This is a genomic window from Streptomyces sp. CG4 (genome assembly GCF_041080655.1).
Lineage (GTDB): Bacteria > Actinomycetota > Actinomycetes > Streptomycetales > Streptomycetaceae > Streptomyces.
This window is the reverse complement of sequence record NZ_CP163525.1, coordinates 9784378-9842048: the sequence shown is the minus strand read 5'-3', so window position 1 is coordinate 9842048 and position 57671 is coordinate 9784378. Positions and strand designations below refer to the sequence as shown.

Below are 57671 nucleotides of genomic sequence, written 5' to 3'. Positions count from 1 at the left end.
CTCCCACCGTGGTTGACGACGCTGCTCCGCCGCCCGTGGGTCTCTCGGGCCCGGCCCATCTGCTGCGGGTGACCCTGCTGGTGACTCCTCCCCCGGCTGAAGCCGGGGGCTTCTCGCTAACCCTGGCGGGCGTCGCGACGGACCAGCCCGGCCCGTAGAACGTTGAGAGCGCCCACCGTGTCCGCGTGCGCGCTGTGGCCGCACGAGACGCAGTGGAACTTCTCCTGGGTGGGCCGGTTCTCCGCTGAGACGTGCCCGCATTCGGGGCAGGTCCGGGAGGTGTTGCGGGGGTCCACGGCGATCACTTCCCGTCCGGCGCTTTCAGCCTTGGCGTGCAGGATCGTCAGGAACACCCCCCATCCGGCATCCGAGATCGAGTGGTTGAGTCCGGCCTTCGCTGCCGCGCCGTTGGGCAGGAAGGTGCTCGGCTGGTCAGGGTCGGGCTTCGGTGCGGGGGCCTTGACCATGGTGCGGATCTTGAGGTCTTCGTGCGCGATGAAGTCGTGTTCGCGGACGAGGTCAAGGGCGGTCTTGTGGGCGTGGTCGAGGCGCTGACGCCTCACCTTGCGGTGGAGGTCGCCAACGCGCTGGACGGCCCGCTGGTGGTTGTTGGTGCGCTTGTCGCGCCGGACGCGGGGGAAGCGGGCGAGATCCTGCTGTGCGGCTTCGAGCTTGGCGGCGGCCTTGCGGCCGTGGCGGGGGTTGGGTACGAACTCGCCGCCTGAGTCGGCGAGGAAGTTGGCTATGCCCATGTCGATGCCGACCACAGAGCCGGTGGCGGGCAGGGGTTCGGGATCGGCCTGGTCGGCGGTCAGGATGACGTACCAGCGTTTGCCTTCACGCTTGACGCTGACGGTCTTGGCCTTTCCGACCACCGGCCCGTGCTCGTTGACCTTGACGTGCCCCACGCCTTGCAGGCGGACGCGGGTGACGGGGCCGTGCGGGGTGGAGTCCCAACGGCAGCCGTCGCCGTCCTTGGGGAATTCCACGGTGTCGAACCACATCGCACCCCGGAAACGGGGATAGCCCGGCTTGTTGCCGGCCTTCACGCGCCGGAAGAAGGCTTGGAACGCCTTGTCCAGGCGGCGCAAGGTGGCCTGCTGTGACGAGAACGACCAGCGGCCTTGCCGCTCAGGGTCGAAGGCGCGGATCTCCTTGAGCTGGGCGGACTACTGCCCGTACTTGATCGAGGTCTTGGAGGCGTGCCGGTAGGCGTCACGACGCTCCTGCAATGCCCCGTTGTAGAGGGAGCAGTGATCACGCAGCATCTCGCCGAGCGCTGCCGTCTGGCCCACGGTGGGCCGCATGAGGAACTTGTACGCACGGATCATCCGGCCCCACCCCCCTTCCTGGTCAGCTTGCAAGATCATACTAGCCTTGGCGTATGTCACCCCGCTGGGAACCAAACCCGGATATTCGCACCGGCCGTCACGTCGCCTACAACCTCCACGCTCACTTGGTGTTCGTCACGAAGGACCGCAAGGGCGTCTTCGATGACGCGATGCTGAAGCGATGCGAGGAGATCATGCGGGAAGTGTGCGGCAGCTTCGAGACGGAGCTGAAGGAGTTCAACGGCGAACGCGATCACGTACACCTGCTCGTGCACTACCCGCCCAAGGTGGCCTTGTCGAAGCTGATCAACAGCTTGAAGGGCGTCAGCTCCCGGTACCTACGCGCCGAGTACACCGGCCGCATCAACCGCATCGGGATCGGCTCCGTCCTCTGGTCCCGCTCCTACTTCGCCGGGTCGTGCGGCGGTGCACCGCTCAGCATCGTCCGTCAGTACATCGAGAGCCAGAAACGGCCTATCTGACCGTCACCCCACAGACGGAGCGAACTCCGGCACTGCGCGCCTCCGGTCCGAGGATGCGTTTCCCTCCCCGGCTGAAGCCGGGGATACCCACGCAAGATCTGGGACGGTCTGCGTTTTCTGGGGACATGGCGCAAGGACTGGACCGTTCCCACAACGGGTGCGATTTCCCAGGCGCGCCAGCGTCTTGGACCGGAGCCGTTGCGGGTGCTGTTCGAGCGGGTGGCACTACCCTGCGCCCGGCCGCGCAGCGTCTCCGGCTCGCTGATGTCCAGGCAGTGCGCGGCGAGGGCGGCGTCCGCGATCGCGTTGTCCAGGCCCGGGTCGCGGCGGCGGCCGCGCAGGGCGAGAGCGAGGTGGCGGCGGGCTTCAGCGAGCAGGTGCCAGCGCTGGAACCGGCCGCCGCCGTTCATCACGAACACCGTCGCGGTGACGTCGACGGCCGCCAGGGCGACGGGGCACCGCGCTGAGCGCCGCCCCGGTCACCATGACCGCGCCCCCGGCGCCCGCGACGTTCGCCTGGCAGCGCGACCGGCACCTGCGCAGGCCACGCCGGAAGTGCCCCGACGAGGTCGCCAACAACCTCATGCACTCCAGGCAGACCTGACCCACCCCACTTCACGAGGGCAGGGTCCAGCGCTGGCCGGTGCTGCCCGCGCAGGTGGCGAGGGTCAACTGGGTCTTGTTCGTCGCGCCGTTGCTGGAATCGGTGAGGCACAGGCCCGAGACCGGGTTGAGGAGTTCCCCCTTGCTGTCGGACTGCCATTGCTGGGCCTGGGTGCCGTTGCAGGTGTGGAGTTGGATCTTCGTGCCGGAGGTGGTCGCGCCCCCGGTGACGTCCATGCAGTCGTTGACCACCTGCAGGGTGCCGTCGGGGACGGCCTTCCAGGTCTGCGCGTCGGTGCCGTTGCAGGTGTAGATCTGGACGGCCGTGCCGTTCGAGCTGCCGGAGCCGGCATCGTCGACGCACTTGCCGGTGGCGGTCTCGGTGAGCGGCCCGCTCGGCTGGGCCGCTCCCGTGCCCGGGGTGCCGTCGTAGGACGGCGGTGCGGCCGAGGCGTCCGACGCCCACTGTGTGTCGGCTGTCGAGGAGAGCGTGAAGTCCAGTTCGGTGGAGGCGCTCACATACGAAGCCGGTACGTAGGCCTTGTTCCAGGCCGTGCCGTTCAGAGTCAGGGCCTGGACATACGGTGAACCGTCCGCCGCAGCGGGGGCGTTGACGGTCAGCGTGTGCCCGCCCGCAGTGATGACGGCCGAGGTGAACAGCGGGCTGCCGATGGCGAGGTCGGCGGTTCCCGGTGTCTCCGGGTAGAGGCCGAGCGCGGACCAGACGTACCAGGCGCTCATCTCGCCGAGATCGTCGTTGCCGGGCTCGCCACCGGCGGTGTTGCTCCACAGCTGGTCCTGGACGGCACGCACCGTGGACTGCGTCTTGTACGGCTCTCCGACCCAGTCGTACTCCCACGGCAGCCCGATGCTGGGCTCGTTGCCCATGTTGGACTGGGTGCCGATGACGCTTCCCAGCCCCTGATAGCCGCTGAGTACGCTGTCCAGGTACGACGCCAACGACGAGGTGCCGCCCTCCAGGGACGCCAGTTTGGCCAGGTTGAAGGGGATCATCGGGGTGTAGGTGAAGGCGTCGCCCTCGGCGAAGTCGTTGTTCGAGGTGCCGGTGATCAGCTTGGCGTTGAAGCCATCCATCCAACGGCCGTTGGAGTGCCGTGGCTGGATGTAACCGGAGGACGTGTTGAAGATGTTCTCCCAGTCCTGCGCCCGGTTCAGGAACTTCTTCTGGTTCGCGCTGTCGCCGAGTGTGCCCGCGAACTGCGACAGGGCGAAGTCGTCGGTGTCGTACTCGAGTTGGGTGGAGGTGGTGGCGTACTCGTGGCAGCAGCCGTACGGCGAGTTGGTGGGCAGGTAACCGAAGGAGTCCAGGTACGTCACACCGGGCGTGACATCGGTATCGGTGGTCTGTTCCTTGATCATGGCGGACAGGGCCGTGGCGGTGTCGAAGTGCCGTGCACCGAAGGCGTAGTAGTCGGCCAGCACGGGGACGGCCGGGTCGCCGACCATGATGTGCGTCTCTCCGGTGGCCATGCCCCACTTGGTGAGGGTGCCGCCCTGCGCGTAGTCGTTGACGATGGACTGCGCCATGTCGGAGGCGGCCGACGGGTCGAGCAGCGCCGTGAGCTGTGCCTGGGAGCGGTAGGTGTCCCAGTTGGAGAAGTCCGTGTACTGGGCGCTGTGGCCGCCGGTCACGGTGTGCACGGCGTTGTCGTAGCCGCGGTAGGAGCCGTCGGCGTCGCTGACCACGCTGGGGAAGAGCGAGGCGTGGTAGAGGGCGGTGTAGAAGACGCTCTGCTGGTCGCTGGTGCCGCCGCTGACCGTGATCTTCGACAGCTCGTTCCGCCAGGCCGTCGTCGCGGCGGACTTCACGTCGGCGAAGCTCCTGCCGGTGGCCTCCGCGTCCCTGTTGGCGGCTGCCTCGGCCGTCGACGTGTAGGAGATGCCGACCCGAGCCTGGACCGTACGGCTGCTCGTGGTGTCGAAGGTGAGGTACTCACCGCCGCTGTAGCCGCCGCTGGCGGTGAAGGGGTGGTCGAAGGTGAGGGCGAAGTAGACGGTGAAGGGGTTGGTTGCCTCACAGAAGCCTGTGCTGGTCACGGAACCGGTCACCGTGTCACCGCCCGTCACGTTCAGCGTCGAGGAGGTGTACGGGGTCTGCGTGCCGTTCAGTTTCAGCAGCAGGTCAGCCTGGGTGGAGGCAGGGAAGGTGAACTGGCCGATGCCCGCGTGCGTGGTCGTGGTGAGCGCCACGCTGGTGCCGTTGCCGAGGGCGACCGCGTACGAGCCGGGTGCCGCCGTCTCGTTCGCGTGGGAGAACGACTCGGTCGTGGAGCCGGGGTCGGAGCCGATCGAACCGACGACAGGCAGGATGGGCAGGTCTCCGGCCGCGTCGCAGCCGACGCCGGAGACGTGGGTGAGGCTGAAGCCGGAGACGGCCGAGTCGGCGTAGTTGTATCCGCCGCCCTTGGGCCGGGAGGTGGTGTCCGGGGACCACTGGAGCATGCCGTGCGGGACGTCGGCGCCGGGGAAGGTGTTCCCGGCGCTGAAGTCGTTGTTGCCGCCGGTGCCGATGTAGGGGTTGACCAGCGGCACGGGGTCGGAGGCGGTCGCGGCCCGTGCCGTCGGAGCGAGTTGGCCGGGCAGGGCGAAGGCGAGTGCCATCGCGCCGGCCGCCAGCACCCGGAGCAGGGTGCGAGAGCGCAGGACGTCAGCCACGGCTCAGCACCTCGCCGAGCACGCCGTTCGCCGGGGCGGTGATCCAGTCGGTGGAGATGTACGAGGCGCCGTCGGCGGCGAGTTCGGCGACGCGCGCCCGGGCGTCCGCCAGGGAAGGGTCGGAGGAGCTGAGGGCGGGCGACACGTCGTAGGCGTCGGTGACGATTGTCAGGTAGTGATGGGTGTCATACCACTGGGTGTCCCCGTCGCCGACCCAGGCGGCCGCGTCCGCGTCGAACACCACGAACCAGGGGCGCAGGGTCGTGTCGCTGTACCGGGTGCGCGGGTCGACGGCCTGCGCGCCGAGGACGCCGGGGAAGACGGCGGCCTGGTCGATGCTCCCGGCGGCGTTCAGGTCCTTGAGGCGCTGCGCATAGACGACGTCCACCCAGCTGGAGGCGGGGTCGACGGCCTGCTCGAAGGCGCCCGGGATGATCTCCACGATCGCCTTGCCGCTCAACACGGAGTTTCCGGCCCAGTTGTTCGCACGGGCGGCGGTGTCGAGATCCGGGTAGCGGGTGCCGCCGCTCTTGGTGAGCAGGTCGGCGGGGGTGTAGAGGACGCTGCCGAGGTGGGCCTCGACGTACGCGTCGAACGAAGTCGGGTTCATTCCGAGGGTGTTGTCGAACCCGTTCTTCATCTCGATCTTGACCATGATCGGGTGGCTGGAAGGGTGGGCCTGCAGCCAGATCCGGATGTCGTCGAGGCAGCTGTCCAGGTTCTGGTTGCGGTTGCCGGTGTAGAGGTCGGCGACCGTGTCCGCCTGGACGCAGTTGTTGTCGCTGCCCAGCGGGTTGCTGTGGCTCACGTCCCACTTGCCATTGAACACGTTGACCCAGGTGTCCAGTTCCACCAGGGAGGTACCGGTGTCCAGGGCGTTGGCCAGGTAGGTGTACGTCGACTTGTCGTCATACGTGTTGTGGATGCCGGTGCCGGAGACCTCGGCCAGCGTCGCCCCGGCGAGGTCGTCGGCATGGGCGGACGGCATCGTTGTCAGGGCGAGCAGCAGGGCCAAGACGGCCGGCAACACGGCCCCCACTCTTCGGTAGATCATGCGCATGCCAATCCTCTCTCACACTGCAGTGCCCGTGGCCGCGCAGAGCCTAGAGGGGACGGGCGTCCATTCGCTACGCCCCGGTAACCGCTTTCCCAACATCCGGCCCGCACCGGCCCGGTGTGCGCCGGGGAGTCGCCGCCCACGCGATGGACCTTCACAACGCGGCCCGCCTGTGGCAGGTCTCCCTCGACATGCTCACGACCGTCTCCACGGCCGCCTGACGGCACCGTCCAGCACCAGCAGCCGCGGGCCCGCAACGGGCACCGGGCGGCCACCACCGCATCGCCGCCTTCACGCATTCCTTCCCACCCCCCGGTTTCGATCTCGATCCAGATCAAGGAGACAGTCATGTCCGCACGTCTGCAGAACACCGTTGCCCTGGTGACCGGCGCCAGCAGCGGCATCGGCGAGGCAACCGCCCTGAGCCTCGCCGCGGAGGGCGCCGCCGTCGCCCTGGTCGCCCGGCGCCGTGACCGGCTCGAGGAAATCGGCAGCCACAGGGCGGCGGCCGCCGCGCCCACGGCCTGCTGCACGATGTCCGGGGTGCCCGCCGTGGCCAAGCCACCGGACACCGCCACGTCAAGGCCTGAGTACTGGGCCCGCAGTTCGCCGTAGCCGCCCGAGCCCGGCACGAACTGGAACTGCTGGTTACTCTGCCCGTTGCAGGTCCACTGCTCGGATCGTGGCGCCCGCGCTGCCGGAATTCCCGTACACGTCCAGGCACAAGCTGTTGTGCGCGGCAACGAGTTGGTGGTAGCCGCTCGGGAAGGCGTCGCCCGACGAGGCCGGTGTCAGATAGACGGCGAACGCGTCATGCGAGGCCTGGAACGTGAACGGCACGGTGATCGAACCGCCCGAGGTGCTCACGTTCTGGTCGTACACGGTCTGTGGGGCGGCGCCTGGTCCGGGCTGCAGTGCACGGTGACGTGCACGCGGCCGGTGTTCGCCAGCCAGGGCACGGACGCCAGCCCGTTGAAGGCCACGGACGCGGCGCCGGTGTACCCGTTCGAGTCACCGATGATAGCCACCGCGCGCTTGTTGGCGGAGTCCTCGGAAGCCGAGATCGCCGTCGAGCCGACCTGCCCCGAGGTGTCCACGAGGGTGCCGGTCAGGTCCGCGTAGTCCCGCAGCGCCCACCAGTCGCCGGTCGGCTGCCAGCTGCCCCCGCTCTGGGTCAGGACTCCGGTCAGGTTCGGGGTCATGCAGCACACCCAGTTGCCGCGCATCGCGTTGGTGTATCCGGACTGCGCGAACCGTGCCAGATACCAGGCGGTCACTCCGGCCGTCTGCCGGTCGGAGGGCTGGTACTCGTTCGCGGACAGCGGGCTTCGGCTGATGCCCGCCGCGTCCAGGCTGCTGTTGAGGGCCTGCGAGACGGTGACCGGGTCATCGACATCGCCCTCGTCGTGGTTGGTGATCATGTCCGGTACCGTTCCGGCCGCCTTCACGTGCGCGAGCCAGGTCTTCCATTGATCCGCTCTGCCCTGCGGGGTGAAGGCAAAGGACGGCCCCACGATCTGCGCCGAGGGGGCGATGCGCCGGATCTCCCGGTAGGCGGTGTCCCACATCTGGAAGTACTGGGCGCTGTTGACACCCCGGGTCCAGAAGTAGGAGATGTCGGGCTCGTTCCAGATGTCGTAGGAGAACGTCAGTCCCGACGCCTGGAGCGCTCCCACGGTGGAGTCGATGAAGCTGATCCAGTTGGTGCAGTTGCCGTTGTCGCACGGGTACGTCGTGTTGGACGGCTGGCCGCCGTTCGCGCCGTAGATGTCGCTGACCAGCACCTGGTACTGGGTGTGGTACGGCGGCCGGGTCAGCCGTTTCGCCTGCGCGATGATCGAGTCGACGTCGGCCCGACTGGCCGCACCGTACTGGTAGTTGTCCTTGATCCAGCCGCCGGAGAACCAGCCCCCGCCGCGGAACGCGTTGATCCCCAGCGGCTGGATGAACTGGTCCGCTGGTTGGCTGCCGTCCTGGGTGAAGCCGTAGAGAATCCCCTCACCCACACCGGTCGACGGGCCTCGCGTCGACGCCAGGTTCACGCTCAGCGCCTCGCCCGCGGCGGCACGGCTCCCGGCCGCCGACAGCAGCTGCAGCACGAACGCCAACACGACGCCGACGGAGAGCAGCACACGGCGGTCCCTCGCTCGCGTCCTCATACGGACCTCCTATGGGCCGGCGGTTCAGCGATACGGCGATTCAGCGATAGAGCGATTCATCGGGTCAGCTCAGCGACCACTTCTGGTTGGATCCGCCGTTGCAGGTCCGCAGCTGTACGAGGCTGCCGTTGGCGGTGGCGGCGCTGGTCACGTCCAGACACAGGCCGGACTGGGCACTGGTGACGGTGCCGTTGGCATTGAGGTTCACTACTGGTTGGTCTGGCCGTTGCAGGGCCAGGTGATGACCTTCATGCCCGGGCTGGTGCCCTTGTCGTAGGCGTCCAGGCACAGTTGGCTACTGCCGGAGTACACGGCGAGCTGGTGGGACGCGGTCGCGGTCCACGTCTGGTTCACCGCGCCGTTGCAGTCCCAGATCTGCGGCTGCGTACCCGCCGTCGTGGATGCGCCCGGCACGTCGAGACACTTGGCCGCACCCACCGCGTGCACGGCACCGGTCGTGCCGCTACCGCTTCCCGTTCCGTAGTTGGCGGCGGTGATGGCGGCCTGGACCGCGTTCTCGGTGGCGTCGGACGGATAGCCGGCCGTGATCGCGCCTTCGAAGAACTCGCCCACGCGATTGGGACTGTTGTCGCCCCCGGTGCCGAGCAGGACCGAACTGTCGACCTTCATCGGCGAGTAGCCGTTCGGCAGGGGACCGGAGAAGGTGGTGGTCAGGCCGCCGCTCGTGCCGTTGCCGTATTTGAGGGTGAAGTTGCTGGTGCCGTTGTTCTTCAGCCACGCGCTGACGAACGGATAGTGCACACCGGGGTTGTTCGGGTCCTTGTTGGAGCCGGTGTTGGTGTGGAACATGCCGTTCTCCAGGTCGGCCTCGACCCAGGGGCCGCTGCCCGTGCAGCCGCCGAACCAGCAGGCGGTGCCCCAGTAGATGGCGTTCATGGTGGCGTTGCCGGTGTCCGTGTGGGAGTTCTCGCCGCTGCCGTAGTCGAAGCAGCACCACTGGCTCGTGTAGTTCGACGAGGTCACCATGTAGATGCCCTCGGGCTGGGCGCCGGTGGGCACGCCGCTCGCGTGGTCGAGCCGGTAACCGACGCCCGGGGTGACCTTGACGCCGAACACCTGGTGACCGGCCGCGGTCACCGGCAGGGCCATGGCGTCGGCCCCGACGTCGGATCCGTTCGGACCCGGGCCCTTCCAGTAGCCGCCCCAGGAGATCGGCATGTCGTTGTGCTTGGCGGTCTGGTCGTAGATCTTCGTGATCGTGCAGGACGTGCCCGCGCAGAACGACACCTGGGAGGCGCCGTCGGCGTATCCGCCCGCGGTGAGCACTCCGATGTCGCGGTAGGTGTGGTCGGAGGCCCGCTGGATCTGGTAGAGCGGTCCGTTGTACGCCGCGAAGAGTGCCCTGGTGGTGGCGTGCGCCGTGACGCACGGCGTGCCGCCCGCCGCGTAGAGGTCGCACGGAAGCGACGCGTCCGCCGCGGGCACGGGCGCGTGGACGGCGGCAGGTGTGCCGGTCCGCGCGGAGGTGGCGAACGAGGGTGTTCCGAGCGCTGCCAGGGCCATCGCCAGGGCGATCAGGAGCACGGCCGGGAGACGCCTTCGTCGGCGATCGGTTGCTGATCCGGGCAAGGATCCGGGCAAGGAGACCTCCTGGGTGGCGGTGCCGCCGTACGACGGCACCGAAGCTGCCGGTGGCCGTGGGGAGGACGGGGTCAGCCCAGCGTCCACCGCTGGCCGCTGCCGCCGTTGCAGGTCCACAGCTGGGCGAGGGTTCCGTCAGCCGTGGCCCCGCCGGTGACGTCCAGGCACAGGCCGGACTGGACGCCGGTGATCGTGCCGTCGGAGTTCAGCGACCACTGCTGGTTGCTCTGGCCGTTGCACTGCCAGATCTCCACCTTCGTCCCCGGTGTGGTCTGGTTGTTGTAGGCGTCCAGGCACATCTGACCGCTGCCGGAGTAGACGGTGAGCTGGTTGGAGGCGGTGTGCGTCCAGGTCTGGTTGGCGCCGCCGTTGCAGCTCCAGATCTCCACCTGGGTGCCCGCGGTCGTGGTGGAGTTCGGCACGTCCAGGCACTTGCCCGCGCCGACCGCGTGCAGCGGGCCGGTCACGCTGGTGCCGCCGCCACCGCTGGTGCCGCCCGCGACCCGGTACATGACCGTGCCGTGCGCCGGTACCGAGGCGCTGATGGTGCCGGAGGTGGTCGAGGACGCGCCCGACCACAGGTCGGTGAGGGTGTAGGCGGACGCCCCGGTCTTCCCGATCGCCGAAGCGGTGGTGGTGATGGTCGCCGTGGATCCCGTCTCGTTGAACAGCGCCACCGACACGTCTCCGTTGGCGAGCGGCTTGGCCAGCACGTCCAGGCCGCCCGAGGAGGACACCATGGTCCCCTGCTTGCCGAGGGAGTCCTGGTCGACCGCGATCACTCGGGAGTTGGTCAGGAGGGACAAAGTGTCGGCGCTGGCCGACGGAATGTTGGTGCCCGCGATCAGCGGCGCGGCCATCTCTGCCCACAGACTGAACTCAGTGCGGCTCTCGGTGGCTGTCATCGAGCCGTTGCCCACCTCCAGCATGTCCGGGTCGTTCCAGTGGCCGGGGCCCGCGTAGGAGGCCAGTCCCACGTTGCTGTGGAAGATCGACAGCATGCTGGAGAAGGTCGGGCTGATGTCGCCGGTGGTGCGCCAGCTGTTGCCGACGTCCGCGCCCCAGGTCCACACGTTCTCCTGGCCCCAGTTGCACAGGCTGTACAGGATCGGCCGTCCGGTGGCCGCCAGGGCGTCCCGCATCGCGGTGTACCGGGTGCGCGCCGGCACGCCGGTGTTGTTGCAGTTGTCGTATTTGAGGTAGTCGACGCCCCACGACGCGAACGACTGCGCGTCCGTGGTCTCGTGGCCCAGGCTGCCCGGGTATCCCGCACAGGTCGCGGTGCCCGCGGACTCGTAGATCCCCAGCTTCAGCCCGAGCGAGTGCACGTAGTCCGCGGTGCCCTTGATGCCATCGGGGAACTTCGCCGGGTCCGGCACCAGGTGGCCGCCGGAGTCCCGGCTGTTGGTCATCCAGCAGTCGTCGATGTTGACGTACGAATACCCGGCCGCCTGCATGCCGTTGGTGTGCATCGCCTGGGCGGTGGACTTGATCAGCGACTCGGTGACGTCGCAGCCGTACGCGTTCCAGTCGTTGAAGCCCATCTGTGGGGTCGGCGCGAGCCCGTTGCCGAGTGCGGCGGCGGGCCCTGCCGTGCCGAGGGAGAGGAGGGGTGCGGTCGCGGTGAGCAGCACGGCCGAGAAGGCGAGCGCGAGGGTTCTGCGCAGGGAACGCAGTGGGGACAGCGACCGAGGACGCTTTACTCTGGTAGTGGTCGTGGGCATAAGTCATCGACTCCTGGGGCGGGTTGGGGAGCTGGGTGCGGGTCAGCGGTAGCCGGCGGCGGTGATGTTGGCCTGCACCGCGTTGTCGGTTGCGTCGGAGGGGTAGCCGGCGACCACGGCTCCCTCGTAGAAGGTGCCGGCGCTCAGGTTGGCGCCGCCGCCGGGCTTGCAGCAGTCGCCGCCGCTGCCCAGGACGATGGCTCCTTGTTTCTTCATGGGGCTGTATCCGCCGGGCAGCCCGCCGTCCCACAGGGTGGTCAGGCTGCCGGACTGGGCGTTGCCGCCCTTGAGGGCGAACCTCGTCGTGCCGTTGTTCTTCAGCATCGCGGTGACGAACTTGCTCGGAAACGCCCGCTGGTTGGGGTTCCAGGACTGGCTGCCGCCGGGGTACAGGCCCCATTCGAGATCGGCCTGCACCCAGGGGCCGCTGCCCGAGCAGCCGCCGAACCAGCACTGGGTGCCGAAGTTGATCGCGTCCATCGCCCCGGCGGCATCGGCCTTCCTGGTCGTCTCACTGTTGCCGTAGTCGAAGCAGCAGCCGCTGTTGACGTGGGTGCCGCTGGTCACCATGTACGCGCCCTCGGGTACTGCACCGGTCGGCACGCCCGTCAGATGGCCGTCCCGCCAGTAGCTGTTGCCGGGGTTGATGTACAGCGAGTACGCCTTGCTGCCGCCGGCCGTCAGCGACTCGGACGTCGCCTTGGCCGGGCTGCTCTGACTCGACCCCGGGACCTGGGCCGATCCCTGGTACCACAGGTCGTTGCCGTGTCCGGACTGGTCGCGGACGACCGTGATCACGCACGAGGTGCCCGCGGAGAACGCGTCCTGCGCCGCCGCGTCGGCGAAGCCGCCCGACGCCAGGACGCCGATGTCCCTGGTGGCGTTGTCCGAGGCGCGCCTGACCTGGTAGAGGGAGCCGTTGTACGAACCGTAGAGCGCCCGCACGGTGCTGTGCGCGGCCGCGCACGGCGTACCGCCCGCTGCGTAGATGTCGCACGGGCCCGACCCGCCCGCCGGGGGTGGAGGCGGAGGTGCCGACGTGGTCCACTTCTGGTTGCTCTGGCCGTTGCAGGTCCACAGGATGACCGCGGTGCCGTCGGCCGTTGCCGCCCCGCTCACATCCAGGCAGAATCCGGAGGCGACGCCGGTGACGGACCCGTCGGAGTTCTGCCGCCAGACCTGGGTCGCCCGCCCGTCGCACCCCCGGACGACCACCGGGGCTCCGGGAGCCGTCCGGGTGTCGTAGGCGTCCACGCACCGGGTGCCGTTCATCGTCCTCAGCTCACTCGCCGACGTGAACTCGAACGCCTGGTTGGCCTGGCCGTTGCAGTCCCAGATCTCCAGCCCCGTGCGCGGCGTGTCGACGTTGCCCTTGACATCCAGGCACCGCCCCGACGGCGAGCTCACCAGGGCTGCCGCGGACATTGGCACCGACCAGGTCGGCGCGGTCGCCAGCAACATGGCCAGCAACGCCATCACGGATACTGCGGCCGCAGCCGGTAAGCGCGATGCACGAGCCGCGGGGCTGCGGTGCGGAGCGGATGGAGGCTGCATTCTGTGTCCTCGGATATGCGGGGGAGGGAGGGGATGGAGAGTGCCACTGCACGCACAGGGAACACTCAGACATCCCATGTCACATAGTGATCCCACAGGGTCATGGGCCTGTCAATAGAAGTTTCCGAGTCGTCCAGAGCGTGATCCATCCCATGTTTTCCCTGGTCAGACCGCTCTGAGGGCAGCCGAAACCCGCGTCCGGCGACGACCGGAGTGCCGGACGCAGGCGTTCCTCGGGGATCAGGTGCGAGCGCTGGGTGCCGAGCGCCTCACCTGAAATTCCAGTGCTGGTTGGCACCGCCGTTGGAGTCCCAGATCTGGACGGCGCTCCCGTTGGCGCTCTGGCCCGCGGGGACCTCCAGCTCCCGGCCGGACGCGGCATTGGTCAAGGTGTAGGAACCGTCGCCGTTCCGGCTCGCCCGCCAGTGCTGGTTCGCGCCGCCGTTGGCGTCCCAGATCTCCATCCGCGTGCCGGTGCCCGTCTGCCCGCCCGGCTCGTCCAGCACCCGCCCACTGGCGATGTTGGTCAGCGTGTACGAGCCGTCGCTGTTCTGACTCGCCCGCCACTGCTGGTTCGCGGCGCTCCCGTTGGCGTCCCAGACCTGCACCGGCGTGCCGTTCCCGGTCTGCCCGCTCGGCACGTCCAGCACCCGCCCTGCGGAGGCCGCGCTCACCTGGTACACCTGGCCCGAGACGATGCCGCCGCCCGGGTTGCCCGTTCCGCCGCCGCCCAGCGCGGACAGGGCCGCGTCGTAGGCGGGCTTCTTGTTGCCGTTGTTGTCGAACAGCAGCGGATTCTCCCCGCTGCGCCAGGAGTCGCTGTCCCGGATGCCCCACACGGTGATGCCGGTGCAACGCGCCACGTTCATGCACGCCTTGACGGTGTTCGCGTAGGCGCTTGCCGGCGCCTGCGCGATGTCCAGCTCGGTGATCTGTACGTCGACGCCGAGAGCGGCGAAGTTGGACAGGGTGGTCTGGAAGCTTGCGGGCGGGCCGCCGGTGCCGAAGTGGGACTGGAATCCGACGCAGTCGATGGGCACGCCCCGGGACTTGAAGTCGCGCACCATGTTGTAGACGCCCTGGGTCTTGGCGTCGGACCAGTTCTCGATGTTGTAGTCGTTGTAGCAGAGCTTGGCAGCCGGGTCGACGTTCCGGGCGGTGCGGAACGCCTCCTCGATGAAGCCGTTGCCCAGCACGTCGTGGAACACCGAACTGCGCTGCTGGCCGCTGCCGTTGTCGGCGAACGCCTCGTTGACCACGTCCCAGGCGTAGATCTTGCCCTTGAAGTGGTTCATCTCGGTGGTGATGTGGTTGTCCATCACACCGCGCAGGGTGTTCGCGTCCCTGATGGAACTTACCCAGGACGGGAGTTGGGAGTGCCAGACGAGCGTGTGTCCGCGCATCCGCTGCCCGTGCGCGGTGGCGTGGCTGACGATCTGGTCGCCGGGCCCGAAGTTGAAGTTGCCGCGGGAGGGTTCGGTGGTGTCCCACTTCATCTCGTTCTCCGGGGTGATCATGTTGAATTCCCGGTCGAGGATGGTGGAGTACGTCGAGTCGCCGAGCCTGCCCGCGGCCACCGCCGTGCCGAAGTAGCGGCCGCTCTCGGCCGCTACCGCGCCCAGGGTGCCGGAGGCCGCGTGAGCGGCGGGGTTCGCGGGGCCGGCCAGGGCCAGAGCCGTGCCGGCTGCCAGTACGGCGGCCAGGGCCAAGGCCTTGCGCGGACAGGGCTCTGCGTTGAGCCAGAACATGACGGATCGTTCTCCTTGTGTGTGGGGGAGAGACACCGACCACAAGCCGGTGCCGGGGTCGCGAATCGGGCCGGTCACAAGGCCGAACTGACCGGCAGTGCGCTCCACTGCTGGTTGGCTCCGCCGTTGCAGTCCCACAGGACCAGTTGCGTGCCGTCGGTGGCAGACGCACCGGGGTCGTCGAGACAGCGACCGGAGACCGGGTTGCGGTAACCGCCGTTGTAGGCCTGCCACTGTTGGTTGCTGCCGCCGTTGCAGTCCCAGATCTCGATCTTGGTGCCGTTGGCGGTGCCACCGCCCGTGGCGTCGAGGCACTTCCCGAGCGCCCGCAAGGTGCCGTCCGAGCGCGCGGACCACAGCTGCGCGTCGCCGCCGTTGCAGGACCAGATCTGCGCGGCGGTCCCGTTGGCGCTGTTGCCGCCGTTGACGTCCAGGCACTTCCCCGCGACCCCGGAGTGCACCGGCTCGCCCACGGAGACCGGCGGCTTGATCCAGCCTGCGGCGTCCGCGGCCTGGACTCCGGCGTTGAAGGCGTCTGCCATCTTGCTGTAGCCGTTGTCGTTGGGGTGGAAGGGGTCGGACAGGTCCGCGGTGGTCAGAGCGCTCATGTCCACCAGGCGCACATGCTTGCCGGCAGCCTGCTCGGCCTGGACGATGCCGGGCAGCTTGGCGTTGAACGCGGGGCGGGTGGCCTCCTCGGTGCTGCTGGTGGAGACGATCACGGTGCCGACGAGGACCGTCGCGTCAGGGGCGTCGGCCGTGATCTGGTCGATGAGCGCATGGAGCCGTTCGGCGGCGGGGTCAGCCTGAGAGCCGCCGTTCAGATCATTGGTGCCGATCTCCAGGGTGACCACGTTGGGCCGGTACCGGGCCAGCACGGAGTCCGCGATGCCGGCTATCTCGCCGATATGCCAGCCGGAGTGGCCCTCGTTGTCCGGGTCGGACATCGTGCCGTTGCGGCCCGACCCCACGAAGTCCAGGGCATGCCCGTCGTTCGCCAACCGGTTCCACAGAAAGCCCCGGTAGCCGTTCCCGGACGAACTGCCGACGCCCCAGGTGATGGAGTCGCCCAGCGGCATCAGCCGCAGGGAGGTGGGCGCGGCGGCGGCCGCTGATCCGGTGCCGGTGACGGCCGCCGCGGGCATCGCGGTGCCGGTGCCGATCGCTGCCGTCAGCGCGACGGCCAGGAGTGCCGTGGACTTCTTCATCTTTGATCCTCACTGGGTGCGGGACAGTGGGTGGGGGTTAACGAGCGGGTGAGTCGGTCAGCGCGGGGTGAAGTCCTGGTTGCTGCCGGCCGTGTTCTTGCAGGGCCATTGGTCGAGCTGCTGACCGAGGTTGCTGCCGCCGCCGTGGACGTCCAGGCACAGGCCGCTGTTCTGGTCCTGGAAGGAGTACGAGCCGTCGGACTGCTGCACCGGCAGCCACAGAGCCCCGGCCGCTCCGCTCGGGGCCTGCTGTACGACGTCGGGCGTTCCGGCGGTCGTAGAGCCGCCCGACACCGCCACGACCAGCCCGGAGTTCTGCGCCTGCAACTGCCCGTAGCCGCCCGCGGCCGGCACGAACTGGAACTGCTGGTTGCTCTGCCCGTTGCAGGTCCACTGGTCGATCGCGGCGCCCGCGCTGCCGGAGTTGCCGTACGCGTCCTGGCACAGACTGCCGCTGCCGGTCACCAACTGGTGGTATCCGGTGGGGAAGCCGCCACTGCCGCCCGAGGAGTGGACGCCCGCCTGCTGGATGACCTGCTGCGCGCCCGACGGCCAACTGGTGCCGCTTGCCTGGACGTTGTCGTTCAGGAGGTTGTTGTGCGGAGGACCGGTGGCCACGTACGTGTTGCCGCCGATGTACCAGTTGCCGGAGAACATGCTGTCGTCGGTGTGGTTGTTCGCGTTCGCGTTGGTGAGCGCCCAGTTGCCGGCGTCCTGCACCACGTTGTTCGACACGTTCAGGTAGCGGGAGCCCTCATCGAGGTACAGCGCGGTGGTGCGACGGTTGTCGTACATGTAGATCTCGGAGATCACCGAGCCGGGGTTCGCAGACAGGTTGTAGATGCTGCCGCCGTCGAACATCGCGTTCTTGGTGTCGAAGATCAGGTTGTGGGAGACGGTGTTGTTCTTCAGCGTCGTCGGGGTGCTGTACACGGGCTGGTAGTTGTACGTGCCCCGGTTGACGTAGTCCTGGCTGCCGCCCGGGTCGTTGGCGCCCCAGCCCCAGCCGATGTCGATGCCGTCGTAGGGCAGGTGGTCGCAGTGGTTGTGGGTGATGGTGGCGTTGGTGACGGAGGTGGACAGGATCGCGGCGGTCTCCTTGTAGTCGGTGCCGACCCCGCTCACCTTGTTGTTGCTGATGGTGATGTTCTGGTTGGTCATCTGCGGGTTGCCGGGGTGGTGCGCGTCCGGCTGGATCCCGCCGTCCTGGATGCCGCTGCCTGCGATGTCGGTGAACGTGTTGCCGGTGATGGTGACGCCGTTCGCGCCGAGTCCGGTGCCGGAGGCGTTGGCGACGCCGTCGTTGCCCACGCCCAGCCCCGCCTGTCCGAGCTCGGAGAAGGTGATGCCGCTCGCGGCCGACACCTGGACGGCCGCGGGCATCTGCGCCCAGTGGATGCGGGTCGCCTCGAACTGCGGACACCCCGACTTGCAGGTGCTGAGCCAGTTGGCGGGCACCGCGTAGGCGCCGGTGATGTGCGCGCCGCTCTGCTGGTCCGCGTAGCCGTCGGAGCCGCTCGGGTCGAGCCAGGAGGTTCCCGTGAACCGGATGCCGGAGAAGCGCAGCCCCCTGGCCGGTGAGCTGTAGCTGCCGGCGATGCCCAACAGGCTCTGCAGTCGGGGCAGTTCGATGTCGAGACCGCTCGGATTCTGTCCTTGCTGGGCCCGGTAGTAGAGGTCTCCGGTGGACGCGTCGAGGTACCACTGCCCGGCCTGCTTCAAAAACGCGTAGTTGTTCTCCAGGTACATCGTCCCGCCGGCGAACGGCGCGTTGATGGTGTCGTAGCCCCACGAGTTGTTGTTCCATGCGGGCTGCTGCATGGTCACCGTCCTGCCGCTGATCGACTGGACCGGCGCGTAGCGGTCGGTGAAGGAGTCGATGCTCTCGACTTCCATGTGGCTCTGGTCCGACAGGCCCGCCAGGTAGTCGAGAGGCGAGTCGGTGATGGTCAGGCCGGTCTGCGTGAAGCTGAAGGCCGAGCGGGGCACCTGGATCGCCGCCCTCGGCGCCTCCTTGCCGTTCACGTACACCTGGCGGGTGTTCACGCCGGTGCCGACGTGGGCCGACCAGATGTCGTTACTCCGATCATGCACCTGCCAACCAGGCACCTGCTCGGCACCGGTCACGACCGGCTCCTGCCCGGGCATGGCCTGGTAGCTGATGGTGTGGCCGTTCTGGCCGCCGTCGCCGGAGCCGAAGGCCAGCGGCTCGGACAGCCGGTAGGTGCTACCGGCCAGGTGGACGACGACGTCTGAGCCGGCCGAGAGCTGATGCGCGGGCTGCCGCGCCTGGTCGATGGTGGCGAACGGCTGCTGGGCGCTGCCGTCCCCTCCAGGGGACGCACCCGGCGCCACGTACAGTTCGGCGACCGCCGCCCGGGGCTCGGCCGGTCCGGCACTCGCGGTCCCGGCGGTGGCCATGCTCCCGGCCAAGAGGGCGAGCAGGCCGTCGGGGACGGCCCAGAGGCCGCGCAGCGCTCTGGCTCCGGGTTTGGCTCTGGGGCTGGCTCTGGGACTGAGTCTTCTGGCCCTGGACATCGTCATCTTCCTGTCTGGAGACGTTCCGGTCAGCCGAGACGCCATCGCTGGTTCGATCCGCCGTTGCACGGCCAGAGTTCGGCCAGGGAGCCGTTGGTCGTGGAGGCGCCGGTGACGTCGAGGCAGAGCCCGGACTGCATGCCGGTGACGGTGCCGTCGGAGTTCACCTGCCACTGCTGATTGGTCCCGCCGTTGCACGGCCAGGTCACCACCTTGGTACCGGCGGACGTCTGGTTGTCGTACGCGTCCAGGCACATCTGGCTGCCGCCGCTGTACACGGTCAGCTGGTTGGAGGACGTACGGGTCCAGGTCTGGTTGGCGGCGCCGTTGCAGTCCCAGATCTGCAGTTGCGTACCGGCCGTGGTGGACGCCCCCGGCACGTCCAGGCACTTCCCCGCGCCCACCGCGTGCAGCGGACCGGTGCCCGTCCCGCCCGAGGAGTTGCTGTACCCGGCCGCGGTGATGTTGGCCTGGACCGCGTTCTCGGTGGCGTCCGAGGGGTAGCCGGAGGTCATCACTCCCTCGTAGAAGGTGCCTTGGGCGCCCTTGCTGTTGTCGCCGCCGGTGCCCAGGATGATGGCGCCCTGTTTCCGCATCGGGTTGTAGCCCGCGACGTTGGGGCGCGGCCCGTCGTAGAAGGTGGACAGGCCGCCCGACTGGGCGTTGCCGCCGCGGATCGCCCAGTGGTTCGCCCCGCCCTTGATGATGGCGGTCGTATACCGGTAGTTGATGGTCGGGTCGTTCGCGTTGTAGTGCTGGTTCACCCCGGAGAACAGGCCGTTCTCCAGATCGGCCATGATCCAGGGGCCGTTGCCCGACCCGTAGCCCCAGACCTTGATGTTGCCGAAGTAGATGGCCTCCATGGTGCCGTTGCCGTCGTCGTTGCTGTCCGTTTCGGCGTTGCCGTAGTCGAAGCAGCAGCCGCCGTTGTAGTGCGTGCCGTCGAAGATCGCGTACATGCCCTCGGGGTTGTCCCCGGTCGCGATGCCGTTCGTGTGGTTGTTGCGGTACCCCGTGCCCGGCGCCACGAAGACGCCGTAGGCCTTGTGGCCTCCCACTGTGGTGGGCGCGGCGGTCGCGTTCGCGAGGTCGTCGGGGCCGCCCGCGGCACCGCCGCCGGGCGCCTGGGTGAGGTTGTTGTTGCGCCCCGACTGGTCATAGATGACCGTGATCAGGCAGGTCGTCCCTGAGCAGAACGAGTCCTGCGCGGCGGCGTCGGCATACCCGCCCGCGCTCAGCAGACCGATGTCCCGGGTGGCGTTGTCCGAGGCGCGACGGACCTGGTAGAGCGGTCCGTTGTACGCGGCGTACAGCGCTCGCGTCGTGCTGTGCGCCGCCACACAGGGCGTGCCGCCTGCCGCGTAGAGGTCGCACGGCCCGGACGTGGCGGCTCGGGCCGTGTGGGCCGTGTTTGTGGCGGCTTGGGCCGCGTGGACCGTTGTCGTGGCGGCGACCAGTGTGCCGGCGACGAGCGCGGCCGCGGCCCCGGTCCGGACGAGCCGAGTCCACCGGGAGCGGGACGAACGCCCCGGCGGATGGCCGAGTTCATGGTCCCGCACATTCTTCGGCCGCCCGAGGCGTCGTAACGCCGCAAGCAGCCAGGGGACGCCCTCGCGCCCTGACAGCGGGCGGCGTCGTGCAGGTGTGGTTCCCATCTCATCTCCCTACCGCGCCGGCGCAACCCGGTCGGGTTGTGCGAGTGGCGCTGTGCTCCGGAAGCGCTTGCGTGCCGTGCTTCAGCGAGATTACAGAGAGGTTTCGGAGGGAGACGGTGCTCCTGGCCACACGGGACTGTCAAGGGGGAGGTGTCTCTCGACTCAACCTTGTCGCGGAATCGATTCGATGGCTGATTCCGGCGGATCGAGCGCCTGTCTGCTGTCGGGCGGCACCGTTCGGCAGGAGACAGCCGCCGGTGTGACCGGTGGCCTCCGTAGGCATTGACCGCGTATTTCAGCGGCGTACACCGTTGACCCCGTCCCCCGGTTGTAGCCTTCCTTCGAAGCGCTTGCGCGGAATCGATTCGATTCACGCCTTTCGGTACCACGTGAATCGTCCCGCCGGAAGCCAAAGGTCTCAGTAGCCCCAGTAGTCCTCCCCGCTCCCTGGCCCAGGAGCGAACCGATTCGTACGCGGTAACCTTGCGGGCCTGTCGGCGGGTTCTTGGGAGCTGCATGAACATCGGGGAGATCGCCCGGCGCGCGGGCGTGTCACGGAGCACGGTGTCGTACGCGCTCAGCGGCAAGCGCCCCGTCGCGACCAGCACTCGCAGACGTATCCAGGACGTGATCGACGAGTTGGGCTATCGGCCCAACGCTGCCGCGAGGGCGCTCAAGGAGGGGCGGACCCGCACGATCGGTCTCGTCATCCCGCCCGCGGGGAACCGGCTCACGCACATGCAACTGGACTTTGTCGCCAGCGTGGTCGACGCCGCCGCCCGGGTGGATCTGGATGTGCTGGTGTCCCCCTCCGGCCGGGATCACGACCGTTCCTTCGAGCGGTTGATATCGGTGAGCCGCGTGGACGGTGTGATCCTCATGGAGATCAGCCTGGAGGACTCTCGTGTCCGTCGTCTGCAGGACGCCGGGCTGCCCTTCGTCGGCATCGGGCACACGGCGGGCGACCAGGAGATGTCCTGGATCGACGTCGACTATGCCGGCCTGGTCCGGCACTGCGTGCGGCACCTCGCCGATCTGGGGCACCGCCGGGTGGCTCTGGTGACCCGCTCCCCCGAGCTCGTCGCGGCGGGTTACGGCCCCGCCCACAGGGCCAGGGAGGGCTTCGAGAAGGCCCTCGCGGAACGGGGGATCGACGGCGTCGAAGTGCCGTGCGGGGACGATGCCCGTTCCGGCCGGGAATGCGTCACCACGCTCCTGGAGAGTCATCCTGATCTCACCGCTGTCACCACCATCAACGAGGCCGCCCTGCCCGGTGTCCAGAGGGCGTTGGCGGACGCCGGTCTCGAAGTGCCGTACGACTTCTCCCTCACCGCGGTGGCGGGCAGGACGTGGGCCGAGGACTTCCACCCGCCGCTCACGGCGGCGGACGTACCGGCCCTGGAGATGGGCGAGAAGGCCGTATCCCTGCTGGTGGAACGCATCACCACGCCGGACGGCCCGCCTCGGCACATCCTGCTGGCACCGTCGATCTCGCTGCGCTCCAGCACAGCCGCCGCTCCCGTCGGCCGCCGGGCGTGCAGTCATCCGAACGGGGTGCGGTAGGAAGGGACTCGGGTGCACGGGTCGAGCCGGAGGGTGAGGCGGATCGTGGTGGAGCGGGGCAGTTCCACCCTCAGCCAAGGTCCGTCGACGGTCGCCGACGCGACGGTCACGGTCGGCGGGGTGTGACCGTAGTCGTACAGTTCACCGGTCCAGGACGGGTCCGCGCAGACGGTGTGCTCCACCGAGCGGACGGTGTGTTCGGCGAACGCGCCGGCCTGGACGATCACCGAACGGGCCTGCGAGATGCAGCGCCGCGTCTTCGGCTGAGCCGAAGACCTCGAGGCAGGCAGGCCGGTCGGTCGGGTCCGGCCCTCGGCGAGGACCGGACCCGGGGGGGCACACACCACGCCAGAGGACTACGGCAGCGGCGGGTAGGCGTTCTGCATCAGCTGCTGGAACTGGGCGGAGAACCAGTGCCCGGCCAGCGGCGCGTTCGGCAGGGCACCGCTGGGGTTGTTGCCGTTGCGGGCGTTACCACCGTACGTGGGGTCGCACATCCGGTCGAAGCCCTTGCCCTCGTCGTTGGGGATGGCGGTGCTGGAGCCGTCGGACTGTCCCGGCGGCTTGACCCAGACGTAGGCGTCGACACCGGCGGCCGGGGCCGCGGTGGGCCGCTGCCCGAGTCCGGCGCCGCTCTGGTTGCACCAGTTGCCGACGTGGACGCGCCGGTCGATGCGGCCGCCGTTGACGTACGCGTCGACGGAGGTCAGCGGGCCGGGGCCGGTGGGCCGGGCGGTTCCGCCCCAGCCGTCGCGGGAGGTGTCGATCAGCATGCCGAGGCCGGAGTCGAACCCAGCCGCGATCAGCTTGTCCCGCAGACCGAGCGCGTACGACTGCTCGTCGACGTACTGGTTCCAGTCGACCCATTTCGACTGGCGCACGGTCTGCCCGTTCACGGTGTCCGTGACCTTGACGTTCGGCTCCGTGACGGGGCCGTAGTTGGCGGTGTTGACGATGAAGCCGGCCACGTCGTTCACGCTCGCGCCGTTGGAAGTGGCGACCTTGGCGAATTCCTGCACGGACGGGCCGAGGTTGGTGTCCCAGCCGAGCCAGCCGTGGTGGCCCGCGTCGAGGTAGTTGTAGACGTTCGGGATGGCGCCGAGCTTGCCCAGGGCGTACGACACACCCTTCTCGTAGTTGCCGTTGCTCTTCATGGTCACGCAGGCGTCGGTGGTCGTGTTGGTGCCGCCCGCGTTGGTGACCAGGTTGGGCAGCGAGTCAGGCTCGATGATCGTGGCGATGCGCAGGCCCGCGTACTTGGGGTCGGCGAGGATCGTGGCGATGGGGTCGATGTACTGGCTCTTGTACTTGTCGAGGTCGTTCGGCCCGAGTTCACCGTTGGAGGCGAGGGCGGCGCAGTCGCGTCCTGGCAGGTCGTAGATGACGAGCTGGATGACGAGGTTGCCGGAGCCCTTCTGCTTGAGTGCCTCGTCCAGGTGCGCGCGCAGGCCCATGCCTCCGTCGACGCCGTCGATCGCGGCGATCCGGTCGAGCCAGACGGCGGTGGACTGATGGGCGATGCGGCTGCCACCGGGTTCGGCGGCGGCTTTGGCCGACCACTCGGGGTCCACATACCCCTTGGCCCCGGCGTAGGGGTTGTCGACCCGGTTGCCGGTGCCCCCGCCCCCGCCTCCGCCGCCTGTGCCACCACCACTGGAGCCACTGCCGTCGTCGACGTTGCAGGTGACCCCGTCGAGGGTGAAGGTGGCGGGTAAGGCATTGGTGCCGGTGTAGGTGCCGTTGAAGCCGAAGCTGACCGAACCGCCGCTCACCAGCGTGTTGTTGTAGCTCTCGTTGGCCACGGTGACAGCGGCACCGCTCTGGGTGATCTGCGCGTTCCAGCCGCTGGTGACCTGCTGGTTGCCGGCGTACGACCATTTCAGCGACCAACTCGACTTGGCGGCCGCGTTGTTGGTGATCGTGACGGCGGCGGTGAAGCCGGTGTCCCACTGGTTCTGCACCTTGTAGTCCACGGAGCAGGGGATCGAGGAGGTGGCGGCGCCCGCCGGTGCCGCGAGAAGCGCTGCCCCGGAGGATCCGGCGAGCACCGCCAGCGCGGCGAACAGTGACAGGTGAGTACGGCTCATGAGCGTGGATTCCTTCCCCTTGAGGGGTGATGACGGAATGCGGGTGACCAGGTGATCGCACAGGCCGGTGCCGAGGGAGTGGGGTGCCGTCGCGGGCGGAGGTCAGAAACCCCCCGCCGGATCGGATCGTCACGGTGATCGTCACGGAGCCCCGGACGTCCCTGGCGATGGCCGGTGGTGAGGAATGCGGGGATGCCGCATGAGCGAGCCCTTGTATCCGGGCGCGCCGTGACAGACGCGTCGACTGATGGAAGCGCTCCCACTGGTGCGAGGGACCGTATCGCCAACTCACCCGACTGCACAGGGGTGTTGCCGACTTTTTTATTTGGCACGGTTCCAATGATTCAACTTCTCAACACCTTGACCTCGCCCGCACACATCCCCACTATGGGAGCGCTCCCACTGGTTCAAGCCTTGACCACCTTCGGGTCGCCCCTGCCTCGGAGGAACAAGCACCACGGCTCCCCACACCCCACACGGAGGATCCGCATGCACCGGTCAGCATCCCAGGCCCGAAGAGCGCACGCCTTGCTCAGCGCGCTGCTCACCACCCTCGTCGCAGTCGCGGCACTGCTCACCGCCGCTTCGACATCGCACGCCGACACCACGGTCTGCGAACAGTTCGGCTCCACCACGATCGGCGGACGCTACGTCGTACAGAACAACCGCTGGAACACGAGTGAGCCCCAGTGTGTCTCCGCCACGGACAACGGCTTCCGGGTCGTCCAGGCCGACGGTTCGGTGCCGACCACCGGCGCCCCGAAGTCCTACCCGTCCGTGTTCAACGGATGCCACTACACCAACTGCTCCCCCGGGACGAACCTCCCGGCCGTCCTCGGCTCCATCGCCGCAGCACCCACGAGCATCTCCTACAACTACGTGAGCGGAGCCATCTACGACGCCGCCTACGACATCTGGCTCGACCCCACGCCCCGCACCGACGGTGTGAACCGCACCGAGATCATGATCTGGTTCAACCATGTGGGAGCCGTGCAGCCGGTGGGCTCGCAGGTGGGTTCCGTCACCGTGGCCGGCCGCCCGTGGCAGCTGTGGTCCGGTAACAACGGCTCCAACGACGTCCTGACCTTCGTCGCGCCGTCGGCGATCGGCAGCTGGAACTTCGACGTGATGGACTTCGCCCGGCAGGCCGTCGCCCGCGGTCTCGCCCAGAACAACTGGTATCTGACGAGCGTTCAGGCAGGGTTCGAGCCCTGGCAGAACGGCGCGGGACTCGCCGTCACCTCCTTCTCCTCGACCGTCGACCTCGGCAGCGGCCCACCCAGCGGGCCCACGGCGTGCAAGGTGGCCTACAGCACGAACACATGGCAGGGCGGATACACCGCGGACATCACGCTGACCAACACGGGTTCCTCCCCGGCCGACGGCTGGCATCTCGCGTTCACCCTGCCTGCGGGGCAGCAGATCACCAGCACATGGAACGCCGGCATCTCTCCCTCGTCGGGAGCCGTGACAGCCGACGGCCTCGCCTACAACGCGTCCCTCTCCCCCGGCGCCCAGGTCTCCTTCGGGTACCAGGCCACCTACAACGGCAGCTTCGCCAAGCCGACGGCCTTCAGCCTGAACGGCCTTTCCTGCAGCGTGTCTTGACCGGTCCGCAGCAGGCTGCTGGTGTCCCGCCGAGTCCATCGGTGATGCCACCGCCACCGGGCCCCGGACGGATGATGTCAGCCGTCCGAGGCCACCGCAATGCCGGTCCGCGGGGAGATCATGCCCGCACACAGGCCGCGGCCCGCCAGGCCCTGCGCGATGCGTGGGATCGCGGCGCGTGTGTTGGCGGCCCAGTCGTGCATCAGGATGATCTGGCCGTTGGTGAGCCGCGCCGCTGCCTGCACGATCGCATCGGTGCTCGCGCCGTTCCAGTCCTGCGAGTCGACGTCCCACAGGATCTCGGTCAGGCCGTACTTGGCCTCGACGCTCCTGACCGTGGCGTTGGTCTCGCCGTACGGGGGACGGAACAGCCGGGGTGTGCCACCGCCCGTGTTGCCGATGGCCTGCTGGGTCCGGGAGATCTCGGAGTCGATCTGCGCCTGGCCGAGTTGGGGCAGGTGGGGGTGGGTGTAGCTGTGGTTGCCGACCCACATGCCGACGGTGACCTGTGCCCGTACCAGGGACGGGTTGGCGGCGGCGTACTGCCCCTCGTTGAACATCGTGGCTCGCAGTCCGTTCTGCCGGAGCACGTCGAGCAGCGCCGGCGTGCCGGCGGACGGGCCGTCGTCGAAGGTCAGCCCGACGTAACCGGTGCAGGCGGCGGCCTGGGCCGAGGCGCCGGGGTCGACGGCGAGGGTGCAGGCGCCCACCGTCGCGACGACGGCCAGCTTCGCCATGAGGGAGCGCGACAAGTGATGTGGTCGCGTGCTTCCCGGTCGGATTCTCATGCGGATGCTCCTTCGACCTGAGGCGGGGGTGGGGAGGGAGCCTGCCCGACGGGACGGCCGGGCAGACCCGACTCACTCAGCTCACCGAGATGTTGGAGCTGCCGCTGCTCTGGTAGCCCTCGGTCGCCAGGATCATGTAGTACTTGAAGCTGCCCAGAGGCATCCCGGCGCGGCCCCATGCGTCGAAGTGGTTCCCGGTGGTGATGGATCCGCCCGTGCGCTTGGACTGTCGGACGCTCCAGTACTGGTCGAAGGTGCGGTTGCCCTCGACGGACGGGGCGTTGTACCGCGTCGTGCGGTACATGTCGTAAGTGCCGCCGTCACTGGTGACGGTGCCCTGGTACGCGCCGGTGGGCCGGTACGTGCCCCAGTTGTCGACGATGTAGTACTCGACGAGCGGGTTCGTCGTCCAGCCGTAGAGTGACAGATAGGCGTTGCCGGAGGGGTTGAATGAGCCCCAGTAGTTCACGGTCCGCCGGGAGCCGTTGGCCCAGCCCTTGCCTGCCACGAAGTTCCCCGTGTTCCGCCACGAGGTGCTGTAACTGCCGCCGGAGGACAGGGTCATGGAAACGGTGCCGGGGGCGTCGGTCCAGAACGAGTAGTAGTAGCCGTGGTCGGTGCCGGTCTGGTTGGTCGTGATGGTCGTGTCCGCGTACGCGGTGCCCTGCAGCGCCGGCGTGGCCGCGCCGACCGCCAGGGCGCCTGCCGTACCGATGAAGGTGCGGCGGTTCATGGGGGGTATGCGGGGGTTGTCGCGCATGTTCATGCGCCTCCTCCTGGTGGGGCCTGCGAGAGGCTGCACAGCCATTGAGGTGCCTGTCGACGTCGATAGGTTGGTGCCGGGCCTGTGGACTGTCAACTCTTTCGGCAAAGAGTGCGAAACTCTTGAGTTGTGATGATGTTGCTCTCGTACGTCAACTTCCCTGATGACAGGGCACTTTGGCGCACGCCACAACAGATCTGACTCAGCGAGGCGCGACTCAGGCAACATGACGAAGTGTCAGTCAGAAGGAGTATCCGAAACTCTTTCGAAGGAGGGCGCCGCCGTGCTCTGCCGCACGACCAGGCTCGTCGCCAGTTCGAGCCGGGTCGCCACCGGCTCCTGTGACCGCAGACGCAGCAGCATCTGGGTCGCGCCCTCGGCCATCTCCCGCAGCGGCTGGTGGACCGTCGTGAGCGCGGGGCTCGACCACTGGGCCAGGGGTACGTCGTCGTAGCCGACCACGGACAGATCGTGCGGGACGCGCAGGTCCCGCAGCCGGGCGGCCTCCAGGGCGCCGAGGGCCTGGAGGTCGCTCCCCGCGAAGATCGCAGTCGGCGGATCGTCCAGATCGAGCAGCTCGGCCGCACGCTCGCGCCCGCCCTCGACGTGGAAGTCGCCGTACCGCACAAGCTCGGGATCCGCCGCCAGACCCGCCATACTGAGCGCCGAACGGTAGCCGTCGAGGCGGGCCAGCGAGCAGAGCATGTCCTGCGGACCCGTGATGATGCCGATGCGACGGTGACCGAGCTGGACCAGATGCCTCGTGGCGGACAGGCCCCCGTTCCAGTTGGCGGAGCCCACCGAGGGCACGTCCGGGTCGGGGTCGCCGGCCGGGTCGATGACGACGAACGGGATGGAACGCGAGCGCAGCCGCTGCTTCACCTCCGCGGGCAGCGTCGAGAAGACCAGCACCACACCGCGCGGGCTGCGCTGCAGCACGCCCTCGATCCACTCGGGACCCGGCGCCTGGCGGGTGCCGCTCTCGGTGAGCACCACACTGGCGCCGTTGGCCTTGGCGACCTTCTCCACCCCACGGATCAGCTCCAGCGCCCAGACGCTCTCCAGTTCGTGGAAGACAAGCTCGATGAGAGGCGCCTCGCGAGCGGCCCGGGTGGTACGGCGGTACGCGTTGTCGTCCAGGACGCGCTCCACTTTGACGCGCGTCGGTGCGGCCACGTCCTGTCGCCCGTTGAGCACCTTCGAAACTGTCGAAATGGAGACCCCCGCCAGCTGGGCCACCTGCGCCAGGGTGATGCGACCAACGCCCTCGTCATCTCGCATGCCCAGAAGCATAAGGCACGGTCAACTACCCACACCGGGTGATGCATGGATCGTTCGAAAGGTTTCGACGCGCGGCTCGGGTGCCTTTGCGGCCTGACGACATCACCTCGCGGCCGTCCGCGTCCTGGAGCCACAGCGTCCAGGGTGCGGACGTGTCCAGGCGACCGACAGGGCTCCGCTGACCTCAGGTGGTGAAATGCTTCAACTCGCGGAACTGGTCGTCACTGGCCACTCGCCGAGGGTCATCTTCCTCTGGAAGTACATCGCCGCCGGCATCACCGCGGGCGCGGCCCCTCCATCTGGGACGCCTACAGCCACACCCCGGGCCGCGGCGATCGCGGCGACACCGGGACGTGGCCTGCGACCGCTCCCGCCGCCACCCCGAGGACGTGGCTCTGCCGCGCGGCCTCGGCGACGACTCGTACCGCTTCTCGATTGCCTGGCCCCGCATCCACCCCACCGGCAAGGGCCCGACCAGCCGGAAGGGCCTGGACTTCTCCTCCCGTCTCGCCGACGACCTCCTCGACGCCGGGATCGAACCGGCCGCCACCCTCTACCACTGGGACCTGCCGCAGGCCCTGGAGGACGAAGGCGGCTGGCGGATCCGCGCGAGCGCCGAGCGGTTCGCCAAGTACCCGGCGATCGTCGCCGAGCGCCTCGGCGACCGCGTCCCGAGCTGGATCACCCTCAACGAGCCCTGGTGCAGCGTCTTCCTCGCCTACGCCGTCGGCCGCCACGCACCCGGCGCCCAGGAGGGCACCGGCGCCCTCGCCGCCGCCCACCACCTGCTCGTCGGACACGGCCTGGCCGTCGAGGCACTGCGCGCGCCCGAGGTCTACCGCAGAGCCTCACGGATCGCGTCGTACGCGGGCTTGTGTGCGAGGTTCTCGTCCCAGGGCAGGGCCGCGCCCTCGCCCGGGAAGACCGCGGGGATCCACGAGTGCTTGTCGGAGTAGCCCCACAGGGTGATACCGACGCAGCGCTTCACGGCGAGGCAGGCGTCGGTCACCTTGCCGTACCAGTCGGCCTGTCGGGCCAGTTTGTCCGCATCGGACGGCAGGGTCATGCGGATGTCCAGCTCAGTGATCGCGACATCGACGCCGAGGTCGGCGAAGCGCTGGATGTTCTGCTGCATCCGGTCCGGGAATCCGTACTGCAGCGCCAGATGCGCCTGCATGCCGAACCCGTCGATCGGGACGTGGTCGGCCTTGAGCCGCTTGATCAGCGTGTAGTAGGCGTCGGACTTGGGGCCTACGGCCTCGACGTTGTAGTCATTCAGATAGAGCTTGACCTTGGGGTCGGCGGCGTGGGCCCAGCGCAGCGCGTCAGCGATGTAGGACGGGCCGATCGTCTTGTAGAAGATGTTCTCCCGGTAGGTGCCGTCCTCGTTCATGATCTCGTTGGCGACGTCCCAGGCGAAGACCTTGCCCTTGTAGTGCTTGACGACGTGCGTGATGTGGTTCTTGAGGATGGAGCGCAGTTCGTCCTTGGTCCAGGTGCCGGAGGTGAGCCAGTCCGGCAGCTGTTGGTGCCACAGGAGGTTGTGACCGCGCACCTTCAGGCCCTTGGCCTTCGCGTAGTTCACGATCTCGTCGCCCGCGGTGAAGTCGAAGACGCCACGCTGCGGTTCGGTGGCATACCACTTCATGCCGTTGCCAGGCGTCGTGGCGTCGAACTCCTTGCCGAGCAGGTCGGCGTACGGGGTGTCGGCGAGTTCCGGGTTGTCGACGGCGGAGCCGAAGTAGCGGCCGGTGCGTTCGGCGAGTTGGCCGAGGGTGGGGTCGGCGGTGTGCCGGTGGGTGCCCGCGTGGGCGGCCGGGGCGACGGCGAGCCCCGCCAGAAGGGCTGCCGCGGCGGCGAGCGTGGCGGTTCGGACACGAGTGGAGCGCATCGTTGATCTCCTCAACTAGGTTGTGGATACCGGTGGTTGACCTTGCGCTTGAGCCGACGCGGCTACTTGACACGCATCTCGCAGCGCAGCCGCCGCTCGTGCCCGACCTCGCGGACCGGACCCGTCAGGGTGAGCGGCACCGTGTGGCGGGCGTGTGCGCTGGAGGTCGCGAGGCGCAGTTCGAGGGCGCCGGGTTCGACGACGCGGCGGCCGTCGGCTCCGGTGTACGCGGCCAGGTCCGCCGGGAAGGTGACGTGGACCTCGGCGGACGCCCCCGCGTCGAGCGGCACCCGGGCGTAGCCGACGAGCCGGACATCGGGCTGGGCGACGGTGGCGAGCGGGTCGTGGAGGTACAGCTGGACGATCTCGGTGCCCGGCCGGTCGCCGGTGTTACGGACAGTGAGGCGGATCGAGGTCTCGCCGTCGGTGGGGAGTTCGGCGCTCTCGCACTGGGGGGCGTCCCAGGCGAAGGTGGTGTACGACAGGCCGTGGCCGAACGGGTAGAGGGGGGTCGGGTCGACCGTGCTGGGGAAGCCGTTCCGGGCGAGCGGCGGCGCGAGGTACGGGGCGGGCTGACCGCCGGGGCTGCGCGGCACCGCGATCGGCAGTCGCCCTGACGGCTCCACACGCCCGGAGAGGACGCCGGCGACGGCCCGGCCGCCCTCCTGTCCGGGGAAGAACGCCTGGACGACGGCCGCGGCCCGTGCGGCCCAGCGGCCCAGCGCGTAGGGCCGCCCACTGAGGACGACGACGATGAACGGAGCGCCGGACGCCATGATCTCGTCCAGCAATTCCCCTTGCCCGTAGGGTAGTTCCAGGTCCTCGGCGTCACAGCCCTCGCCCGACGAGCCGTGTCCGAACAGGCCGGAGCGGTCCCCGACCACGGCGAGCGCCACATCCGCGCCGGCCGGCTCGTCGACGAACTCGGCGCCCGGGAATTCCGCGTGCAGCGCCTGGGCCAGCGTCAACACATCGACACCGATGGGGAGTTCCGGGTGGTGTACGCCCACATGCCGGGGGAAGGTGTAACAGCCCATCATGGCGGCCTGCTCGTCGGCGAGCGGCCCGACGACGGCGATCCGCAGCCCGTCACTCAGCGGCAACGTTCCGGCGTCGTTGGCGAGCAGCACGACCGACTCCTCGGCGACCCTCCTCGCCAGCTCCCGCATGTGCGGCGGGTTCAGGTCGACGGGCACATCCCCGGTGCCGGGCTCCCCGGCGGCGTCGAGCAGCCCCAGTTCGCACTTCTGGGTCAGGACGCGCAGCGCGGCCCGGTCGAGCAGATCCTCGGGGAGCGGGTCCGCCAGGCTGAAGCAGCGGGCGGCGGGCAGCTCCACGTCGACGCCCGCGGCGAGGGCGAGCCGCGCCGCTCCGGGCTCCCCGTCCGCGACCCGGTGCGCCTCTTCGAGGAGCGAGATCCCGTAGTAGTCCGAGACCACGGTGCCACTGAACTCCCATTGTTCGCGAAGGATGTGAGTGAGCAGCATCGGGTGAGCGTGGGCGGGCAGGCCGTCGATGTCGTTGTAGGAGGGCATCACGGAGCGGGCGCCGCCGTCGCGGATCGCCATTTCGAACGGCGGCAGAATGACGTCCGCGAGTTCGCGCGGCCCGATCGACGCGGGCGCGTGGTTGCGGGCGGCTCGGGAGGCCGAGTACGCGGCGAAGTGCTTGAGCGTCGCAACGATGCCGGCAGTTTCCAGGCCGCGTACGTACGCGGAACCGATCGTGCCGACGAGATAGGGGTCCTCGCCGATGGTCTCCTCGGTGCGGCCCCAGCGTGGATCCCGTACGACGTCCAGGACCGGGGCGAGGCCCTGGTGGATGCCGACCGCACGCATCGACGTACCGATCGCCCGAGCCATGTCCGTGATCAGCGCGGGGTCGAAGGTGGCGCCCCAGGCGAGCGGGGTCGGGAAGACGGTGGCCTGCCAGGCGGTGAAGCCGGTCAGGCACTCCTCGTGGGCGAGCGCGGGCAGCTCGAACCGGTTGCCCGCGCGGATGGTGCGCTGCAGTTCGGCGAGGCAGGCGGCGCCTTCTGCCGGATCCACGGGAACGGTACCGAAAGGGCGGGTCAGCTGGCCGACCCCGTACGGGAGCAGCGTGTCCAGGGCGGCGCTGCGGTTGGCGTACGCGTTCTGGCCGGGGGCGACCTCGGCGCCCGTTGTTTCGTCTCCGGAGCTGCCGAGCCAGACACTGGACAGCTGGGCGGTCTTCTCCTCGCGGGTCATCCGGGCGAGCAGGTCTGCCGCCCGGGCTTGCGCGGACAGGGCGGTGTCCTGCCATGGCTGAACCATGGAACTCCTCACGTACGGTGTGAAAACGGGGTGTTGACGGCCGACGGCGGTGTCAGCCCTTGGTCGCGCCCAATGTGATGCCGCCGATCAACTGCCGTTCGGCCACCGCGTAGAAGGCCAGCGCAGGTGCCATGGACAGGACCAGGTAGGCGAAGATGCGGGCGGTGTCGCTGGAGTACTGGCCCTGGAACTGCTGGACGCCGACCGGGATCGTCCACCAGGTGGGTTCGCTGAAGACGAGCAGTGGGAGCAGGAAGTTGTTCCAGCTGGTCACCACGGCGAGGACGGAGACGGTGCCGAGCGCGGGCCGCGCCATCGGCAGCAGGACCCGCCAGAAGAAGCCGAACGCGGAGCAGCCGTCGAGCGTGGCTGCCTCCTCCAGTTCGCCGGGGATCTCCCGGAAGAAGTTGCGCAGGATGACCACGGTCATGGGCAGCCCGAACGCGGCCTGCGGCAGGATCACGCCCCACGGGTTGTCGAGCAGTCCGAACGTGCGCAGGAGCACGAACAGCGGCAGGATCGCCACCGCGAACGGGAACATCAGGCCGACCGTGAAGAGGGCGAAGAGCACCTCCCGTCCCCGGAAGGCGAATCGGGCGAGAGCGAACGCGGCGAGCGCAGCGGCACCCACCGTCAGCACGGTGGTCGCGACGGCGATCAGGGTCGACGAGCCGAGCATGCGCCAGAACGCGCCGTCCTTGAGGATGTCGGTGTAGTTCTTCGTCACCCACGGGGAGGGCAGGCCGAACGAGTTGCCGGAGAGCTGGTCGGTGGACTTGAAGCCGGACATGAGCGCGTACAGCAGCGGCGTCACCATGACGACGCCGATCAGCCACACAGTCACGTACAGGGGCAGGGACGTGAAGCTGCGTCGCCGTGCAGTCGGAGCCGGGGCCGTCATCGGGATCCTCGCATGTTCGTGAGGGCGCCTTCGGTGTCGCGGCGCAGCACATAGCGCTGGTAGAAGAGCGCGAAGACGAGGCTGATGAGGAACATGACGATCGAGATCGCGCTGGCGTACCCCATCTGGTAGCGCTTGAAGCCGAACTGGAACATCGTGACCGCCATGGTCTCGGAGTGGTGGTCGGGTCCGCCCTGCGTCACCACCCACACCAGGTCGAAGAGCTGGATCGCGCCGATCACGGACAGGAAGATGCTCATCCGGATCGTCGGTCCGAGCAGGGGCAGGGTGATGTGGCGGAAACGCTGCCAGGCGTTCGCCCCGTCGAGGCGGGCGGCTTCCGTCAGTTCGGCCGGAATGCCCTGAAGCCCTGCCAGGAGCAGCATCATGTGGAATCCGAAGTACTTCCAGGTCATGACCAGGAAGAGGGTCGCCAGGACGGTGTTCTGGCCGGCGAACCAGAGGCCGCCGGCGCCGCCGAGGCCGACGGCGCCGAGCACCTTGTCGGCGAGCCCGCTGTCCGGCGCGAAGATCATCGAGAACAGCACGCCGGTGATGACTTCCGACAGGACGTACGGGGCGAAGAACAGCATCCGGTAGACGGCGCGGCCGCGCAGTTTCTGGTTGAGGAGCACGGCCATGGCGAGCGCGAACGGGAGTTGCAGGCCGAGCGAGAGGCCCACCAGGAGCAGGCCGCGCCACAGGTCGCCGAGGAACACCGGGTCCTGGAACAGGCGGGTGAAGTTGTCCACGCCCACGAAGTCCGAAGGCGAGCCGAAACCACCCCAGTTGAAGAAGCAGACGTATCCCGCGTACAGGATCGGGATCGCCACGAACACGAGGAACAGAGCGAGCCCGGGGACGGTGAACAGGAAGGCGGTCAGCCAGTCTCGCACCCGGCGGGCCACCGGCCGCCGGTTCCTCACCTGACCGGTCGGCGCCCCCTCTCGCAGAGCGGGTCCCGCGTCCTCGATCTGGGTCGAAGCCATCGTCATCTACTGGCTCTTCGCGACCTGGGTGATGGAACGGGTCACCTCTTGCGGGGACTTGGAGCCCGCGATGAGCGCGGCCACCGAGTCGTTGACCTCCTGGCCGACGGCCGGCGGATAGGCCTGGTCGAGGTAGAGCTGGAAGGCCGTGGCGGCGTTCAGCAGGTCGGAGACTGCCTTGAGGTTGGGATCGGTGAGGGCGTCCCGGGCCTTCGTGTTCACCGGGATCATCCCGCCTTCCCTGACGAGCCTGCTGTCGCTCTCGGGGCCGACGAACCACTTCAGGAAGTCGAGGGCCTCCTTGGGCCCGCCCTTGCGCAGCGCGTAGCCGCCGCCACCGCCGAAGACGTCGGTGGGCTTGCCCTTGCCGCCGTCGACCGCCGGGAAGGGGAAGAAGCCGAGGTCGGAGCCGATGCCCTTGCCCTCCGACTTCTGCGTATTGGGCGCCCACTGGCCCATCAGTTCCATGGCCGCCTTGGCGTTGCCCATGGTGGCTGCCTCACCGGTCGGCCCCGGGTACGCGGCACCCAGGAAGCCCTTCTGGAACGGCTGCAGGTCCACGAGTTCCTTGAGGTGCTCGCCCGCCTTGACGAAGTCGTCGCCGCTGAAGTCCTTCGCGTCCGCGGCCTTCTGCATTCCGTCGACCCCGGCGATACGGATCGCCAGATACGCCCAGTAGTACATGCCGGGCCACTTCTCCTTGCCGGCGAGGGCGATCGGCGTGATGCCGGCCGTCTTGAGCTTCTTGACGGCGTCGAGGAGTTCGGCCCAGGTCGTGGGCGGGGCGGCGATCTTGGCCTGCTTGAAGAGCGCCTTGTTGTACCAGAAGCCGACGGCTCCGATGTCGACCGGAACGGCATAGGTCCTGCCGTCGAACTCGTACGCCTTGCGCGAGGCGGGCACCAGGTCGCCGATCCAGTCCTTGACCTGGTCGGTGATGTCCTCGGTGAGACCTGCGTCGACCTGCTGCTTGAGGACGCCACCGCCCCAGGTGTTGTACAGGTCGGGCAGCTTTCCCGTACCGACGAGGGCTGTCATCTTCGACTTGAAGGCGTCGTTCTCCAGCGGCACGAGCTTGATCTTGACCTTGGGATGCGCCTTCTCGTACGCCGTGGCTTGCTGGGGCCACAAGTGCTTGCCGGGCTCCGTGGTCTGGATGTGCCACCACTCGACAACGGTCCTGCCCTGGCTGTCCTTGCCGCCGCCGGAGTCGGAGCTCCCGCACGACGTGAGCACGGCGGTGCCCAGCCCCGCGACGGAGACCACTCCAAGGAAGCGGCGACGGGAGAGAGAAGAAGGGGCAGTGTCTGGCATGGCACACCTTCCGGAAGAGATCCGTAAATTATCGGGGAGGTGGCCACGGAAATTACGGGCATGCGTCGGGGGTGTCAACGGCCCTGACAAAAAGGGCCGTTGACACCCCCGGAGTATTACGTTCCGTTACGCTTGGCGCGGCGCTGCCGTACTGGCCCTGACCACGAGTTCCGTCGCCAGTTCGACCCGTGGCGACGCGGGGGCGACCGAGCGTGCGAGATCGAGGACCGAGCGTGCCGCCAACTTGCCCATGTCCGCGAGAGGTTGGCGCACGGTCGTCAGCGGCGGCGCGGACCAGCGCACCTCCGGCAGGTCGTCGAAGCCGACGATGCTCATGTCCTCGGGCACCCTGAGGCCACGCCGCCGCAGTGCCTCGATCGCGCCGAGCGCCATCTGGTCGCTGGCCGCGAAGATCGCGGTCGGCGGGTCGGCCAGGTCGAGCAGGCAGCCCGCGCCCGTGAAGCCGGACTCGTGGTAAAAGTCGCCAGGCACGATGAGTTCGTCGGCGGCCGGCACGCCCGCGACGTCGAGCGCGGCCCGGTAGCCGTCGAGCCGGGCCCGGGAGCACAGCAGCCGCGGCGGGCCCTCGATGAACCCGATACGCCGGTGCCCGAGGTGCAGCAGATACTCGGTGGCCGCCATGCCGCCCGCCCAGTTGGTGGCGCCGACGGTCGGCGCCTCGGTGGCGGGTGATCCGGCCGGGTCGATCACCACCAACGGAACGCCCAGACGCCGCAGTTCGTCGTGCAGGCCCGGCTCCAGGGCCGAGGTCACCAGGATCACGCCGTCCGAGGCGCGGGCCCGCAGATTGGTCATCCACTGGCGCGCGGCACCCGCCCGGTCGTGGATCGCGGAGACGACGGTGCCGACTCCCGCCTCGTGGGCAACCTCCTCCACGCCCCGGATGATCTCCACGGCCCACGGGCTGTCCAGATCGTTGAAGACCAGGTCGAGCAGGGCCGCCCGGTCGCCCGTGGGCCTGCGCCGGTAGCCGTGCCGGTGCAGCAGGTCCTCGACCCGGGCCCGGGTGGCGGGCGAGACGTCGGAGCGTCCGTTGACGACCCGCGAGACGGTCGGCACCGACACGCCGGCCTCTCGCGCGATCTCGGTGATCGTCACCTTGGCCGGCCCGTCCGGGCTCCGCGTGGCTGTCTTGCGCTGAGCGCCTTCCCCGGCCACATTCCCCTCCTCCGTCGACATGTGCTCCCGAAAGGTCTACGCACTCCTTCCGGAAACCGTAGGACATGCCGTCGACCGGTCGCCGGTCAAGCCCTCCGCCCATACGACCCGTCGAACATCGGCCTCGAATCCGGGCCCTGGCGCCGGGCGGATTCAGGATTCCGGCAGGCCGACGCAGATGCGGGCGGGGGCCTGGGCGCGCCAGGCGAAGGGGATCTCCTCGACGTGCCCGAGCGTGGGGTGAGCGGCGCATCGGGGTGCGCGGCGGATGCCAGGGTTCCTGCCAGAAGGTGTCGAAGTCATCCGGTTCGCCGAGCGGCGGCCGGTGTCACTCCGTTTCGCTCGGGGGCAGGTCGAAGGCGGTCACCACGCCTCCCATGGGGGGCAGGAACGCTGCGGCATCGGTCCGGGGATGTGAAGGCCGTTCGGCATTCCGGCCAACTCCCGTACGTGCGCACCCCATTGACAGGGTCCAGGAGCGGTCCTAGGTTGCGGTGTTGTTTCCGGAAGACTCTCGGAACTTCTCGGTCCTCGTTCCCGATACCGCCTTTCCCGGCTGCGCACTGCCCGTGAGACGAAAGGCCCAGCATGAGTTCCTCCTCCACCATGATCGCCGCCGCCCCGTGGCGGACCTGCGTCGGCACGGGCCGCATGGACCTCACGCTGCGTCGCGACCACCGGGAGTCCCTTGCCCTGGTGCAGCGCGAGATCGGCTTCGGGTACATCCGGGGGCACGGGCTGCTCAGTGACGGCATGGGGGTGTACCGACCGTACGAGTGGCAAGGCGAGCGGCGGGTCCACCATGCGTTCACGTACGTCGATCAGGTCATTGACAGCTATCTGGAACTCGGCATCCGGCCGTTCCTCGAACTCGGCTTCATGCCAGGCGAGTTGGCGTCAGGCGACCAGACGGTGTTCTGGTGGGGCGGCAACGTCACGCCGCCGTCCTCATGCAGGGAATGGGTGGACCTCGTGCGGGCGACGGTCCGCCATCTCGTGGACCGCTACGGGCTCGACGAGGTACGCACCTGGCCGATCGAGGTGTGGAACGAGCCGAACCTCCCGGACTTCTGGGAGGGCGCCGACGAGCACGCATATCACCGCCTGTACGAGATGACCGCGCACACCATCAAGGCGATCGACGCGTCGCTGCAGGTGGGCGGCCCGGCCGTGTCACCCGGCGCGGACGACTGGATCGGGCGGTTCGCCGCGTTCGCCGCGGCACGGGAGGTGCCGGTCGACTTCGTGTCCCGGCACGCGTACACGTCGGGGCCGGCCCGGCATGTGCCGTTCGGGGTGCATCAGACGCTGGGCCCGGCGCAGGGGCTGCTCGACCAGTTCGGTCAGCCCCGGCGCGCCCTCAAGGACACGGGACTTGCCCACCTCCCGGTCCACATCACCGAGTTCAACTCCTCCTACCGGCCGGACAACCCGATCCACGACACCGCCTTCCATGCCGCGTACCTGGCTCCGGTCGTCACGGAGGGCGGGGAGTACGCGGACTCCTTCTCGTACTGGACGTTCAGCGACATGTTCGAGGAGACGGGCGTACCGACCGCGCTGTTCCACGGCGGGTTCGGGCTGCTCACCCACCGGCAGGTGAAGAAGCCGACGTACCACCTCTATGCGTTTATGGCGCGGACGGGCGAGGAGGTACTTGCGCGCGGTGCCGACCATCTCGTGACGCGACACGCCGACGGGCGGGTGGCGGTGCTCGCGTGGGCACCGGTGGACACGGACGGGCACCGGGTGCGCCTCTCGGTGCCGACCGGTCCGGGCGAGGTGTTCACCCTGCGGTCGTCCGTCGACGAGGAGCGCGGCAACGCGTACACGGCGTGGCGGCGCATGGGCAGCCCCCTCTCCCCGGACCTGCGCCGGCTCGACCGGCTGCACGAGGCCGCCGAACCTGCGCGCACGCACGGCCGGGAGACCGCGCGGGACGGCATGGTCGACCTCGATCTCGCGCTGGCCCGCCACGAAGTGACGCTGGTCGAGTTCGACCCGGTCCGCGACGAGACGCCTCCCTGGTGGGACGAGAGCCGACTCCTCGGCGGTGCCCCGTGAACATGCGCACGGCCGAGCCGGGCACGGGCCCGCTCTCCCGGGCCCACGGCGGCCGCCGTCATCGCTGCCATTCAGTTCACCGCGCTATGGACCCGTTGCCCAACGGTGAGCGAGGCATCCCGGGCGCACGGCGTTTCGCCGACAACGGCGCAAGCCGGCCAGGATGTCGGCGTGGGCCGGAACCAAGAGGTCACTCCACTCGCACAGCAGAGCACCGCCGAGTCGCGCCACCGCAACCACCGAGCCGCAAGGGGCATGCCACACGACGCCAATGACATGCCCGCATCAATGTGTCTCGCGTCGACAGTCCGGGCAGCCCCTGATGGGGCCAACCGGAGCCGCTCACCCAAGGATGACGAGGTCCTCATGCCCAGACGCGTTTCAAGCCGCGGACATCTGCCCGCGGTGTTCGCCGCCGCCGTCGCGGCCCTGCTCCTGCTGACGGCGACGCTCGTCGCCAACCCGGCTCAGGCGGCCACCAGCGGCGCCTTACGCGGTGTGGGTTCCGGCCGGTGTCTCGACGTACCGAACGCCAGCCAGACCGACGGCACCTACCCGCAGATCTGGGACTGCTCGGGCGGCACCAACCAGCAGTGGACATGGACGGACAGCAACCAGCTGACCGTGTACGGCAACAAGTGCCTGGATGTTCCGGACCACGCCACCGCGGCCGGTACCCAGGTGCAGATCTGGACTTGCAGCGGCGGTGCGAACCAGCAGTGGCGGGTGAATTCCGACGGCACGATCGTCGGCGTCGAATCCGGGCTGTGCCTGGACGTCACCGGCGCCGGCACAGCCAACGGCACGGCGGTGGAGCTCTGGACGTGCAACGGCGGAAGCAACCAGAAATGGACAGGCCTGTCCGCGACGCCGGGCGGCGGCACCTGCTCCCTGCCGTCGACGTACCGATGGACGTCGACGGGTGCGCTGGCGCAGCCGGCGAACGGGTGGGTCTCACTGAAGGACTTCACCGACGTGGTGTACAACGGCAAGCACCTGGTCTACGCGTCGAACGTGTCGGGATCGTCGTACGGCTCGATGGCCTTCAGTCCCTTCACGAACTGGTCGGACATGGCGTCGGCCGGCCAGACCGGGATGAACCAGTCCACGGTGGCGCCCACGCTGTTCTACTTCGCGCCCAAGAACATATGGGTCCTGGCATCCCAGTGGGGCGCGTGGCCGTTCTTCTACCGCACGTCGAGCGACCCCACCAACCCCAACGGCTGGTCCTCGCCGCAGCCTCTGTTCACCGGCAGTATCCCAGGTTCCGGCACCGGGCCGATCGACCAGACCCTGATCGCCGACGGCCAGAACATGTACCTGTTCTTCGCCGGTGACAACGGCAAGATCTACCGGGCGAGCATGCCGATCGGGAACTTCCCCGGCAGCTTCGGCTCGTCCGCCACCACGGTCATGAGCGACTCCACGAACAGCCTGTTCGAGGCACCGCAGGTCTACAAAGTCAAGGACCAGAACCAGTACCTCATGATCGTCGAGGCGATAGGTGCCAATGGGCGCTACTTCCGCTCGTTCACGGCGTCCAGCCTCAGCGGTTCGTGGACCCCGCAGGCCGGCAGCGAAAGCACCCCTTTCGCGGGCAAGGCCAACAGCGGCGCCACCTGGACCAACGACATCAGCCACGGTGACCTGGTCCGCAACAACCCCGACCAGACCATGACCATCGACCCCTGCCACCTGCAGCTCCTCTACCAGGGCAAGTCCCCCACCGCAAGCGGCCCCTACGACCAACTGCCCTGGCGGCCAGGCGTCCTCACCCTGCAGCGCTGACGTGCCGAGCCCGGCCCGGCGAACTGGCGTCCTCCGAGGGCCGTACGACGACCGTCACCGCCGTCCGCGAGGGCCGGCCGACCCGTCGGCCCGTCGGCCTGGACTCGGACACCGGCGCGTTCCACGGCGGCGACGTTCACCCTGTCGACGTGCCTCGACTACTGGGCAGGGCCCCCTCTCGCCGCTCCCCGCCCGTCTACGGAGTCAGCCCTGCCTTCGCGCAAGCGGCCCTCAGCTGCGGTGTGCAGATCTGGGCGATGGTGTACACACCGTCCTTGATGAGGGTCTGCTTGATGTTGGCGGTTGTCACGGCGACCGGGGTGAGGAGCACTGACGGGATGTGGTGGGTGGTCGGGCTGTCGGTCGTCGTCGTGGCGATAGTGTGCAGCTTCTCGCCGCGGCCCAGGGCGACGGCCATGGCAGCGGCTGCTTCAGCTTCCGCGCGGAAGGACTTGTACACCGTCATGATCTGCTCGCCGTTGACGATGCGCTGCACCGCGTCGAGGTCGGCGTCCTGCCCGGTGACCGGTGGAAGGCGCCTGACGTGAGCGCTCTTGAGTGCGGAGATGACGCCTGCGGCCATGGCGTCGTTGGCGGCCAGGACGCCGTCGATTCGGCCCGGGCCCAGGGCCGAGATGGCGGCGGACATGTTGGCGTTCGCGTTGTTCGTGCTCCAGCCCGGGGTGTCGTAGGAACGGCCGATCGTCACCTTGCCCCGCAGGACGGACAGTGCACCCCTCTTGAACCAGGCGGCGTTGGGGCTGGTCGGGTCGCCGTTCATCATGACGATGGTCGCGTCCTTGGCCGGGGCGTGCACGGCCTTGAGGAGGGCCTGGCCCTGCAGCGTGCCGACCTGTACTCCGTCGAAGCTGACGTAGCCCGAGATCGGGCCCTCGGCGAGCCTGTCGTAGGCGACGACGGGGACGCCCGCGTTGTGCGCCTCCTGGACGGAAGAGCGCTGCGCCCTGTTGTCGGTGGCGCCGAGGATGAGGACCCTGGCCCCCTTGGTGATCATGGCGATCATCTGTTGCCGCTGGGCCGTTGAGTCGTCGTCGGCGTTGGCATAGGTGACGTTGCAGCGCGGGCAGAGCTGTTTCACCCGTTGCTCGATCAGCGGCTTGTCGGAGTTCTCCCAGCGCGGCACCAACCGGCTCGGCAGCAGCAGGCCGACGGTGAAGCTGTCCGTGGTGGCTTTTCCACTTCCTGCGCAGGCGGCCGAGGGTATGGTCAGCAGGCCCGCGAAAAGCGCGCCGACGACATATCGCGTACAGGGCGTCACGCGTTTCCTGCGATGCATCATGATCGGTCCCCGTCCTTGCGCCCGCCCGGTTCTGCGCCCACCGAAGCCGGTTCGCGACGCGGTACCGCAATCTCGCTGCACACCTGCTTGCCGCCGGCCACCGGCACCGTGCCGAAGGACTCCGACATCGCCTCGACCAGGAGCAGACCCCGGCCGCCGGTCGACTCCCAGTCCACGATCACGGGCTTGGCGGGCGCCCGCGGAGAGGAGTCGCTCACGCAAACCCGCACCCGGTCCCCGCGGAGCATCAGGTCGAGACGGACCGGGCCCTGGGTGTGCACCAGGGCGTTGGTGACGAGTTCGGACACCACCAGCAGCACCGGGTCGGTGGCTTCTTCGACCTTCCAGCGGCGCAGCGTGCGCGCGGTGAACCGGCGGGCGTGCATGACGGCGTCGGGCAGCCGCCACACCAGCCAGCCCGACCGGATCGGCCGGGTCTTCATGCCGTCGTAGCGCAGCAGCAACAACGCCACGTCGTCCTCGCGACGGCCCAAGTCGCCGAGCAGGTCGTCGGCCACCCGCCCAGGATCCGACGGGTCGGCCGCGGCGAGAGTGGCCCGCGTGCGGCGCATGCCCTCGTCCAGGGACAGGTCGGCGGCCTCGATCAGCCCGTCGGTGACCAGGGCGAGCATCGTTCCCGGCGCCATTGCCACCGCGGTCATCGGGAAGTCCGCCTCCATGGAAATGCCCAGCGGAAGGCCACCCTCGACCTCGACCTCCTCGGTGCTGCCGTCGGGATGGCGCAGCAGCGGTGCGACGTGTCCGGCCCGGACGAACAGGACGTCGCCCTCGTCCATGTCCAGTTCGGCGTAGCAGCAGGTGGCGAAGAGATCCGTCTCCATGCCGACGAGGAGGCGGTTGGCGTGCGAGACGACCACGTCGGGCGGGTGGCCCTCCACCGCGTACGCCCTGACCGCGGTACGCATCTGCCCCATGATCGTCGCGGCTGCGGCGCTGTGGCCCTGCACGTCGCCGATGACCAGTGCCACCCGGTCCTCGGAGAGGGCGATCACGTCGTACCAGTCGCCGCCCACCTGCAGTCCCCGCCGGGCGGGGAGATAGCGGGCGACGGCGATCCCACCGGGAAGCTCGGGCAGACGCCGCGGCAGCAGGCTGCGCTGCAGCATCGTCGCGAGTTCCTGTTCGGCGTCATAGGACTGGGCGCGGGTGAGGGCCTGGCCAGCCAGTGAGGCGGTGGCGGTCAGCAGCGAACGTTCCTCGGGGACGAACTCGTGCGGCCGGTCCCAGCCGATCAGGCACACGCCGGCGACCCGGCCTCTGGCGGGCAGCGGCAGGACGGCAAGTCCTCCGGGGCCGATGCCGTCGAGTCCTGGTTCGAAGGCGGTGCCTGTCGGCCACAGGTCCATACGTCCGTCTCGCAGAGCCATCTGCAGGGTGGGCAGGGCACTGAGGGGCGCGTCGGGCCACTCCGAACGCCACTGGAGACGCCATGCCCGCGGCCAGGCAGCGGGCTGCGGCGGGTCGAGCAGGGTGACCTGGAGCCTTTCGTGCTGCAGGTCGGCGAGCACCACCCGGTCGGCGCTCAGGGGCTCGCGCAGGGCGGTGACCAGCACGTGGCTGACGTCGCGCACGGTGGTGGCCTCGTCGAGTGCGGCGGTCAGCCACTGGATCCGGGAGACGTCGTCGGCGCCCCGGTCCAGGACCGAGGTCGCCGTCACCACGCCCAGCACCTGCTCCGGCCGGTCGTCGGCACCCGCCGCCACGCGGCACCTCAGACTCAGCCAGCGCATCTCACCCGTGGGGCAGCGGACTCGGAAGTCCAGTTCCCGTCGGCCGGACGTCTGGGTGGACGGCTCCAGCGCCGACATCAGCGCGTGCAAGTCTTCCGGCAGTGCGTGCGCGAGCAGGGATTCCACCTTGCCGTCGAAGTCGTCCGGCTTGATGCCGACCAGGTCGCGCAGCATCTCGTCCGCGTCGATCACGCCGGTTTCCGGCACCAGGACGAAGGAGCCGACGCGCATTCGGCGCAATGCGGAACTCAAGGGTGCCGTCGGCGGCCCTCCCCCGGCCCCGGCCTCCAGCACGTCGGCGACCGCGTCGGCATAGCGCTTCAGGAAGCGCTGCTGCTCGGCTTCGAAGCCATTCTCACCGTCACCCACGACGACGAGGCAGCCGAGCCGTCTGCCCTCGGCTCCGAGGGGCAACGCACCGAGCGAGGTCCGGGCTCGCGGCGGCGCAGGACATCCCTCGGGGTAGGAGGCGAGTGCCCCGGGGGTCAGCCACACGGGGTGGAGGACACGGAAGGCGTGGGCCGCAGGCGAGCCACCGGACAGAGCCAGGCGTTCCGGCAGCCCGTACTCGGCAGGGGCGCATCCGGCCGTGTCCACCGACCGAAGATCGTCAGAGCCTGGGCCGGGCACATAGAGCACCGCCAGCGCCGCTCCGGCGAACGTCAGGGCGCGGACGCTCCCGGAGGTCTCCGGCCTCGGTGGTGAGCCGGTGTCCGCGACGCCGACCTCGGCTGTCCCCAGCTGCGGGAGTCCGGTCCGGGCCGTGCCGTCGTGAGGCATGTCCGCATCCACCTCCCGTCCGTGCCCGCGCGCCGACCGGCTGCCACTGGGCACTCCCCTTCCAGAATCGCATAGGGGGATGAACCGGACAGATTGGCGTCGTGTCGGCTACGCAGCACCGAGTTCGTAGTTCACCATGGCCGGTGTCACACTGGCGAGGTGGTCGATTTGCGACTTTCGCCTGGTCCGAGCGGGTGCGGGCCGAGACCCCGCCTCGCCCCGGTGGGCCACGCCGCTGCACCACGGTTGCAGGAGGAGGGAGGCCTCGCGCATGAAAGCCCGCGTTCGGGACACCGCCCTTGCCCTGGCCGCGGTCTCGACGGCCGTGTCCCTCACCGCCTGCGGATCGGGCGCCGGGAACACCTCCGGCGCAGGGAGCGCGCGGAAGATCGGCGTGCTGCTGCCGGAATCCACCACAGCCCGCTGGGAGACGCGGGACAGGCCCCTGCTGGAGCAGAGGATCCGGCAGCTGTGCGGCGACTGCACGATCGAGTACGCCGACGCCAAAGGTGACGTGGCCATCCAGCAGGAACAGATGGACTCGTCGATCGCCAACGGGGTCGATGCCATCGTCCTGACGGCCGTTAATGCCAGGGCCATGGGCGCCTCGGTCGGAAAGGCAGCCGCCGCGCACATCCCGGTCATCGCCTACGACCGCCTCGCCGAGGGCCCGATCTCGGGCTACGTCTCCTTCGACGGCCAGGAGGTCGGCAGGCTCCAGGGCAGGGCACTGCTGACGGCCATAGGCGCCAAGGCGCACGGCGGCCGGATCGTGATGATGAACGGCGACCCCGGCGACCCCAACGCGCTGTCGTTCAAGCAGGGCGCACTGTCCGAACTCCAGGGGAAGGTGACGATCGCCAAGGAGTACGACACACCCCAGTGGAGCACGGAGGCGGCGAACCGGAACATGTCCGGAGCCATCGCCGCCCTGGGCGCCGGCAGCATCAACGGCGTCTACGCCGCCAACGACGGCCTCGCCGCCGGCAGTATCGCCGCCCTCAAGGCCAACAAGGTCAGCCCGCTGCCCCCCGTCACCGGGCAGGACGCCGAGCTCGCAGCCGTACGGCGCATTGTCGGCGGCGATCAGTACATGACGGTCTACAAGCCGTTCGGACCCGAGGCTGCCGCCGGCGGCGCCATGGCCGTGGCCGCCGCGCGTGGTCAGCGCCTCGACGGGATGGCCACCAGGCGGGTGAAAACCCGCGGCGGCGAGGAGGTTCCGGCCGTGCTGCTCACCCCGGTGCCCGTGACCCTTGCCACCATCAAGAACACCCTGGTGAAAGACGGCGTGTACACGCTCGAACAGATCTGCGCCCCGCCACTCGCGGACGACTGCCACAAGGCCGGGCTGACCTGAGAGGTGGGACCGGCCGGCCCCAGGCCCGGGAAGGAGATGATTCTCTTGCCGCCCCCCTTGCTGGCCCTGCACGGCGTGTGCAAGCGCTTCGGCGTCGTCGAGGTCCTCCGGGACATCGAGCTGGAGATCCACGCCGGCCAGGTCCTCGCCCTGCTCGGCGACAACGGAGCCGGCAAGTCCACCCTGGTCAAGGTGATCTCCGGGGTCGCCCCCGCGGACAAGGGGAGCATCGAGTGGGAGGGCCGGCCCGTTCACATCAGGCGTCCCCAAGAAGCCCGGGACCTCGGCATCGCCACCGTCTACCAGGACTTGGCGCTGTGCGGAGGCCTCGACGTCGTCGGCAACCTCTTCCTCGGACGGGAGATCCGCAGGTTCGGCTTCCTCGACGAGGTGGAGATGGAGCGCCGCACCGGACAGCTGCTGGAGCGTCTGACCCGGAGCGTCCCCGATCTGCGCGCCCCCCTGGTGTCACTGTCCAGCGGCCAGCGGCAGACCGTCGCCGTCGCCCGCTCGCTCCTCGGCGACCCGCGCGTCCTTCTTCTGGACGAACCGACCGCGGCGCTGGGGTTCGAGCAGACCACCGAGGTCCTCGACCTCGTCGACCGTCTCCGCGACCACGGCCTGGGGATCCTGCTCATCAGCCACAACTTGGGCGATGTGAAGGCCCTCGCGGACCGGGCCGCCGTGCTGCGGCTCGGCCGCAACAACGGCTTCTTCGACGTGAGCACCGTCTCCCAGGAGCAGATCATCTCCTCCATCACGGGCGCCACGGACAACGCGCCCCGCCGGCCGGCCCACCGCGAGGCCGAGTGATGAAAGGGATGCGTGACATGCCGGACGAGACGCGGGCCGATCCCGCAGCAGCCACCACAGAGGCCCGTCAGCGCCGCGCCAGGCGGGCCGTCACCCGTGCCGTGGCGGGCTGGATCGCCGTCCGGCGGCGCAGGCTGAGCGCCGGTGAGCTGGGCTACCTTCCCGTCACCTTCGTTCTCGCCGCGGTCTGGATCATCTTCCAGGGCCTGAACTCCAGCTTCCTCTCGCCCCGTAACCTGTCCAACCTCAGCGTGGACATCGTGGGCACGGGCTTCATCGCGGTCGGCATCGTCTTCGTGCTGCTGCTCGGTGAACTCGACCTGTCGGTCGGCTCGATCAGCGGGCTCGCCGCCGCGGTCTTCGCGGTGCTCAACGTCAACAACGGCGTGCCGGAATGGCTTGCCCTGATCGCCGCCGTGCTGACGGGCACCGCGGCAGGAACCGTCCAGGGGTACTCCGTCGCCAGGACCCGGGTGCCGGCCTTCGTGGTCACCCTCGCCGGGCTGCTGACGTGGAACGGCCTCATGCTCGCCATCCTCGGCACCAGCGGCACCGTCAACCTCGACGAGAACGGGCTCATCGCCCACCTCACCAGCTACTACTTCACCAACGCCGGCGTCGCCTACGCGGTGGCGGCACTCGCCACAGCTCTGGTCTTCCTCGCCTCCTACCTGAACAGGCGCCGCCGCAGGGCCGTCGGCATGCCACACCGCCCGCTGCACACCATCGGGGTGCGCACAGGAGTAGTGGCGTTCATCGCGTTCGCCTCCGCCTATGTACTGAACCAGTTCCAGGGCCTGCCACTGGCTCTGCTGATCTTCCTCGCCGTGGTGGCGGGCCTCGACATCATGCTCCGCCGCACGCCCTATGGACGGCAGGTCTACGCACTGGGAAGCAGCGTCGAGGCGGCCCGTCGCGCCAGCCTCAGCGTGACCGGCGTACAGACGGCCGTGCTCGCAGTCTCCGGCACCCTGGCGGCGACCGGCGGCCTGTTCCTGGCCTCGCGCATCACATCGGTGAGCCAGAACTCCGGCTCCGGCGTCCTGCTCCTCAACGCCATCGCTGCCGCCGTCATCGGCGGCACCAGCCTGTTCGGAGGACGCGGTACAACCTGGTCCGCAGTGCTCGGCATACTGGTCATCCAGTCAATCGCCTCGGGCATGGCCCTCACCGATACGCCCACCGCCATCCAACTGGTGATCACGGGCGGGGTGCTCTTCGCTGCGGTGGTCATTGACTCACTGTCCCGCCACACACAGCAGGCGCACGGGCGCGCCTGACACTTCCACGGGCGGCGTCGGTGATGCCCGCAGCTACCTGGGCATGGCGTCGGGGCGCCCGCGAACGTGCACAACCGCGTACGCCGAGGCTCGGAGGATCTGCGCAGCTGTACTCCGCCAACCACCGTGCGGTGTGGCGGGTTGGGGACGTGGCCGGGGTTGATCGCATCCTGCTGGAGGAGTCGCTTGAACGGCATCGGCTGCCTGCCGGTACGCCGGTGCTGTTGGACGATGTGATGCGGCCGGTCGAGCCGCTGTCATCGTGGTTACGAAGGCTGGCCTGGCGTCGGACGGCCGCGAAGACGATGCGGACGTACGCCTATGCGGTGTTGATGCTGCTGGGCTTTCTTCAGGCACGCGGCCGGGATCTGCGCTCGGCAACCGAGTCCGACATCGTCCAGTTCGAGCACTGGCGGCGCGCACGTCGCTGGCCAGTGGCAAGAGCATGGACGTCCGTGTCCGGCACATGGAGATCGAGGAGGTCTTCCGCGGCCATTACGCACACGGCACCACCCTGCGGGTGATCTCCGGGAACGTGATCACTGCTGCCCAGAGCCGCTGGTTCAACAAGGCCCTCGAAAGGCCCATCTGGCTCAGCGAGGACGCCGAACAGTCCCTGACCGAGCCGGGATCGGGCGACGTGCTCGGCCTGACCCGCGAGGAGATCGAGGACCTTCGCTCGGGCCAGCTCGACATGGGTGTCTCCAGTTGCAAGGACCCCTTCGCCTCACCGTTCGGCCGCCCCGGGCAGCTCTGCCCGGTCGCCCCGACCCGCTGCCTGGAATGCCGCAACGCGTTCGTGCTGCCCTCGAACCTGCCGCAGCTGCTGCTGTTCGCGGATCACCTGGCCCGGCTCCAGCTCCGGTCGTCCCCACAGCACTTCCACGCGCTCTGGGGACAGAGCCGGGTCGACGTCAACGAGGCGATCAAGGCCCGCACGGACGCCGAGATCGCCCAGGCCCGGCGGCAGATCGCCGGTGAAAGCCTGTCCTTGCAGCTTCCTCTCGCCGCACACGTGGAGTTCAACGCATGACCCGCCTCCACTGCCAGCAGCCCGCTCCGTGTTCCGGGACGACGAGCCGGTGATCCAGTCACACCCCCTTCTGCCCGGCGTCACGTCGCCCCGGTTCGGGGACATCACCGACTGCTGGGACTTCAACGACGTCGTCCGTCGGCTCGCGAATCAGGACCGGGCCAGCCGGCGGGTCTGGCTGCACGGGCTCGCCCCGGATTGGCACCTTCTGGGCCGGGAACTGTCCATGATCGCTCAGGATGCTGCATCTGCGCACGCTGGCCACATTCGGCGTCGACCAGCAGCTCCCCGACGACATCACCCTCTGGAGCGACGAGGACTTCCACCGATACGTTGATCAGTATCACACTACCGGGACGACGACCCAGGTCGAGCCCATCACGGTCATCCGGGCTCTGCACCGGTTCCGCACCGCGCGCAAACAGCACCCTCGGCCCTGAACACCTGCCCATCTGGAAGGCCGAGCGAGTGTCCCTCAACCGGCGGCGGGCCGACACGTCCCTGCCCAAGCACCGCCGGGCTCACCTCGACGCACAGCTCCACGAGGTCAACCTCATGATCAAGAAGGCGGATCGGTGACCGTTTCGCCCAAGACCGAACGGGCTCTTCGCGAGGCGATGGAGCGTCTCCTCGCCGGCGCCCCTGAGCGCACCGACGGCAAGCCGACCAAGAACGACCTTTGCCGCATGGCCCAGGTGATCCGCTCAACGATGAACCGGGCCACCGACGTCCTGGCGGAGCCGGACAGTCATGTCGGGACCAGCCCCGCCGGCCTCCGGGAGCATCAGCGCGACGCCGCACTCGCCGAGCTCCACAGCAAGCTTCGCAAGAGTCGCGATCAGTGCCGGCAGCTCCAGGACCAAGTCGACGCCGCCGCGACCGTCATCATGACCCTCCTTTCGGAGAACGCCGCAATCCGCGAGCACGCAGACAACCGCTCAGCCGCTGTCGTTCCACTCCCCCTCGGCCGAGCACACGCCACACGCGAGTAAAGGGAGCCGGCCTTGGGACTGGCGGGCTCACATGTGGAGGTGTCGTGATCAATCCTCGCGGCGCCGACGTGCGAGATGGACGGTAATGTTGGCGGTTGTTTCGACGCTTTCCGGCAGTACCTGCATGATCTGGCTGAACACCTGCTCTCGTCGCGCGGTCGGCAAGACGAGATAAGCCGAGATGGTGGAGAGATGACCAACGTAGTCGCGAGCGCTCATCGTCACGCGTCTTTCGATCACGGACTGTTGAACGCCGCTGAACCACTCAGACCGTTGCAGCTCCGTCCCCGGCCACTGCATCGCATGATCCGGAGGCGTCCCGTCCGGGGACGGAATCTCGTCGCTCTCCAAGAACGGTGCTCGCGCCGTGCGAACAGCCTCCTCCACAGCGGGGTCGGCCAGTCGGAATGGCCCGCCGCATGAGGCGAACACACCACCCGGTTCCAGCAGCGCGGCCATGCGTGACCACCGGCCCTCTGGCTTCGTCCAATGCAGAGCGGCTGCCGCATAGACCAGTCCGCACCGCTCGCCCGGTCGCAGGTCCTCGAACGCGGCTTGCACCGTCCTGACGTTCGCCGGTACATGTTTACGCAGCTCGGCGAGCATGGACCCGTCAGGATCGGTTGCGGTGACCATGACCCCCCGTTGAGCGAACAGGCGGGTTGCCTTGCCTGTCCCAGCGCCAATCTCGAGGGCAGTCTGGACCGGATGGCCCGCATACGCCATCACCATGTCGAATAGCTCCACGGGATACCCCGGCCGGAACCGTTCGTATGCTTCCGCCACCACCCCGAAGCTCAGCGCGCGACCAGACATGCCGAGCATCCTGACACGCGCCGCACGTTCGGTGCTTGATCTTTTGCGCGGCCCAGAGAGAGATGAGGATCAAGCCTCCTGCGGCGCAGGCGCAGAGGGCTCCCCCGATCCTCGGACGATCAGCCGGGTGGGAACGGTGATGGTGCGCGCGCGGGAGCGGTCGCCGTCGAGGCGGGCCAGGGCGGTGGCCGCAGCCACCCGACCGATTTCCTCGGGATCCTGGGCGACGACGGTCAGGGCGGGTTCGAGTGCCTCGGCGAGCGGGACGTCGTCGAAGGCGACGACGGCGATGTCCTTCCGCTTGCTGCGGGCGAGTTCGGCGACTATGCCCAGCGCGACGATGTTGTTGCCGGCGAACAGGGCTGTGGGCCCATCAGCCAGGCCGAGCAGCTGGGAGGTCGCGGCCGCCGCCCCCTGCTGATCGTGGGCGTTGGCGACCAGCGCACGGTCGTAGGGCAGACCGGCTTCCTCCAGGGCCGCTCGGTATCCGGCGAGGCGCTCGCGGCGGGTGTACAGCTTGAGGGGCAGGTCGCCGATGAAGCCGACACGCCGGTGGCCGTGGGCGATGAGATGGGCGACTCCGTCGTGGGCGCCCGCCCGGTTGGAGCTGACGACGCTGTCCGCGGACAGGCCGACGGCCGGACGGTCGATGAAGACCACGGGCAGCCCGGCGGCGCGATGGGGCTTCAGGTGGGAGTGGTCGGCGCCGACGGACGGCACGACCATCAGGATGCTGACGCGGCGCGCGAGGAACTTCGACGTCAAGTCGCGTTCACGGTCGGGGTCTTCGCCGGACGAGCCCATGAGCAGGGTCAGACCCCGGTCGTGGACGGTGGCCTCTATGCCGCCGGCCACGGCTCCGAAGAAGGGGTTGCCGAGGTCGGGGACGACCAGTCCGATGGTGGTGTCGGGTCCGCCGACGCGGATGTTGCGTGCCATGAGGTTCGGCTGGAAACCGAGCCTGGCTACGGCGGTGAGAACCTGTTCCCTGGTCTGCGCGGAGACGGGCCCGTCCTCGTTCAGGACACGGGAGACCGTCTTGGCACTGACCCCTACTTCTCGGGCGACATCGGCAAGGGTGGGGCGGCGGCTCGCTGCCATGGAGAAAACCGTCTCCTGGGGTGCTCCCGGATTCCGGCCGCGGCCTCGGCCGGAACATGCGAGAGCTGGTCGTGCGGTCAGGTGGCCTGGACTCCGGCGGCCTTCGCGGCCTCCGAGTCCGCTACGACAGTATCTCCGGCCTCGTTGACGCTGAGTGCGCCGGTCATGATGGCGACGACCTCGGCCATGGAGTAGTCGGACGGCTTGATCAGAGCGGCGCGGCGGCCCAGCCGGTGGACGTGGATGCGGTCGGCGATCTCGAAGACGTGGGGCATGTTGTGGCTGATGAGCACGACTGGCATGCCCTTGTCACGGACGCGGCGGATGAGGTCGAGGACCTGGCCGGACTCCTTGACGCCGAGTGCGGCGGTGGGCTCGTCCATGACGACGACGCTGCGGGCCCAGGCGACGGAGCGGGCCACCGCCACGGCCTGCCGCTGACCGCCGGAGAGTGTCTCGACCGCCTGTGTGAGCGAGCGCAGCCCGATCTTCAGGTCTGCCATGTGCTCGGCGGCCTCCTGGCGCATGCGCTTCTTGTCGAGCATGCGGAAGACACTGCCGAGGACACCGGGGCGGCGCAGCTCCCGGCCGAGGAACATGTTCGAGGCGATGTCCATGGAGGCGGCCACCGCGAGGTCCTGATACACCGTCTCGATGCCGTGGGCGCGGGCGCTCTGCGGACCGGAGAAGGTGATGGGTTCGCCGTTCAGGCGTATCTCGCCGGCGTCGGGAACCAGGGCGCCGGTGAGGGCCTTGATGAGGCTGGTCTTGCCGGCGCCGTTGTCGCCGATGACGGCGAGGACCTCGCCGGGCAGGAGGTCGAAGTCGGCGCCGTCGATGGCGGTGACATGGCCGTAGCGCTTGACCAGGCCGCGGGCCTGAAGGACAGGGGTGGGGGAAGTGGTGGCGGTCATCGTGCCTTCTTCCGGGAGATCTGGTCGACGGTCACCGCGAGGATCACCAGAACGCCGGTGATCAGGGTCTGGTAGATGGAGGCGACGCCCATCAGCTGCAGGCCGTTGCGGAACACGCCGACGATGAGGACGCCGATGAACGTGCCCAGCACCGAGCCGCGGCCGCCGAAGAGGCTGGTGCCGCCGAGGACCACGGCGGTGATGCTGTCGAGGTTGTCGGTCTGTCCCGCCTGCGGGTCGCCGACGCCGGTGCGGGAGATCAGCAGCAGGGCAGCGATGCCGTACAGCAGGCCGGCCACGGTGTAGATGCCGATGGTCAGGCGGGAGGTGCGGATGCCGTTCAGCCGCGCCGCCTCCTGGCTGTTGCCCAGGGCGTAGACGTGCCGGCCCCAACCGGTGCTGCTCAGCGCGTACGCGAGGAGGAGGAACAGGGCGATGGTGACCAGGGAGCCGTAGGTGATGTCGGTGTGGCCGAGCGGGAAGGTCTGCCCGAGTGCCGTCAGCGGGCCGGGCAGGCTGGTGACGGTCTCTTCCTTGGAGTAGATGTGGGTCAGCGCGAACGCGACGTTGAGCATGCCGAGGGTGACGATGAACGGCGGCAGCGGGATCTTCTGCACCAGCAGCCCGTTGAGCAGGCCGAAGCCGCCGCAGACGGCCAGGCCCAGCGCGATGGCGAGGAGCGGGGGCAGGGTCCCCTCGGCTGCCATCTTGGCCATCATGATGCTGCCGAACGCCATCACGGCACCGCACGACAGGTCGATGCCGGCGGTGAGGATGATCAGGGTCTGGCCGATGGCGAGCGTGCCGACGACCATCACCTGCTGCACGATCAGGGAGAAGTTCCCGCCGGTGAGGAACTGTTCGGTGGAGAGGGAGAAGAAGACACAGGCCAGGAGAAGGGCGACGAGCGGGCCGGTGGTCGGTGCCGTGAGCAGTCTGCGGGCCGTGGTCGGTGCCTTGAGCTCGGCGTACGGCGTCGTCGTGGCTGTCATGCGAAGTCCTTGTCGGAAGACAGATGTCCTTGTCGTCAGGACATGGGGGGCGGCCGTCCCGGGTCGGGGAGGTGAGGGGCCGGCCGCCCCGCTGAGGGGAGAGTCGGCGGAAGTACGGTCCTCGTGGGCGGCTCAGCCCCAGCAGTTCTCCAGGCCGTAGCCGGTGTCCTTGGACGTGACGCCCGCCTGCGCCTTGTCGGTGATCAGGGTGACGCCGGTGTCGGTGTAACCGGACGCCTTCTTGCCGTTCTTGGCGTACGTCACGACGGCCTTGACGCCCTCGGCGGCCATCTTCAGCGGGTACTGCTGCGAGGTGGCGGCGATCTTGCCGTCCTTGACCGCCTGGGTGCCGGTGCAGCCGCCGTCGACGGAGACAATCAGGACGTCCTTCTCCTGTCCCTTGGCCTTCAGCGCGGTGTACGCGCCCAGAGCGGCCGGCTCGTTGATGGTGTAGACGAGGTTGATGCCGGGCGACTTCTGAAGGCAGTTCTCCATCGCGGTCTGGCCCTTGGCCTGGTCACCATTGGTGTCCTGGGCGCAGACCACGTCCTTGTCGGTGGCACCGAAGCCCTTCAGGAAGCCGTCGTGCCGCTGGACGCCGACGGAGACGCCGGGCGCGAGGTCGAGGGTGGCTATCTTCGCCGCCTTGCCCTTCATGGCGGCCTTGGCGTACTCGCCGATCAGCTCGCCGGCCTTGAGGTTGTTGGTGGCGAAGAGGGCGTCGACCGCGCTCTGCGGTTCGGTCGGGGTGTCCAGCGCGATGACCAGGACGCCCTTGGCGCGGGCCTTCGCGATCGCGGGCACGATCGCCTTGGAGTCGCTCGGGGTGATCAGGATGCCCTTCACGCCGGAGGCGACCATGTTCTCGACGGCGGTGACCTGTCCGGCGTTGTCGCCGTCGAACTTGCCCGCCGCGGTGACCAGTTGGGCGCCGTTCTCCTTGGCAGCCTTCTCCGCGCCCTCCTTCATCTTCACGAAGAACGGGTTGGTGTCGGTCTTGGTGATCAGACCGACCTTGACGCCGCCGGAGCCGGAGCTCGCGGAGCCCGATCCGGAGCCGGAACCGCAGGCCGTCAGGGTGAGGGCCGCGATGCCCGTACAGGCGGCGACTCTGAGGAGGGACGGGGTCAGACGAGTGGTGCGCGACATGAACGACTCCTGCGGGATCACGAGCGGCGCGGTCGGCATCGGAGCATGCCGTCCCGGAGGTGTCATCGTTGACTTATGTCATCGTTGACACCACATGGCGAGGATGATGGACTCCGCATCCCGGCAACGTCAATGCCCTGCACGGGACACAAGTCCGTAACGCGCCCGGCGGCTGCCCGTTTCGTGCCCGCTTTCGTTCGTACGCTCGCAGAGAAGAGACGCCCATGAGCAGCCCGCGTCAGATCACCGTCCTGGGAGAGTGCGTCGCCGACGCCTTCGCCGAACCCGCCGGCGCCTCGAACGAACTCGCCCTGCGGGTGCTGCCCGGCGGCGGACCTGCGAACACGGCCGTGTCCCTGGCCCGGCTCGGCACCCACACCCGCCTCCTCGCGCGCCTGTCCGGCGACGTGTTCGGCCGCCTGTTCCGGGCCCACCTGAAGGAATCCGGGGTGGACCTTTCGTACGCCGTCCCGGCCGCCGAACCCAGCACGCTGGCCGTGGCGGAGCTGGACGCCCAGGGGCAGGCCGCATTCTCCTTCCACGCGCAGAACACGGCCGACTGGCAGTGGACGGCTCAGGAACTGGCAGGAGTGAATCTGTCCGGAACCGCCTGTGTGCACACCGGCTCCCTCGCGCTCGTCCGCGAGCCCGGCGCGGCGGTGGTGGAGGAGTTCCTGGCGGCGGCCTCTGCCCGCGCCACCATCAGCATCGACCCCAACGTACGACCGCTACTGGTGCGCCCCGAGGTCTATCGCGCCCGCCTGGCGCACTGGTGCGCCCTCACCGACGTACTGCGGCTGAGCGAGGACGACCTGGAACTGCTCCTGCCCGGAACCCCGCCTGAGCGGGCCTGCGACGTCTGGCACGCCGCCGGAGCCCGGCTCGTCGTGATCACGCGCGGGGCGGACGGCGCCCTGGCCTCCCTCGACGGCCAACGGCTGCAGGTGCCGGCGGTGGCGACGCAGGTGGTGGACACAGTCGGGGCGGGGGACTCCTTCACCGCCGGCCTGCTGCATTATCTCGGCGCCCGCGGACACCTCGGCGGCCGGCTGACCGGCCTCGATCTCGGCGAGGTGGGTCAGGCCTGCCGGTTCGCCGCTCGGGTCGCGGCCCTGACCTGCTCCGCCGCCGGTCCCAATCCGCCTTGGCGGAGCCACCTGGACCGGTTGACGGCAGTCGGCGGCAGCTGACGAGACCGGGGCCCGCACAGGGCCAATCCCGCACGGAGTATTGACGCGTTGGCCGGATGGCGCACATCATCTGACCACTCAATGTCATCGATGACACAAGTCAACGATGACACCCTTGGTCGGCGGCGTGGACGACGGCGCCGACCGGGGCGCCACCTTTCGGTCCGTCCGTGTCGGAGTCGCGCTCTCCGCTGCGTGGACGGCCGCGGCACAGGAGACCCGATGAGCTCTCGACGTGTGTTCCGGCATGCCCGCGTGCGGACGATCGCGGCCGTGGCGACCGTCTGCGCGCTGGCCGCAGCCCCGCTCGCCCCCCAGGCCGTGGCTGCCGACGCCCCGCCGTACACCGAGACCTACCGTCCCCAGTTCCACTTCACCCCGGAGAGGAACTGGATGAACGACCCCAACGGCCTCGTGTATTATAAGGGCGAGTACCACCTCTTCTACCAGTACAACCCCAACGGCAACACCTGGGGCGACATGTCCTGGGGCCACGCGGTGAGTACGGACCTCGTGCACTGGAAGCAGCTGCCGCTCGCCCTGTCGTACGACGACAAGGAGATGGTCTTCTCCGGCAGCGCGGTGGTCGACTGGAACAACACCACCGGCTTGGGCAGCAAGCAGAACCCGCCCATGGTGGCGATCTACACCAGCTACTCCAAGTCCACCGGCACGCAGGCCCAGTCACTCGCCTACAGCACCGACCGCGGCCGTACCTGGACCAAGTACCAGGGCAATCCCGTCATCGACATCGGCTCCAAGGACTTCCGCGACCCCAAGGTCCAGTGGTACGCCCCCACCAAGAGCTGGCTGATGACGGTGTCGCTGTCCGCCGAGCACAAGGTGCGGTTCTACTCGTCCAAGAATCTCAAGGACTGGGAGCTGCTCAGCGAGTTCGGGCCGGCCGGCGCGACGGGCGGTGTGTGGGAGTGCCCGGACCTGTTCCCCCTCGCGGTCGACGGGGACAAGAAGCACATCAAGTGGGTCCTGGTCGTCAACATCAACCCCGGTGGGATCACCGGTGGTTCGGGCGCCCAATACTTCATCGGTGACTTCGACGGCAAGACGTTCACCGCCGACGACAAGGGCACCTACACCCCACCCGCCGGCCAGGTCGTGCAGGGCTTCGAAGGAGCCGACTACGGCACCTGGACGGCCACCGGCAACGCGTTCGGCGACGGTCCGGCGGCCGGGGCGCTGGACGGCCAGAGCACAGTGACCGGCTTCGACGGCAAGGGCCTCGCCAACAGCTTCCGCCAGGGCGACTCCGCCACCGGCACCCTCACCTCGCCCCCCTTCAGTGTGGACAGCAAGTACCTGAACTTCAAGGTCGGCGGCGGCCGCCACCCGCAC

General features: G+C 68.8%; 42 protein-coding genes and 6 pseudogenes (1 of these 48 running past the window's edge). 18 read left to right on the top strand and 30 right to left on the bottom strand.

The window, feature by feature from the left end:
- Positions 1–116: 116 nt before the first annotated feature.
- Positions 117–1331: pseudogene (locus AB5L52_RS44690) on the bottom strand (RNA-guided endonuclease InsQ/TnpB family protein).
- 53 nt (positions 1332–1384) lie between these two features.
- Between AB5L52_RS44690 and tnpA the strand changes: the two are divergent.
- The 3 genes and pseudogenes from tnpA to AB5L52_RS44675 all read left to right on the top strand — a co-directional run bounded on the left by tnpA (position 1385) and on the right by AB5L52_RS44675 (position 2280).
- The gene (gene tnpA / locus AB5L52_RS44685; protein ID WP_369368722.1) at positions 1385–1813 is read left to right on the top strand and encodes an IS200/IS605 family transposase; all 429 of its coding nucleotides are present in this window, start codon (positions 1385–1387) and stop codon (positions 1811–1813) included.
- Positions 1814–1903: 90 nt separating this feature from the next.
- Positions 1904–2056, top strand: a pseudogene (locus tag AB5L52_RS44680) (transposase domain-containing protein); the annotation flags it as partial.
- Between the two features lie 32 nt (positions 2057–2088).
- A complete protein-coding gene (locus tag AB5L52_RS44675; RefSeq protein ID WP_351573472.1) occupies positions 2089–2280 on the top strand; it encodes a hypothetical protein in 192 nt (63 codons plus the stop codon).
- 148 nt (positions 2281–2428) lie between these two features.
- Here AB5L52_RS44675 and AB5L52_RS44670 read toward each other — a convergent pair whose 3' ends face one another.
- On the bottom strand, positions 2429–5092 hold the full coding sequence (locus AB5L52_RS44670) for a lectin (RefSeq protein WP_369368721.1): 2664 nt from the start codon (positions 5090–5092) through the stop codon (positions 2429–2431).
- Positions 5085–6146, bottom strand: a complete 1062-nt coding sequence (locus AB5L52_RS44665) for a hypothetical protein (protein ID WP_369368720.1) — start codon at positions 6144–6146, stop codon at positions 5085–5087. The genes AB5L52_RS44670 and AB5L52_RS44665 overlap by 8 nt, the downstream gene beginning before the upstream one ends.
- A gap of 351 nt (positions 6147–6497) precedes the next feature.
- Between AB5L52_RS44665 and AB5L52_RS44660 the strand changes: the two are divergent.
- Positions 6498–6638 (top strand): annotated as a pseudogene (locus AB5L52_RS44660) (SDR family NAD(P)-dependent oxidoreductase); the annotation flags it as partial.
- A gap of 159 nt (positions 6639–6797) precedes the next feature.
- Here AB5L52_RS44660 and AB5L52_RS44655 read toward each other — a convergent pair.
- The 9 genes and pseudogenes from AB5L52_RS44655 to AB5L52_RS44615 all read right to left on the bottom strand — a co-directional run bounded on the left by AB5L52_RS44655 (position 6798) and on the right by AB5L52_RS44615 (position 20337).
- Positions 6798–7016, bottom strand: a complete 219-nt coding sequence (locus AB5L52_RS44655) for a hypothetical protein (RefSeq protein WP_351573465.1) — start codon at positions 7014–7016, stop codon at positions 6798–6800.
- A complete protein-coding gene (locus AB5L52_RS44650; protein ID WP_369368719.1) occupies positions 7013–8308 on the bottom strand; it encodes a hypothetical protein in 1296 nt (431 codons plus the stop codon). Before AB5L52_RS44650 ends, AB5L52_RS44655 begins: the two co-directional genes overlap by 4 nt.
- Positions 8309–8372: 64 nt before the next feature.
- Positions 8373–9832: pseudogene (locus tag AB5L52_RS44645) on the bottom strand (arabinofuranosidase catalytic domain-containing protein).
- Positions 9833–9981: 149 nt separating this feature from the next.
- A complete protein-coding gene (locus tag AB5L52_RS44640; RefSeq protein WP_369368718.1) occupies positions 9982–11634 on the bottom strand; it encodes an RICIN domain-containing protein in 1653 nt (550 codons plus the stop codon).
- Between the two features lie 42 nt (positions 11635–11676).
- Positions 11677–13110 carry an arabinofuranosidase catalytic domain-containing protein gene (locus tag AB5L52_RS44635; RefSeq protein ID WP_369368717.1) on the bottom strand — a complete coding sequence of 478 codons (1434 nt, stop codon included), beginning with the start codon at positions 13108–13110 and terminating at the stop codon, positions 11677–11679.
- A gap of 350 nt (positions 13111–13460) precedes the next feature.
- Positions 13461–14936: pseudogene (locus tag AB5L52_RS44630) on the bottom strand (endo-1,4-beta-xylanase); the annotation flags it as partial.
- 74 nt (positions 14937–15010) lie between these two features.
- Positions 15011–16144 carry a ricin-type beta-trefoil lectin domain protein gene (locus AB5L52_RS44625; RefSeq protein ID WP_369368716.1) on the bottom strand — a complete coding sequence of 378 codons (1134 nt, stop codon included), beginning with the start codon at positions 16142–16144 and terminating at the stop codon, positions 15011–15013.
- Positions 16145–16201: 57 nt separating this feature from the next.
- A complete protein-coding gene (locus tag AB5L52_RS44620; protein ID WP_369368715.1) occupies positions 16202–18682 on the bottom strand; it encodes an RICIN domain-containing protein in 2481 nt (826 codons plus the stop codon).
- Positions 18683–18711: 29 nt separating this feature from the next.
- Positions 18712–20337, bottom strand: a complete 1626-nt coding sequence (locus AB5L52_RS44615) for an arabinofuranosidase catalytic domain-containing protein (RefSeq protein WP_369368714.1) — start codon at positions 20335–20337, stop codon at positions 18712–18714.
- A 516-nt stretch (positions 20338–20853) separates the two neighbouring features.
- Between AB5L52_RS44615 and AB5L52_RS44610 the strand changes: the two genes are divergently transcribed.
- Positions 20854–21900, top strand: a complete 1047-nt coding sequence (locus tag AB5L52_RS44610) for a LacI family DNA-binding transcriptional regulator (protein WP_369368713.1) — start codon at positions 20854–20856, stop codon at positions 21898–21900.
- Here the strand turns inward: AB5L52_RS44610 and AB5L52_RS44605 are convergent.
- Together AB5L52_RS44605 and AB5L52_RS44600 are read right to left on the bottom strand one after the other, a co-directional pair.
- Positions 21879–22127, bottom strand: a complete 249-nt coding sequence (locus AB5L52_RS44605; RefSeq protein WP_369368712.1) for a hypothetical protein — start codon at positions 22125–22127, stop codon at positions 21879–21881. The genes AB5L52_RS44610 and AB5L52_RS44605 overlap by 22 nt on opposite strands.
- A gap of 129 nt (positions 22128–22256) precedes the next feature.
- Positions 22257–23987: a glycoside hydrolase family 6 protein gene (locus AB5L52_RS44600; RefSeq protein ID WP_351029040.1), complete on the bottom strand. Its 1731-nt coding sequence runs from the start codon at positions 23985–23987 to the stop codon at positions 22257–22259.
- A 489-nt stretch (positions 23988–24476) separates the two neighbouring features.
- On the opposite strand from AB5L52_RS44600, the gene AB5L52_RS44595 reads away from it, so the two are divergent.
- A complete protein-coding gene (locus AB5L52_RS44595) occupies positions 24477–25595 on the top strand; it encodes a cellulose binding domain-containing protein (protein WP_369368711.1) in 1119 nt (372 codons plus the stop codon).
- Between the two features lie 77 nt (positions 25596–25672).
- Here AB5L52_RS44595 and AB5L52_RS44590 read toward each other — a convergent pair whose 3' ends face one another.
- The 3 genes from AB5L52_RS44590 to AB5L52_RS44580 form a co-directional block, all read right to left on the bottom strand.
- Positions 25673–26332 carry a polysaccharide deacetylase family protein gene (locus AB5L52_RS44590; protein WP_369368710.1) on the bottom strand — a complete coding sequence of 220 codons (660 nt, stop codon included), beginning with the start codon at positions 26330–26332 and terminating at the stop codon, positions 25673–25675.
- A gap of 127 nt (positions 26333–26459) precedes the next feature.
- A complete protein-coding gene (locus AB5L52_RS44585; RefSeq protein ID WP_369368709.1) occupies positions 26460–27149 on the bottom strand; it encodes a glycoside hydrolase family 11 protein in 690 nt (229 codons plus the stop codon).
- A 234-nt stretch (positions 27150–27383) separates the two neighbouring features.
- Positions 27384–28439, bottom strand: a complete 1056-nt coding sequence (locus AB5L52_RS44580; RefSeq protein ID WP_369368708.1) for a LacI family DNA-binding transcriptional regulator — start codon at positions 28437–28439, stop codon at positions 27384–27386.
- Positions 28440–28679: 240 nt separating this feature from the next.
- Here AB5L52_RS44580 and AB5L52_RS44575 point away from each other — a divergent pair.
- A pseudogene (locus AB5L52_RS44575) lies at positions 28680–29254 on the top strand (family 1 glycosylhydrolase); the annotation flags it as partial.
- Between the two features lie 8 nt (positions 29255–29262).
- On the opposite strand, the gene AB5L52_RS44570 reads toward AB5L52_RS44575, so the two are convergent.
- The 6 genes from AB5L52_RS44570 to AB5L52_RS44545 form a co-directional block, all read right to left on the bottom strand.
- The gene (locus AB5L52_RS44570; RefSeq protein WP_369368706.1) at positions 29263–30318 is read right to left on the bottom strand and encodes an endo-1,4-beta-xylanase; all 1056 of its coding nucleotides are present in this window, start codon (positions 30316–30318) and stop codon (positions 29263–29265) included.
- A 62-nt stretch (positions 30319–30380) separates the two neighbouring features.
- On the bottom strand, positions 30381–32612 hold the full coding sequence (locus AB5L52_RS44565) for a glycoside hydrolase family 3 N-terminal domain-containing protein (RefSeq protein WP_369368705.1): 2232 nt from the start codon (positions 32610–32612) through the stop codon (positions 30381–30383).
- 52 nt (positions 32613–32664) lie between these two features.
- Complete coding sequence (locus tag AB5L52_RS44560) at positions 32665–33513, bottom strand: carbohydrate ABC transporter permease (protein ID WP_369368704.1); 849 nt, start codon at positions 33511–33513, stop codon at positions 32665–32667.
- The gene (locus AB5L52_RS44555; RefSeq protein WP_369369079.1) at positions 33510–34502 is read right to left on the bottom strand and encodes a carbohydrate ABC transporter permease; all 993 of its coding nucleotides are present in this window, start codon (positions 34500–34502) and stop codon (positions 33510–33512) included. Before AB5L52_RS44555 ends, AB5L52_RS44560 begins: the two co-directional genes overlap by 4 nt.
- 6 nt (positions 34503–34508) lie before the next feature.
- Positions 34509–35816, bottom strand: coding sequence for an extracellular solute-binding protein (locus AB5L52_RS44550; RefSeq protein WP_351029025.1), 1308 nt, complete (start codon positions 35814–35816; stop codon positions 34509–34511).
- Positions 35817–35942: 126 nt separating this feature from the next.
- Positions 35943–36995: a LacI family DNA-binding transcriptional regulator gene (locus tag AB5L52_RS44545; protein WP_076096821.1), complete on the bottom strand. Its 1053-nt coding sequence runs from the start codon at positions 36993–36995 to the stop codon at positions 35943–35945.
- Positions 36996–37583: 588 nt separating this feature from the next.
- On the opposite strand from AB5L52_RS44545, the gene AB5L52_RS44540 reads away from it, so the two are divergent.
- Both AB5L52_RS44540 and AB5L52_RS44535 read left to right on the top strand, forming a co-directional pair.
- Positions 37584–39059, top strand: a complete 1476-nt coding sequence (locus AB5L52_RS44540) for a xylan 1,4-beta-xylosidase (protein ID WP_369368703.1) — start codon at positions 37584–37586, stop codon at positions 39057–39059.
- Between the two features lie 366 nt (positions 39060–39425).
- The gene (locus AB5L52_RS44535; RefSeq protein ID WP_369368702.1) at positions 39426–40847 is read left to right on the top strand and encodes a non-reducing end alpha-L-arabinofuranosidase family hydrolase; all 1422 of its coding nucleotides are present in this window, start codon (positions 39426–39428) and stop codon (positions 40845–40847) included.
- 196 nt (positions 40848–41043) lie between these two features.
- On the opposite strand, the gene AB5L52_RS44530 is transcribed toward AB5L52_RS44535, so the two are convergent.
- Complete coding sequence (locus AB5L52_RS44530) at positions 41044–42147, bottom strand: sugar ABC transporter substrate-binding protein (RefSeq protein WP_369368701.1); 1104 nt, start codon at positions 42145–42147, stop codon at positions 41044–41046.
- On the bottom strand, positions 42144–44678 hold the full coding sequence (locus AB5L52_RS44525; protein WP_369368700.1) for a SpoIIE family protein phosphatase: 2535 nt from the start codon (positions 44676–44678) through the stop codon (positions 42144–42146). The genes AB5L52_RS44530 and AB5L52_RS44525 overlap by 4 nt, the downstream gene beginning before the upstream one ends.
- A gap of 271 nt (positions 44679–44949) precedes the next feature.
- Between AB5L52_RS44525 and AB5L52_RS44520 the strand changes: the two genes are divergently transcribed.
- The 7 genes from AB5L52_RS44520 (at position 44950) to AB5L52_RS44490 (ending at position 50156) form a co-directional block, all read left to right on the top strand.
- The gene (locus AB5L52_RS44520) at positions 44950–46038 is read left to right on the top strand and encodes a substrate-binding domain-containing protein (RefSeq protein ID WP_351029015.1); all 1089 of its coding nucleotides are present in this window, start codon (positions 44950–44952) and stop codon (positions 46036–46038) included.
- A 36-nt stretch (positions 46039–46074) separates the two neighbouring features.
- Entirely contained in the window at positions 46075–46851 is a 777-nt protein-coding gene (locus tag AB5L52_RS44515; RefSeq protein ID WP_351029013.1) for an ATP-binding cassette domain-containing protein, read from the top strand.
- An 8-nt stretch (positions 46852–46859) separates the two neighbouring features.
- On the top strand, positions 46860–48131 hold the full coding sequence (locus AB5L52_RS44510; RefSeq protein ID WP_351029011.1) for a sugar ABC transporter permease: 1272 nt from the start codon (positions 46860–46862) through the stop codon (positions 48129–48131).
- Positions 48132–48154: 23 nt separating this feature from the next.
- The gene (locus AB5L52_RS44505) at positions 48155–48655 is read left to right on the top strand and encodes a site-specific integrase (RefSeq protein ID WP_351029009.1); all 501 of its coding nucleotides are present in this window, start codon (positions 48155–48157) and stop codon (positions 48653–48655) included.
- On the top strand, positions 48577–49164 hold the full coding sequence (locus tag AB5L52_RS44500) for a hypothetical protein (protein WP_351029008.1): 588 nt from the start codon (positions 48577–48579) through the stop codon (positions 49162–49164). The genes AB5L52_RS44505 and AB5L52_RS44500 overlap by 79 nt, the downstream gene beginning before the upstream one ends.
- Before the next feature lie 239 nt (positions 49165–49403).
- Positions 49404–49604: a hypothetical protein gene (locus AB5L52_RS44495; protein WP_369368698.1), complete on the top strand. Its 201-nt coding sequence runs from the start codon at positions 49404–49406 to the stop codon at positions 49602–49604.
- 135 nt (positions 49605–49739) lie between these two features.
- The gene (locus AB5L52_RS44490) at positions 49740–50156 is read left to right on the top strand and encodes a hypothetical protein (protein WP_369368697.1); all 417 of its coding nucleotides are present in this window, start codon (positions 49740–49742) and stop codon (positions 50154–50156) included.
- 48 nt (positions 50157–50204) lie between these two features.
- Here the strand turns inward: AB5L52_RS44490 and AB5L52_RS44485 are convergent, their stop codons facing one another.
- From AB5L52_RS44485 to AB5L52_RS44465, 5 genes are all read right to left on the bottom strand, one after another.
- Entirely contained in the window at positions 50205–50972 is a 768-nt protein-coding gene (locus AB5L52_RS44485) for a class I SAM-dependent methyltransferase (protein ID WP_351029004.1), read from the bottom strand.
- Between the two features lie 69 nt (positions 50973–51041).
- Positions 51042–52073, bottom strand: a complete 1032-nt coding sequence (locus AB5L52_RS44480) for a LacI family DNA-binding transcriptional regulator (protein ID WP_351029002.1) — start codon at positions 52071–52073, stop codon at positions 51042–51044.
- Positions 52074–52150: 77 nt separating this feature from the next.
- Positions 52151–52987: an ATP-binding cassette domain-containing protein gene (locus tag AB5L52_RS44475; RefSeq protein WP_351029000.1), complete on the bottom strand. Its 837-nt coding sequence runs from the start codon at positions 52985–52987 to the stop codon at positions 52151–52153.
- A complete protein-coding gene (locus AB5L52_RS44470) occupies positions 52984–53979 on the bottom strand; it encodes an ABC transporter permease (protein WP_369368696.1) in 996 nt (331 codons plus the stop codon). Before AB5L52_RS44470 ends, AB5L52_RS44475 begins: the two co-directional genes overlap by 4 nt.
- Before the next feature lie 132 nt (positions 53980–54111).
- Positions 54112–55128 carry a sugar ABC transporter substrate-binding protein gene (locus AB5L52_RS44465; RefSeq protein ID WP_351573372.1) on the bottom strand — a complete coding sequence of 339 codons (1017 nt, stop codon included), beginning with the start codon at positions 55126–55128 and terminating at the stop codon, positions 54112–54114.
- Positions 55129–55352: 224 nt separating this feature from the next.
- Here AB5L52_RS44465 and AB5L52_RS44460 point away from each other — a divergent pair, with 224 nt between their 5' ends.
- Together AB5L52_RS44460 and AB5L52_RS44455 are read left to right on the top strand one after the other, a co-directional pair.
- The gene (locus AB5L52_RS44460; protein ID WP_351028996.1) at positions 55353–56318 is read left to right on the top strand and encodes a carbohydrate kinase; all 966 of its coding nucleotides are present in this window, start codon (positions 55353–55355) and stop codon (positions 56316–56318) included.
- Between the two features lie 222 nt (positions 56319–56540).
- On the top strand, positions 56541–57671 hold the beginning of the coding sequence (locus tag AB5L52_RS44455) for a GH32 C-terminal domain-containing protein (protein ID WP_369368695.1). 1431 nt of this gene lie beyond the right edge of the window; 1131 of the gene's 2562 nt are visible here — the first part of the coding sequence; its start codon is at positions 56541–56543; its stop codon lies off the right edge, out of view.

What these genes read in the sequence shown, in the direction of transcription:
- tnpA (WP_369368722.1), top strand. Translation starts at nt 1,385, where the DNA reads ATGTCACCCCGCTGGGAACCAAACCCGGATATTCGCACCGGCCGTCAC.
- AB5L52_RS44665 (WP_369368720.1), bottom strand. Translation starts at nt 6,146, where the DNA reads ATGATCTACCGAAGAGTGGGGGCCGTGTTGCCGGCCGTCTTGGCCCTG.
- AB5L52_RS44650 (WP_369368719.1), bottom strand. Translation starts at nt 8,308, where the DNA reads ATGAGGACGCGAGCGAGGGACCGCCGTGTGCTGCTCTCCGTCGGCGTC.
- AB5L52_RS44640 (WP_369368718.1), bottom strand. Translation starts at nt 11,634, where the DNA reads ATGCCCACGACCACTACCAGAGTAAAGCGTCCTCGGTCGCTGTCCCCA.
- AB5L52_RS44635 (WP_369368717.1), bottom strand. Translation starts at nt 13,110, where the DNA reads ATGGCGTTGCTGGCCATGTTGCTGGCGACCGCGCCGACCTGGTCGGTG.
- AB5L52_RS44625 (WP_369368716.1), bottom strand. Translation starts at nt 16,144, where the DNA reads ATGAAGAAGTCCACGGCACTCCTGGCCGTCGCGCTGACGGCAGCGATC.
- AB5L52_RS44620 (WP_369368715.1), bottom strand. Translation starts at nt 18,682, where the DNA reads ATGTCCAGGGCCAGAAGACTCAGTCCCAGAGCCAGCCCCAGAGCCAAA.
- AB5L52_RS44615 (WP_369368714.1), bottom strand. Translation starts at nt 20,337, where the DNA reads ATGGGAACCACACCTGCACGACGCCGCCCGCTGTCAGGGCGCGAGGGC.
- AB5L52_RS44610 (WP_369368713.1), top strand. Translation starts at nt 20,854, where the DNA reads ATGAACATCGGGGAGATCGCCCGGCGCGCGGGCGTGTCACGGAGCACG.
- AB5L52_RS44600 (WP_351029040.1), bottom strand. Translation starts at nt 23,987, where the DNA reads ATGAGCCGTACTCACCTGTCACTGTTCGCCGCGCTGGCGGTGCTCGCC.
- AB5L52_RS44595 (WP_369368711.1), top strand. Translation starts at nt 24,477, where the DNA reads ATGCACCGGTCAGCATCCCAGGCCCGAAGAGCGCACGCCTTGCTCAGC.
- AB5L52_RS44590 (WP_369368710.1), bottom strand. Translation starts at nt 26,332, where the DNA reads ATGGCGAAGCTGGCCGTCGTCGCGACGGTGGGCGCCTGCACCCTCGCC.
- AB5L52_RS44585 (WP_369368709.1), bottom strand. Translation starts at nt 27,149, where the DNA reads ATGAACATGCGCGACAACCCCCGCATACCCCCCATGAACCGCCGCACC.
- AB5L52_RS44580 (WP_369368708.1), bottom strand. Translation starts at nt 28,439, where the DNA reads ATGCTTCTGGGCATGCGAGATGACGAGGGCGTTGGTCGCATCACCCTG.
- AB5L52_RS44570 (WP_369368706.1), bottom strand. Translation starts at nt 30,318, where the DNA reads ATGCGCTCCACTCGTGTCCGAACCGCCACGCTCGCCGCCGCGGCAGCC.
- AB5L52_RS44565 (WP_369368705.1), bottom strand. Translation starts at nt 32,612, where the DNA reads ATGGTTCAGCCATGGCAGGACACCGCCCTGTCCGCGCAAGCCCGGGCG.
- AB5L52_RS44560 (WP_369368704.1), bottom strand. Translation starts at nt 33,513, where the DNA reads ATGACGGCCCCGGCTCCGACTGCACGGCGACGCAGCTTCACGTCCCTG.
- AB5L52_RS44555 (WP_369369079.1), bottom strand. Translation starts at nt 34,502, where the DNA reads ATGGCTTCGACCCAGATCGAGGACGCGGGACCCGCTCTGCGAGAGGGG.
- AB5L52_RS44550 (WP_351029025.1), bottom strand. Translation starts at nt 35,816, where the DNA reads ATGCCAGACACTGCCCCTTCTTCTCTCTCCCGTCGCCGCTTCCTTGGA.
- AB5L52_RS44540 (WP_369368703.1), top strand. Translation starts at nt 37,584, where the DNA reads ATGAGTTCCTCCTCCACCATGATCGCCGCCGCCCCGTGGCGGACCTGC.
- AB5L52_RS44535 (WP_369368702.1), top strand. Translation starts at nt 39,426, where the DNA reads ATGCCCAGACGCGTTTCAAGCCGCGGACATCTGCCCGCGGTGTTCGCC.
- AB5L52_RS44530 (WP_369368701.1), bottom strand. Translation starts at nt 42,147, where the DNA reads ATGATGCATCGCAGGAAACGCGTGACGCCCTGTACGCGATATGTCGTC.
- AB5L52_RS44525 (WP_369368700.1), bottom strand. Translation starts at nt 44,678, where the DNA reads ATGCCTCACGACGGCACGGCCCGGACCGGACTCCCGCAGCTGGGGACA.
- AB5L52_RS44520 (WP_351029015.1), top strand. Translation starts at nt 44,950, where the DNA reads ATGAAAGCCCGCGTTCGGGACACCGCCCTTGCCCTGGCCGCGGTCTCG.
- AB5L52_RS44515 (WP_351029013.1), top strand. Translation starts at nt 46,075, where the DNA reads ATGATTCTCTTGCCGCCCCCCTTGCTGGCCCTGCACGGCGTGTGCAAG.
- AB5L52_RS44510 (WP_351029011.1), top strand. Translation starts at nt 46,860, where the DNA reads ATGCGTGACATGCCGGACGAGACGCGGGCCGATCCCGCAGCAGCCACC.
- AB5L52_RS44505 (WP_351029009.1), top strand. Translation starts at nt 48,155, where the DNA reads ATGCCCGCAGCTACCTGGGCATGGCGTCGGGGCGCCCGCGAACGTGCA.
- AB5L52_RS44500 (WP_351029008.1), top strand. Translation starts at nt 48,577, where the DNA reads ATGGACGTCCGTGTCCGGCACATGGAGATCGAGGAGGTCTTCCGCGGC.
- AB5L52_RS44495 (WP_369368698.1), top strand. Translation starts at nt 49,404, where the DNA reads ATGCTGCATCTGCGCACGCTGGCCACATTCGGCGTCGACCAGCAGCTC.
- AB5L52_RS44485 (WP_351029004.1), bottom strand. Translation starts at nt 50,972, where the DNA reads ATGTCTGGTCGCGCGCTGAGCTTCGGGGTGGTGGCGGAAGCATACGAA.
- AB5L52_RS44480 (WP_351029002.1), bottom strand. Translation starts at nt 52,073, where the DNA reads ATGGCAGCGAGCCGCCGCCCCACCCTTGCCGATGTCGCCCGAGAAGTA.
- AB5L52_RS44475 (WP_351029000.1), bottom strand. Translation starts at nt 52,987, where the DNA reads ATGACCGCCACCACTTCCCCCACCCCTGTCCTTCAGGCCCGCGGCCTG.
- AB5L52_RS44470 (WP_369368696.1), bottom strand. Translation starts at nt 53,979, where the DNA reads ATGACAGCCACGACGACGCCGTACGCCGAGCTCAAGGCACCGACCACG.
- AB5L52_RS44465 (WP_351573372.1), bottom strand. Translation starts at nt 55,128, where the DNA reads ATGTCGCGCACCACTCGTCTGACCCCGTCCCTCCTCAGAGTCGCCGCC.
- AB5L52_RS44460 (WP_351028996.1), top strand. Translation starts at nt 55,353, where the DNA reads ATGAGCAGCCCGCGTCAGATCACCGTCCTGGGAGAGTGCGTCGCCGAC.